Below are 57,185 nucleotides of genomic sequence, written 5' to 3'. Positions count from 1 at the left end.
TGCTGCTTGTAGGCAGACCGCTGAGTATAAAGTGGTGCAGCGCACCTGGCACGATCTGGAAGGAGGACGAAGTGCTCGGCCCGTCGATGGTGGTCTCAGAACCATCGCGCGTCTCAAGTGTGACGGCGTAGGTACCAGGCGTGGTGGCATTGTCGACGAGTGCTATGCTAATCCTTGCGTTCGCATATCCGGTCTTCACCGAGCCAGTGCCGTCCCGGGTCACTGTCACGGTGCGCGTTGCAGCATGCACCGATACCTGAAACCCGCCGTCTATGGAGTGGTTTGGCGAAGCAGCGATCGCCACACCGCTTACGTCGAAGCCCGAGGGAAAGGTGATGACTATCTGACCATCCTTGGGCAGAGTCCCAGGAAAACCAAAGTCAACCTGGCAGATGGTTGCCACACCTGCCGAGGAATCGACGAGGGTCACCTTCAACGGCGAGATGATGTCGGCCATGGCGGAGATCGCCTGTCCGGCAACCACTGCGATGAGGACGAGGAGAGCTGCAGGCGTCTTCCTGCCGACTATTTCGGGGCGCTCCCGGCAAAGCATGCGCTATCGGCCCTGGCTTGTAGTATCCGTCGTCACTGGTAGCACAAGTGCCTGTGGCCGTGCCCCGGGACGGGGGAAAATCTTCACGGAGGCCTGTCCCGAACCAATCGCAGCCCAGCTCTTCGGGTTATGCACTGCCGCGAACAGCAGGTCAACGGTCGTTCCTGGGGGCACCGCTTTGCCCAATCCGGAGCGTCGCAGCCGCACCGTGTCCGCCACCACGTTCACCGTGAAGCCGCCATCCAGTGTTCTTGAGGATGCAAGTTGAACGCCAGAAACGTCAAAGGCACCAGGCAGGACAAGCTCAATGAGTGCTGACGACCTCAGGGTGTCATGGGCGACAAAACGTAGCTCGTACACTGCGTTCTGCCCTGGTCGGGCGTCCAAGGGGGCAATGCGGGCGGCCGACTGGGCCAGAGCAAGTCCAGCTCCGCCGACGAGCCCAAACACGATGCCCACGACAAGCTGCCACTTCATTTCACCACTCCAGCGCGACATGTCTCAAATTCACACATCATTCGGCCCTGAACAGCCTGAATCTTGCAGTCCACGAGCCAAGAATACGGCATTGCAAAGACCATACCATCTCCAACGCCGTTGGCCCCGGTAACCTGCTGTTTTCAGTCGCTCAAATGAGGCTGTATGCCCTATTCAGTCCCGGATACGACCTGATTCCCCTTTGCTCCAAGGCGGGTGACCGGTTTCCGGCTAAGGACGGTGCCAAAACAGGCACCGCTACTTGAGCAGCGTGCGCAGGAGGATGAGGAAGCCCCGGCCGTCGTTCTCCACAAGGCGAAGGTTGCGCTTGGCGGTGCGAAACCGCGGATTGATGCGCAGCGCTTCCTTGAATTCCTCCGCGGCCCGAAGCAAGCAGTTGCGCCCTTGAATCAGGTATGCCACACCCAGGCTGTTGTGCAGGTCGGCGTATTTGGCATGCTGTGCGGTGAGGCGTTCTAACTCGCCCACCAGCCGCTCAACGGCCGCGCCGTCATTGCTGCCTCCGAGCACAAGCCTGAGCAGCAGCTCGTGCTCCACCTGTTCGGACGATTGGGCGTCACCCGCGCTGGCCAGGCGCATGAGTTCCCAAGCCAGTTGCAGGCGACCGTGGTGCAGAGCATGGAGCGCTTCGGCCAGGCGCTCGGAGTCGCCTGCCCGATGCCGCAGCGCCTTGCGCGTCAACTCCGCCACTTCTGCGACGTGCGCGACAGCAGGCTCCGCCTTCTGCCGCATGAGCCTTTCCAGGAGCACGGTGGCTATATCCAGCAGGGCTGCACCGTAGCGCGGGTTGAGGGCAACCGCCTGGCGCAAGTGGACCAGGGCTTTGTCGCCGGAGCCCATGGCCCAGTAGGCACGCCCTAAGGCGCGATGCAGGTCCGCATAGTCCTCCCCGCCCTCAAGACCTCGCTGATAGCAGGCCACCGCCTGCTCGTACTGCTTCTGGGCCATGTAGACGTCGCCGAGGTTCTTGTGATACTCGGGCACCTTTTCATCTAACTCGATGGCCAGCCGGAACTGTGCCTGCGCCTCATCAAAGAAGCCACGGCCGAGCAGCAACAGCCCGAGCCGGTTGTGCGACGGGGCGTGCTTGAGCTCGCGCAACTTGTCACAGAGGTCAAACAACAGCCGCACCCCCTCGCTGGCCTCGCGGTGCAGCGAGGCGACCTCCTGCTGCGCCTCCTCTGCGGAAGCGGCCTGCGCCAGCCGGCGGGTGACCCGCTCCACCAAGCGCCCCTCTTCAAAGACGGTGGCGGAGAGCTCGCCGGTTTCGTCGCACAGACTGGTCTGCACATGAAAGCGCCGGCCACCGATCACCAGGTCGCTGTTCAGACCAACGGACGCCACTTGGCCTCCCGGCAGTCACAGGCTCCTCTTGACGTCGACGGTGCAGGCGCGGGGAGGAGAAGCCGAGACGGAAATCGCCCTGGGCAAACGGAAAAGCGCGTGTTACGACATGAGGCTGATGATGCAGACAACGTCGACGATGTCGTCCACGCTGCAGCCACGAGATAGGTCGTTTGCGGGCTTGGCAAGGCCCTGGATGACTGGGCCGACGGCCCGCGCGTTAGCCAAACGCTCCACCAACTTGTAGGCGATGTTGCCGGCGTTGAGATCGGGAAAGATGAGCACGTTCGCCCTGCCCGCCACCTGGCTGTTGGGGGCCTTCCGCTTGCCAATGGCCTCCACCAGGGCTGCATCCGCCTGCAGCTCGCCATCCAGCAGCAGGTGGGGCGCCTTGTGGCGCGCGATTTCCACCGCGCTGCGCACCTTATCGACGAGCTCGTGCTCGGCACTGCCCTTGGTGGAGAAAGAGAGCATGGCAACAATGGGCTCCTCGCCAGTCAAAGAGCGGTGGGTGCCAGCCGAGGCGAGGGCAATATCGGCCAACTGCTCGGGCGTGGGCGCCGGCACCACAGCGCAGTCAGCAAAGGTCAGCACCCGCCCGTCCGGCGGCAGCACCATTTCGAAGCAGCTAGAGACCACCGAGATGCCAGGAGCAGTGCCAATGCAGTGCAAGGCCGCACGCAGCACGTCGCCTGTGGTGTTGATGGAACCGGCCACGCTGCCGTCCGCCATCCCTTTACGCACCATCATCGCCCCAAAGAACAGGGGGTTCTTCATGACTTCCAATGCTTGTCCTGCAGTCACCCCCTTGTGTTTCCGCAGCTCAAAGTAGGTCTCGGCAAATTCCTGGAGGTGCTCGCTGGCAGCGGGGTTAATGATCTCGGTATCCTCCAGCTGCACATTCAACTCCTTTGCCTTTGCCCGCACCCGGCCCGGCTCCCCCAGCAGTATGACCTTAGCCAAGGTATCACGATGCAGAATCTGCGCCGCTTGAATGACCCGCGGCTCTTCACCTTCGGGAAGAACGATCCTCCGAATCCGACGCTTTGCTTTTGCTCTGATCTCCGCAATCAGGTCCATGGCTGGCAAACCTCTCCTTGAGTTTCACATCCACAAAAGCAGGTACGAACGCCGACACATCACCGCCGCCCCGGGCGACTTCTTTCACGATGGAAGAGTTGAGGTAAGTGTACTTTTCATTTGGCATCAGAAAGACGGTGACAACCCCCCTCGCTAAACGCCTATTCATCAGGGCCATCTGGAATTCATATTCGAAATCGGACACTGCGCGGAGCCCACGGATTATGGCCTGTGCGCCGCGCTGCCGTGCATAGTCCACCAACAGGCCCGTGAAACTATCCACTTCCACGTTGGCGAGCCGCCGGGTGGCCGTAAGGATCATCTCCTTTCTCTCTTCCACCGAGAAGAGCGGCGTCTTTTGCATGTTGTGGGCGATGGCCACAATGACGCGATCAAAGAGCCCTGCCGCGCGCTCGATGACGTCCACGTGGCCGTTGGTAATGGGATCAAATGTCCCTGGGTAGATGACGGTCTTCATGGGCCGCCTCCCTGCGCATGACAAACCAGGCGACTCCAGTAGTGCCAAACTCTTTCGTCCTCACCAGCTCAAAGGCATCCGCCGGGAAGGAGAGTTCCAGCCCCTTGCGATGTTCCAGGACGAGCATCCCTCCTGGGCGGAGGAGACTTCTCTCGGCCAAGGTGCCAAGCAGTACTTCGTACGCGCAAAAGTCGTACGGCGGGTCGGCAAATGCCAAGTCGAAGGGCTGCTCGCCCCACCATTGGCGCAGGTAGCGGTTCACGTCGCTGCAGACCACCTCGGCTTGGTCCGTGAGGCCGAGAGCACGCAGGTTCTCCTCCAGGGCCATAACGACGCGGCGGGAGGAGTCGACGAACACCGCCCTTGCTGCACCTCGGCTGAGCGCCTCTATGCCCAGCGCTCCCGAGCCGGCGAACAGGTCCAAGACCATCGCCCCGCATACTCTGTCGCCCAGGATGTCGAAAATGCAGGTCTTGACGCGATCGCTGGTAGGGCGGACTGCCTGCCCGGGAAGTGTCCGCAGGCGCCGCCCGCGCAGCCGTCCTGCTACGACCCGCACGAAAAGTTGTGCCCTCCACAAAAAAGGTGCCCACTCTTTCTGGCCAGTCTTTCGGTGACCACGAAGCTCCAGGGCACCCTTGTACGGAGCGGGCCGCCTGGCCCGCGCCAAGACCACAGCACTAAGACGACTCCAACAGGTCCAAATGCAGCACGATGCGCACCAGCCCCGGCTGCTTGGAGGTCATACTCACAGGGGTAATCACAAGCTTGGTGAGCTGCACGGCTACACCGCTGTCCTCGAGCTGGTGGAGAAACTCCGGCACTGCACTCAACTTCCCTTCCATCATCAACTGGAACGGAGTATGGTACGTCTCCGCCAGCTTGGTGCGCCGCTGGCCGCTCAGCCTCAGCACGCGGAGGTCCAAAGACTGAGCGGCGTGTCTCAGTAGGCTCTGCAGCGCATCGGGCGCCACTGACTTGAGGCCCAGCGGTTGTCCTGAGGTCTCCAGGCCTTCCAGGGTCCCGACGAGGAGCGCGCGTTCACCACGACGGTGCACGGCGACGCTCCCTTCTGCCAGCATGCGCTTTAGGCCGTCGGCGTAGGTCTGTACGTCTCCCTGTGCGCCACCCCCCACCTCAAGGTAGAACCGGCCGCTGGTGTAAGAAAGGCCCCGCAAGACTGCCCCGCTGGGCAGACTCGTGAGCAGGTTCTCTATGCACTGCGGCAGCGTGCTCGCAGTAGGCGGCTCGTGTGCAGATGCTCCGGTCGTGTCCACCGGCGGCTGCGTGGGCGCCACTGCCACGGGCGCGGGACGACGCCCGAAGGGTCGCCACACCAGAAACACCACCGCAAGGGTCACTGCAGCAAAGAGGAAGAAGACCAGCCATGGCGCCCAAGAACGACGCTTACGCGGTTCCTCCTCGTCAAACTCAGGCAAGGGCGAAGGTTCTCCCCAGTCGTGAGCGCTCCTTTCCTCCCCGCCAGGCCCCATCTCCTCGAAGCGATACGACTCGTACTCCCCTTCCGGCCGGCGCGGCTTCTGTGGCTCCTCGTCTCCCAACAGATTGATATCGACCATAGCCGATTCCTCCCTCTACACGCGTGAGCGCGGCACCCCTCGCAATGCCGCTCCGGTGGCAGCAACCAATTCGTAGTCGCCCACCTTTGGGCGGACGCCGGCCACCTCTGGCGAAAGCTCCAGACGTTGAAAGGGGTTGACAACCTCCACCGGGAGAGCGCACCGCTGCTGGAGAACGGGGGCCAACTCTTCACAAGCAGTCCCGTACACCAGCACGCGCTCCACTTTGCCACTCCCGCTCCTGCGCTCGAGCCCCTCCCACAACTCGCGCGCAAAGGATTGGTCGCGAGCACCAAGTTCCAACGCGCCGCGGTCCGGAAGGGCAGTTTCCCCCTCGTCGAAGAACTCTCCGTCCCTGAGGAAAGCGATCGTGGCGACTTCGGGCAGCAGACGCAAGACGGCGGTGGTGGAGCCAGGCCGGAGCTGATGATTGTGCGTGACGGCGCGCACACCGGCGAAGAGGTCGAGGTCTATTGCAACCAGGCGCAAACCTGCTCGCTGCGAGGCCCCCTTCAGGAACTCAATGATCGGCTTGCGGATGGCCACCACGACCAGGCGATCCTGGCCTCCGTCGGGCATGGCCACATAGGAGGAGTCGACCCGGTACTCCTCCCGACTTGCCACCACCAGCTGCTCGACCTCCCAGCGCACGTGTTCGGCCACCTCCTCCTTTTCCATGCCCCTGTCCACGGGCACGCACTTGACCAGGGCCAGGCGGTCGGAGATGGCGAGGGCAACACGTGGCACCTCTGTCCGGCCCTCGATGACACTGCTCATCGCCGATGCCAGAGATGCCTGTCCATCTTCGTCCTCAAGAGAGAATGCCAATTCCCTATCCAGACGCAGGCTTCTCAGGCGGGTCACCACAGTTCTGGTCCCAGTGGTGCGCAATTCCACTGCCGCCAGTGTCGTACTGCCGATGGATACGCCGAGAAACGCTTCCTCCTGCCCGTTCACCGTGGTCTCCCCATGAGAGTGAACAACACCCGCAAGCGCTACCGCTTTGTCCCCCAGCTTCGCTCACCGCCCTCGATGCGGCCGTGGTTCTCGATGCGCAGGCCACCTATGCGGTACCGCCAAAAGCCCTTCTTGGTTTGCGCGATGTAGACAGAATCGATGGGACAAGCGATGGTCACCGACTTTACCACCGAGGTATCGTCCACGTTCAGCCGGTAGGGCTGCTGACTGGTGGGGCAGGTTGCGAAACTTGCCAGCGTGGCTTTGGCCACCGAATCGCTCCGCGCCAACAGGCGAGGGCTGTGCTCCAGCACTCCCAACACCCAGCGCTGCGGTTGCTCAAGGTCCAGCACCTCTGTTGCGGCAAACCAGAGGACATTGACAATGTCCTTGTTCTTGACCAGGGGCGTACCCTTGGATATGACCTCCACCACCGAGACCGGCACCCGCAGCGTGTCGACCAGGGCGCTGTCAGGGACCACATGCCAGTTGCCGAGTGCGGCATCCATGGGGAGCTTGGAGTAGCGTTGCTGCAGCCGCTCTAAGGCGAGAAAGTCAACAAGTTGCCGGTCTTCCGGTAGCTTCTGCGCTGCCGCAACGACCGCCGCAACCAGGTCCTCCTTGCTGCTCCGGTCGCGAATAGCATTGATGGCATCCACGGCGAGCAAGGAGTCCATGTTCTTGAACTCTTGCAGGCGGGCTCTCGAGGTGTCGCTCAGGATCAGGTCCCCCAGTTTGGGAATGCTGTCGGTGTAGGTGTTGAAGACGCTGATGTAAAGGAGCTCTGCCCGCAGCAGATGGTCCATCCGCTGACGACAGAGGTTGGTGTTCTCTTCCTCGGCCTTCCACAGCTTCTTCGGGTAGAGGATGGTGCCCACCAGTCCCGCAATGAGGACGACGATGAGCACCTCGTACAGTATGGAACCCTTCGCCTTGGCCTCCGCCATTGTTCCTCCGCAAATTCGGTGCGCTGCAACTTCAATCGATGGTCAGATACGGTCGAATCTTGGCAAAGGTACGCTCGCCAATCCCTCTGACCTGCTTAATATCCTCAATGCTCCTAAACGGTCCGTGCTGCTGCCGATGGGCCACGATCCTTTCGGCAAGGGCCGGCCCGATGTGCGGCAGCTGCACCAGCTCTTCCACCGAGGCCCGGTTGATGTCCACCGCCAAAAGCGACCTTGCTGGTGCGCTCACGAGGCGAGGTGTGGGTACGCTGTCGCTGGTCACCGCAGGAGTCGGCACGACCTCGGCGGCCCGTGCCATGAACTCCCGCCGCAAGGAGTCAGGGTACGCCAACGCCTGGGGGTTATCCAAGCCAGCCCCGCGCTGGCGCATGTACAGATTGACCCCCGCTCCCACAAAAAGACCGACCAGCAGGAAGGCGATCATGCGCCTTTCCTGCTTGGAAAAAGCAAACAGCCCCATCTCAACTGAATGCCTTCTTTACCTTCTCCCGGAACCCAGGGGTATCGGCAGGGGGCTTCAGGTTCTCGGAATCTTTCAGCGCTGCCAAAAGTTCGCGCTCGCGGGCGCTGAGCTTGGTGGGCGTCCAGACAACAATGCGCACCAGCTGATCCCCTCGCCCGTGTCCATGGAGATGGGGTATCCCTTTGCCCCGCATGCGCAGGATCTTGCCCGACTGCGTGCCGGGGTCAATCTGCAACTGCACTCTCCCGTTGAGCGTGGGCACTTCCACCTCATCGCCCAGGGCCGCCTGCACGAAGCTAATCGGCAGGTCGTAGAGAATGTCATCGCCGTGCCGCTCGAAGTGAGGGTGCTCCTTCTCTTCGATGAGCACGATCGCGTCCCCCGGCGGACCCCCCAACGGGCCGACGTTCCCTTCCTGCCGCAAGGTGATGTAGTTGCCTGTGGCCACTCCCGCCGGCACCTGCACTTCTATGGTCTGCTCCGCCTGCACGCGGCCGCTCCCGTTGCACTCTGAGCAGGGCCGGGTAATGATCTCGCCCCGCCCTTCGCACCGCGAGCAGGTGGTGATGTTCAGAAACGAGCCAAAGATGGAACGCGTCGCCTGCCTGACCTGGCCGGTTCCGTGGCAGAGGGGGCAAGTAGTCGGCGGCGCATCCGGGTGCGCACCTGAGCCGCGGCAGCTTTGGCAGCGCACGAAACGCTTCAGCTTCAGCTTCTTAGTGACGCCGGTGGCAATCTCCTCCAAGTCCAATCGCAGTCTGATCTGCAGGTCAGAGCCGCGCTGTGGCCCCCGCCGCCGCTCCTCCCCCATGCCGAAAAAGTCGGCAAAGCCGCCAAACCCTGCAGACCAGAACACCCGCAGGGCGTCGCTCAGGTCGAACCCAAAGCCAGCAAAGTCCCCATAGCCCGCCTTGACGCCCTCATGACCGTAGAGGTCATAGCGCCGTCGTTTCTCGGGCTCGCGCAGGACTTCGTACGCCTCGGCAGCCTCCTTGAACCGTTCTTCCGCCTCTTTATCTCCGGGGTTCCTGTCGGGATGATACTTCATCGCCATGCGGCGATAGGCCTTCTTGATTTCCTCTTCAGTGGCATCCCGAGGAACCTCCAGGATTTCATAGTAGTCCCGCTTTTCCATTTCACGCGCTGCCGCTTCCGGCGGTTGCTAACAGTGGCCTCCTGTCGCCCACCCGGCTCATCACTTACTCACCACCACCTTGGCCGGGCGCAACACGCGCCCTTGGAACTCGTAGCCACGTTGGTGTTCCATGACCACCGTATTGGCAGGCGCGCCCTCGCTCTCCGTCTGCATGAGGGCCTCGTGGCGTTCGGGATCAAAAGGGTGCCCTACCGCTTCGATGGCCACCAACCCGCGCTCTTGCAACACTCTGTTCATCTTCTCCCAGATCAGGCGAATCCCCTCGTGGAACTGCTCGAAAGTGCCGCTCTGGGGCCCCTGCTGGAGTGCACGCTCCATGTCGTCCAGAATTGGGAGCAGGGCGCGCACAAGCTCGGCGTTGGCGTTGACCACTATCTCCGCCATCTCGCGCTGCACCCGCTTCTTGTAGTTCTCAAACTCGGCTGCCTTACGGAGCAAGCGGTCGTTGCAGGCTGCCAGTTGCTGCGTCAAGGCCTCTCTTTCCGCCCGCAGCGACTTGACCGTCGCTCTTGGGGCGCGCTTCTTTTCGGTCGCCTTGTGTGGCTTTTCCTGAGTAGCCAAACCTGTCGCTGTCGAGGTCTTCTCCTCTGTCATTCGTGCCGTCTATCGCTACGCGAACCCAAGGAGTCCTCAAATCACCTGGCGCTCGCGAATGAGTTCGTGCAGCACCTGGGCCATATAGTCCACTAAGGCAATGACCTTGGCATACTGCATGCGCGTCGGGCCGAGCACGCCGAGGGTGCCGGTCACATCACCTAAATTGTACGTGGCGGTGATGAGACTGCAACTACGCATGAGCTCTTCGCGATTCTCCTCGCCGATGATAATGGAGACACCTTCCTTCTCACCCTGCTCGTTGAGCACCTGAATGAGCACGTGCTTCTGGTCCAGCAGCTGCAGGATCTTACTCATCTGCTCGTGGCTGATGAACTCCGGCTGCGAGAGGATGTTGCCGGTGCCGCTCACGTAGAAATGCGCGCCACCTTCGATGTCGAAGACCGATTCGGCCGAGCCGACGATGAGCCTGACCAAGTCGGGTGAGCCCTCGGAGATGTCGGCCATCCTCTTGTCGATGGTCCTCTTGATCTCGAGGAGCGTCAGCCCGTGCAGGCGCTCATTGAGGACTCGTGCCGTCTCCTCGAGCCTTTCACGGGAGAGGTTCGAGTCGATCTCCATGAGGATCGTCTTGACCAACCCCGACTTGACGCGAATGATTACCAAGATGCGCTTGTCGGCGATCTCAACCAAGTCTAAGCGATCAAAGATCCCTTGATAGAAGCGCGGGGCCAACACCACCCCCAGCAGCTTGGAGATGTTGCCGAGGGCACGCGACGAGCTCTCTAAGATCTGCTCCACATCGGCAGAGGGACACAGCAGTTTTCTGCGAATGTCCTCCCTCTCCTGCGGGGTCAGGTCGTCCACCTGCATCAAGGTGTCCACGTAGTACCTGTACCCCCGGTCCGTAGGCACCCGACCCGCAGAGGTATGGGGATGGGTGATGAGCCCTTTTTCCTCCAAATCCGCCATGACGTTCCTGATGGTCGCCGCGCTCACGTCCATCCCACACTGCTTGGCAACGAGTCGGGAACCCACCGGCCGCGCATTCTGGACAAAGTTCCGCACCACCGAGCGGAACACTTGTTCTTCTCTGGGCGTCAGTTCGGTCATGGCAAGTTGACGGAACTCTCTAACCACCAACCATCAAAATCGTACCTTAATATATCAATCTCCTATCCCTTTGTCAAGTAAAAAGAGGACTTGCATCAGTACTTGAGTAGCCTCCTCACCGCCAGGATGCTCCCCAACCAACCCAGCACCACTCCTGCTGCCACCACCCCCAGGTAGAACGTCCGCGGCAGCACCACCAGGCGGGGCGCCTCAAGGGAGACAACGCGGACCAGTAGCCAGAGGCAGGCCGCTGCTATTGCCCCGCCTGCTGCTCCCTGGAGCATGCCTTCCACCAGGAACGGCCGCCGAATGAAGGCGGGGGTCGCCCCCACCAGCTTCATGGTCTCGATGATCTGGCGCTTGGCGTGGATAATGAGACGAATGGTGTTGAAGACGACAAAGACGGAGCCGAGCACAAGGGCGATGCCAACCGCCACATCCACCGTCACCGCCACCTGGAGATAACGGTCCAGAAGCCGGAAGAGTTCCGCACGATAGACCACCTCGCTCACGCCCTTCTGCGCACGCAGCTGTGCGGCCACCGACTCTGCCAAGGCGGCGGAGCGGGTGTTCGGTGCCAGGCCAATGCGGAACGAAGGGGGCAAGGGATTCTCACCCAAGACATCTAAGACATCCTCACCAAACTCCGCCTTGATCGCCTGCGCAGCCGCTTCTTTGGAGACGAACTCCACGCTTGCCACCCCAGGGATGGACCTGACCTGTTGCTCCAGCGCGGCGATGGCCCGCATGTCTAAGGCCTCGTCCACAAAGACCTCAAAGGTCATCCTTTGCTGCAGGGCAGCAGCCAGCCGATTCAGATTGAGGCTGACGGCCATGAACACACCAAGCAGGGTCAAAGCCAAAGCGACTGTCGATAGGGAAATAAAGCTCGATAGGGGCGCGCGCCGGAATCCTTCCACCCCTTCGCGGATGCTATAGAGGAGGCCGCTCACAGAGTTCTCCCCCCTTGGATGCGCACAATGCGCTTGCCGGCTTTCTCCACCAGCGCATAGTTGTGCGTAGCCATGAGGACTGCCGTTCCCTTGAGGTTGATCTTTTCCAGGAGCTCGAGCACCTCCCGAGCGGTATCGGGGTCCAGATTGCCGGTGGGCTCATCCGCCAGCAGGGCCAGCGGCTCGTTGACCAGCGCACGGGCAATGGCCACGCGTTGCTGCTCGCCGCCAGACAGCTCGTCCGGCATGCGATGGCGCTTGTGACTGAGCCCCACCTCCGCCAGGACACGGAGCACCTTGCGCCGGATCTCTCTGCGCTTAGCGCCCGTCACCCGCAGGGCAAAGGCCACGTTCTCGAACACGTCCCTGTCCGGCAGAAGACGAAAGTCCTGAAAGACGATTCCCAGCAGGCGACGGAGGTAGGGTATCTGCTTGCGTTTTATGTGGAGCGAGTCGAAGTCGTGGACCATGACCACGCCTTCCTGTGGGCGTTCGTCCATGTAAATGAGCTTCAACACAGTGCTCTTGCCCGCGCCGCTAGGCCCCACCAGGAAGACGAACTCTCCTCGGTGCACGTCGAGGTTCACGCATTCGACGCCGCCGCCGTCAGGGTAAAGCATGCGCACGTTGCGCAGATGAATCATCCCTGTTCCTCGCTTCCTGGGGAAGGCCGCATCTCCCCCGAGGCGCGCCGGCGCAGCACGTAATGGACGCGCTCGCATTGCTCCGTGCCGGGCGTGAGGGTGAAATCACAATAGCTCCCCACGAGGCACAGCCTGCTATGCTGGATCATAGCTTCTACCTCAGCCAGAGAGTAGATGCGCTGTCTGTGCAGCTCCTTGAACACGACCCCTGGGGCGCTGGCCAGCTCGATTTCAAAATCATTGATCTGCACACCTTCATGTTCGAGGTACCGGCTCCTCCTGAGGTAGGAAAATCCCGGTCCGCTTTCCCTGTCCCGGAAGTTGCGGAAGTTGCGGCGGGAATTGTGGGCCGTACACACATCGAACACAAAGGCACCCTCTTCCTCCAGGCAGTCCGCCACCCGATCCAGGGTGGCCAGCCAATCTTCTGCGGACAGCAGGTAGTTGATGCTGTCGTAGATGCACACGACCGCCGAAAAGCGGCGGCGGGTGGCGACCTGGCACATGTCGGTCACCCACATAGGGGCATGCGCGCCGCCTTGTCGGAACTTGCTCTGTGCCTGCCGCACCATGTGCCAGCTGAGGTCGCAGAGAGCTGGCTCCCAGCCAAGGCGCCGGAGATGCCAGCTCAGCGAGCCGGTGCCGCAGGCCAGGTCCAATAGCTTGCCCCGTTGCACGCCCGCGCGGGCGAGCAACAGGTCCACATGTTCTGCCCAAAGCTGATAGTCCACGTGGCGCATGACGTAGTCGTAAATCTCGGCCAGCTGCGAGTACGTCCGCGTCTCACGCCTTGGCATTGACCAAGGTAGCTGCAACCTGCAGAGACTCCTTGAGGGACAAGAACAACTCCTCCGGCGACGGCTTGGCTCCAGGGGTGGCCAGCACGATGGGTGCTGGCGTGCCGCCTACAACCCGCACCAGAGGCCTCTCTGGCACGCGCCTCAATCTCACCCGGCCCTCCAGCCGGAGCCATTCGCCCAAGAGCCGACCAATGTCCGCGTAATGGAACCCGGCGGCGCGCAAGGCTGGCATCGCCAGTTGGGTCACCACTACCGCATCGGCCCAGCCGAAAAGGAGCACTTGCAGGGCCGCATCCAGGTCCTCCAGCATGCGTTCGCCGACACGCGCCATCTCCTCCTGCGCCCGTGGCACCAGGGGATGTTTCGGACGGTCGATCACGCACACCGCATCTTCCTCATCGGCTTCTTGCTCAAGCAGGCCCACGCGCCGCAGGCTGCGCTTGAGCCCCAGCTGGTGCGCGGCCGCAGACAGTGCCTGAAAGTCTCCGGCCAAAGTGGTGCGGCACACGGTCGACACCGGCGGATCCACGACAGCGCGCAGGACGGCCGCCGCATGCGGCACCGCAGCGTTGCCCACGGCCAGCACCACGCGCGGCAGGCGCCCCTCAGGGACGGCCATCGGTCGCCTCCTGCGCCGCCCGGCCCCCGGTCCTCCCAAAGTGATTCCAGCCGGACATGGCGAGCGGCCGGAGCCGCCCATCCTTCTGGCGAAGGAGCACCCCCTGCTCGGCTGGCACCATCTCGCCAACCTTGGTGAACGAGAGGCCAAACTCCTCCTCGAACGAGCGCCTCACCGCCTGCACCTCTGTATCGGCGGCGGTGAAGAGCAGCTCAAAGTCCTCGCCGCCGTTCAGGGCGAACTCGCTCGCCTCCTGTCGCAAGCAGGCGGCTATCTCGCGCGCTTCCGCAGACAGGGGAATGGCTGCCTCTTCCACCACCGCGCCCACGCCGCTCAGACGACAGAGGTGATGCACCTCCGAGGCGAGGCCGTCGCTCACGTCAATCATGCTGGTCAGGTGGAGGTTGTCGCGCAGGAACAAGGCCTCTTGTACGCGAGGGAGCGGCTGCAGGTGGCGGCCCACGGCTGCGGGGAAGCGCTCCTTAGGGAGTAACGCGGGCGAGCTCAGCGCGAGAAGACCGGCGTGGGCCTGCCCAAGGAAGCCGGTCACGTAGAGGCCATCCCCGGCACGCGCGCCATCCCTGCGGGCGATCGAACGGGGCGGCACGCTGCCGCACACCGTGATGCTCAGGAAGAGCCCTCCGGGGGAGCGGGTTGTGTCGCCGCCAATGATGCTCGCGCCACTGCGCGCCGCTAAATCGACCATCCCTTGATACAGCCCCTCGACCTCTTCCACGCTCATGGCGGCGGGCAACGCCACGGAGACCACGGCGTAGCGCGGCTCTGCTGCCATGGCTGCGATGTCGCTAATGTTGGCGGCCATGCTCCGCCAGCCGAGCTGATAGGGTGTGAAATAGTCCCACCGGAAATGGACACCCTCGACCAAGGCATCGGTGGTCACCACAAGCAATTCGTCGCCGGAGTGGCGGAAGGCCGCGGCATCGTCATCGATCCCCACCACCACCGCGGCGGGCGGCTGGCCGCACAGGGCTTTCAAGCGCGCGATGAGGCCGAATTCTCCTATCTCCGCGATGCGCATGGCGACTCACCCAGGCAAGACCTGCACCCAGACCTGCCGAGTGCGTGGTCCGTCAAATTCGCAGAAGAACAACGACTGCCAGGTGCCCAATTTCAACCTGCCGCCCTGCACCACAACTGCCACCGAGCTGCCAAGGAGCGACGCCTTGATGTGCGCAGCCGCGTTGCCCTCCATGTGCTGGTAGTTGTCAGCCAGCGGGATTACCTTGTCGAGCTCGGCGACGATGTCGCGGCGAACATCCGGGTCGGCGTTCTCGTTGATGGTCACTGCGGCCGTGGTGTGCGGCACAAACACCAGGCATACCCCGTCCGTTACGCCGCTTGCGGCCACCGCCTTCTGGACCTGGGCGTCGATATTGAGAAACTCGCAGCGCGCGCTGGTGCGCAAGGAAAACTGGTACACCCCCGCCATCAGGTCTTCCTCTTCCTCTGCTTTGCCGCCGGGAACAAGATATTGTTCAGAATGAGCCGATAGCCGGGAGAGTTCTTGTGCAGGGCAAGCTGCGTGGGCGGATCCCCGACCAGGTGCTGGTAGTCTTCGGGATCGTGCCCGCCGAGGAAGGTGAACGTGCCCTTGCCCACGTTGCCATGGATGTACTTGACCTGGTCGGTCCCCTCGGCCTCGCCCAGGATAGTCACGGACTTTTTTATCAGGTCGCGGCGGAACCCGGTGGTCTGCCCCATGAATCCCTTTATCACCGAAACGTGGTTCTGGGTGAGCATGCAGGGGACTGGGTCGTATTTGGCGGAAAAGTCAAACAGGGTAAAGTAGTCGGCCTCGGCGCCGCGCAGCACCGGCGCATAGCTGGGCGGCACATCGATGTCAGAGTACTCGTAGATGAGGGGGTTGAGCTCAACTCGAAACCCTTCGAAGCCTACGCACTGGGAGTAGTCGAGCCGCTGCTGGCAGTCTGGCGCGGGCGGGTCCCCGTCAAAGACGGTGTCTACGATGTCGGTATTGGAGGCAGCCAAGGCAATGTCGTAGGTGTCGGTGGCCGAGCACATGGCAAAGAGGAACCCACCGCGCAGCATATAGTCCTTAATCGCCAAGGCCACCGCCCGCTTCAGTTCGGAGACCTTGGCAAAACCCAGCTTCTGCGCCATCTCGCGGTTGAGGGCCACCTCTTGCTGATACCAGGCGGTGTTCCGGTAGCTTGCGTAGAACTTGCCAAACTGCCCGGTAAAGTCCTCGTGGTGCAGGTGGAGCCAATCGTACTTGTCCAGGTCCCCGCGCAGGATTTCGGCATCCCACACCACCGTGAAGGGCACCTCGGCGTATTCCAGCGCCAGCATGACCGCATCGTCCCACATCTCCTCTTTTGGCGGAGCATAAATGGCGATGGCTGGGGCCTTTTCCAGCAGCACGACCTCCATGTTCTCGGCCTCGATGGTGTGGTACACACTACTCACTGCCGGCGCATCCAGATGCTCGAAGCTCACCCCCCGAAGGCGCAGCTCGCGTTCCACCATGGGCTCTTCGGCAAGGAGAAATGAGCCACCGCGGTAGTTGAGGAGCCATTCCACATTCATGCCCTGATCAAGGGCCCAATAGGCCACCCCGTAGGCCTTCAGGTGGTCGGTCTGGGCGAGGTCCATGGGGATGAGAAGGCGCTGCGCCATTGCGCCGCCGGTCGGCAACAGGAGGAGTATGCTGCTGAGGGCAAAGAGGACAGCGCGGAGGAGAAGGCGCCGCAGCATCACTGCCCCTCCAAGAGGCCTGCCGCGCAGATGTCGCGGAAGCTGCTCACCGCGCTTGTGCGGGCCCTTCTTTGGTTTCTGCGCAGGCATTGGGACACACCAACCTCAACGCGGTGGCTTTTCCAAGTCGATCCCCTTGAGAAAGTCCTCGATCTCCTGCAGCGCGCGGGCCTCCATCTCGGCAGCATTCCCCCCAGCCTCGTATTTGACCCGGAAGGATATGGCATTGAGCTTCTTGTCCACGTCAACGCCCCAGTTGATATTGTAATCCAACACGCCAAGAGCATGGACTCTCTCCAAGGCCTCTTCTGCCTTGATGTGTTTGAGGTAGAAGGTCTTTACCATGGTCTACCGTTCTCCCTTTCGCTTGTTCGCCTCCATCCTCGCGTCCACCGCGCGCAGGCGCTTCCGCACTTCTTCCACATAGACGCTCGTGGGAAAGGTCGCCAGAAACTCCTCGTACGCCTTGGCAGCTCCTGCATCGTTGGCAAGCTGCGCCTCCAGGAGTTCCGCCTTGCCCTTGAGCGCCAGATCGCGGAACCGACTCTCGAGAAAGCCTTTGTACACCTGGTCGTACGCCTGAATCGCCTCCTGGTAGCCTCCCTGTTCGGTCTGGATGCTGGCAATCTCCATCCACGCCTCATCGGCAATAGCCGGCGGAGGCTGCATGCGCACCAGCTGCTCCAGGCGGCGAAGGGCCTGGTCTGGCTGCCACTGCCTTCGCCAGAGCAGTGCTTCGGCAAACGCCCGCAGCGCGTCATTATCATCCGCGTTCTCCTTGAGCAGCAGGAGAAGCTCCAATGCATCGTTGGTCACGCGCTCAGGCAAGGGGCCGCTCGCCGACGCAACCCGAGAGAGAATGGTTGCAGCGCTGTCCAACTGCCCGGTGAGGAAAGCCAACTCGCCTATCCTGAAGAGCGCCGTATGGGCGATTTCCTCGCGCGCCGCATCTTTAGAACGGGCCGCCTGCCTGTAGGCCTCCCGCGCCCCGGCGACATCGCCAGCCGCGAGTTTGCAATCGCCCAACAGCAACAGTGCGCGACCCTGTTCACTGCCGCTCGGGCATTCGCCCATCAGGCGCCCGAGCACTTGCTGGCAGCGCGCCGCGTCCCGCAGGAAGTTAAAGTACACGGAGGCTGCTTCCAACAGCGCCGCACACGCCTCCCTGGAGCGACGGTAGTGGTCGGCAACGGCAGTGAAACCGTCTATTGCTGCCTGATACTGCCCCATCTCCTTGAGCAGCACCGCGCGTTGGAATTCGGCGCGCAATGCCAGAGGACTACCAGGGTAGCGGGCCAGAAGCAGGGCATAGGCTTTTTCGGCAAACTCGTAGGCGCCCTCCTGCCGGGCGGTCTCCGCAAAACCAAACAGCTCTGTGCCCACGGTGCCGCGGTTACGTTCGGCATCCGCCGCCAAGCGGTCCGCTTCCACAAAGTTCTCGAAAGCGCGCGCCCACTGCCGGGTGCGAAGCCACAAGGAAGCCAAGATCCGCCGCAAGGGAAGCTGGTGGGTTGAGGAACTGAGCTCCTGAGTGAGCACCTCCGCCACCTCCGCGGCCCCCTGGGCGCTTGTGGCGTACGAGCCAACCCTTGCCTGCACCACACTCCACTGCTGCGGATTCTCCCGCAAGAAGAGCAGATTCTCCCGTGTAGCCTCCCGGAAATTGAGGCGGGAGGCATACAAGTCGGCCATCTGCAGGGCGAACAGCGTCGGGCGTCCAGTCTCCTCGCGCGCCTGCCGGTAGACGGCGATTGCCTCATCCAGGAGGCGATTCTCGCTCAGGCTTGCGGCCACCATTTCGTACACATTCAAATTGCGCGGATGCTCCTTGAGGATCCTGTGCCATTCGCCCAGCGCCTCTCGCTCCTGGCCTCTGCGGTAGAGCAGTTCGGCCCAGTCCACTTGCGCCTGCAGGTCACCAAGAGCAAGCCGGCGTTTAATGACCACGGCCAACTCGTCCAGCCTGCCCATCCGCAACAGGTTTCTGCGCAGCCCCTGGTAAGCTGCGATGTTCTGCGGATTCTTTGCGTAGAGCGCGCCGAACACCTGCGCAGCGCGGTCGTACTGGCCTATGGCTTCGTAATCGTAGGCCAGGCGCAGACTATCCGGAAGTTGTGCCATCGCCTGCCCACAGCAGAGGCCCAGCAGAAGCACGAGCGTCCAGGCGCGAAGGGCAGTCATCGCTTCTCCTGTCTGGCCAGGGCCTCGAAGTAGAGACGGATGAGCTCGAGATAGTCTGGGGTGTAGCCTTCCTTCTGGGCGCGCAACAGGTCCTCGGCCAGACTGCTCTGCGCGGCACCCAGGTCCTGGGGTAAAGGTCCGGGACTGGGGCGCACCACATTCTTTCCGGCCTGCGCTTGACGCTTGCGACTAAAGTCACGTTCGCGCACCGAGCGCTGGCTGTCCAACAGCCGCGAAAGGATGCGCTTTTGGCGGTCGAGGGTGCGTTGGTCAAGGCGCTGGGAAGCGAGGTCCTTGGCCACCTCTTCCATGTCTTTGGCTACCTGGTCCAGGCGCCCAAGGATTTCGGAGCGACCACCCATCTCGCGCTGCAGCTCTTCCAGCGACTTGCGCAGCGCCTCTTGCTGCGCGGCCAGGCGGGCCATGGCCGCCTGTTGCTCTAAGGTGTACTGCCCGCCGAGTCCCAGCTCTAAGGTCTGCTGGTTGATCCCCTCTTGCGCGCCCGCCATGTTCTGCAATCGCTGCAAGAAAGTGTCGAAACCGAGCGCAGAGCTTGCCGAGCTCACCTCGTCCATGGTGCGCAACAGCTCGCCCACACTCTGATTCAGCGCCGCCATCGCCTTCGCCTGGGCACTCACCGAGCTGCCGACGTTGCGCTGCTCCAGAGCAGCCACCGCCTGCGCCATGCTCTCCTGTGCCTGGCCGATGGCCGCTCCTATCTGCGGGGAAACGTAGAAGGTGCGCTTGGCGAGACTGTACAACTGACTGGCCACCCGCTCCAGCGCCGTCCTCAGGTCGTTCTGCGCTTCGGCCAGCTCGGGGATGCGCGGGCTATCGGTCCGCGCCTGTTCGGCGGCGTCCATCAACTGCTCTTGCCGTTGGGACAACTGCACCAGGTCGTGCGAGCTCTTTTGTAAAGCCTTGAGCACCTCCCGTTTCTGGTTCTCGGCTAAGGATTTTTGCGCCTGCTGCAAGGTCTGCGCCACCTGCTGCAACAAACCGGCGGCTTTCTGCCCTCCGGCCTTGGCAGCGCTCATGTTCTCCTGGCGCAGCATGGCGCTCAGCTGCTTCATTTCTGCTGCCAAGCCGGCGGAATCCATCAGGGCGGCGGCCCGCTCCACCTCGGAGCGAGGCATGTCGGGAAACTCGGCCATGGCTGCGGACAGGTCGTGGAGGTGCTCGGTCAAGGCCTCTGCCTCTTCAGCAAGTCGCCGCTGCTGCTCGGCCAGCTGGTTGGCGTCGGTTTTGCGGTCGGCGCTCTTCTGCGCTATCTCTTGTTGCCGCTGCGCGGCCTCCATGGCCCGCCGCACAGCCTCATCGAGCTTTTGCTCTATCTGCAGCCGCTTGAGCAAGGCAATGGTGCGCTCGATAGACTTGAGGAAATCCTCTTGCGTGAGGCTGAACTTTTCCACTGCCTGGCGCAGTCTGTTGGGATCGATCTCGCGCAAGGCGCGCTGCAGTTCCTCCATGGCCCGGCGCATCTTCGGCGTGGCCACCTCTTCGAAGAGCTTCTGCAACTCCTGGTACTTCTTCAAGGTCTCGAGGGAGAGCAGGTCGTTCCGCTCCAGGCGCTCGATCATCTCGTCGAGGCGCTTGCTCAGCTCTTGCAGCTCCTCTTGCATGCGCCTCTGGGCATCCACCCCCTCCTCGACCTGCTTGCGCTCGCCCCAGTCCAAGTCGGCGTTTCGCTTCAGCTGCTGCGAGAGCCGGTTGAGCCGTTCCTTTAGCTCCTTGCTCTGCTCGTAGACGCTCTCCAACACGTCCGAGGCTTGTTCCTGCGTCTGCGCCACCTCCTGGTAGATCTCATAGATGGACGGAAAGCGCACGCGGTACTCCTGACTACGCGCCGCCTTGGGCCCGGAGACCACGTCGTTGTCTCGGGCCTCGGCCTGGTAAACCACCACGTCTTCCGGGATGAGTTGCAGAGAGGAGAGGTCCCACCCGTACTCGACCTGTACCCTGTCGGCCACCTTGCTCAGGGGGAGCGGGACTTCTCCACGGCCCACCTCCTGCCCTTCAGAGCCGCGCACCAGGCGGTAAACCAGGGAGAGGCGAGAAATGCCAAAGTCATCCTGCGCCTCGATGACAAGCGGCAGGGTCATGTCCTCGCCAATGTCGACGTCCACTCCCGGCACCGGCACCCGCACAAAGGGCTCCCGATCTGCCAGCACAGAGACGCGATATTCGATGGGGTTCTGGTTCGTCCGACCGGCAAAGTCCACCAGGCTGACGTGGTAGGAGGTCTCTTCGCGCACCTTGAACTCGCCTTCCAGTGCGAGCCCGGAGATGCGCATGGGAAGTTCGGCGCCCCCCCTCATATGCAGCGAGGCTTGGGACACCGGCTTGTTGGTACTCGCCCAGACGGTGACGGTGGAGCCCTTCAGGGCAAAAACATCGCCCACGTTTTCGTCCAGAAACTGGGTGGGAAGCCCGGTGTAGCTTGGCGGCTTGATCGCCACGCGCAACGTACGCACCAGCGGCAGCTCGATGACGGCAATTCGGTACTCCGGCGACTCGGTCCCTCCCGCGAGGATGCGGTAGAAGAGGGTGTCGCGGAGCGCCTTGAACTCGTAGGAAAAACTCGTGGGGCCCTGCCGTTGCATGGCCTTGGTGACGAGGGCAGGACTCCCCTCGCCCCGGTAGGCGATGCTGGCCCCCTCCACCTTCCGCCCACTGGCTTGTACGGTGACCCTCAGGTCTTGGCCGCGCACCACTTGGGCATCGCCAGGCGACACGGCAAGCACCAGTGATGGCCTCACCACATAGAGCGTGCGCGGGTGAGCAAGACGGACCAAGGCCCCGCCGAGTGCCTCATGGAAAAGGCCAAAGAGGAGAATGCTCATTGCAGCTCCGACGGCGCATCTCCTAAGCACACGATGGGCCACGCGCCAGTCCACAAGCCTCCTAAAGTCCTGCCCCTCGAGCTTTGCCGCCACCTGGCGCAGGGACTCGTCTATGAGGTCAGCTGAGTAGCGCTCTGGGTTGTTCTCCCGCCTGGCATAGACCTGCAAGGCATTTCCCAGCCTCTCGCCAATGTGCGGATAATGGGCCCCCACCTCATAGGCGAGTCGGTTGACCTCTGGAGAGTTGCGCCGCACCAGGAGGTCCACCAGGGGCTTACCGATCCACCACAGAAACGTGCCCAGCAGACCAGCTCCCAGCAGCCCGCCCACCACCTGCCGGCCCACCACTGGCAGGGGCCGAAGGGCCTCCAGGCCCGCTGCACATAGCAACGCTGCCAGAGCGAGCGCAGCCCACGTCGCCAAGCCGATGACCAGGGCCAGCCGCTTCTTCTCGCGGCCAAAGCCCCGCAGGCGCACCAGCAGACTGTGGTATGTCAGCACAACGCTGCCCATGGCAGTCAATGGGTGAGCGCGTAGATCATGATGTTCGTTCCCATCTGCAGCGCCTCAAGACGCTTCTCCGGCGGGTCGCCGTGCACCTCTGGATCGACCCAACCATCCGATATGTTGGTCTCGTAGGTGTAGAACACCACCAGGCGCCCTTCGCAAAACAGGCCAAAGCCCTGGGGTGGCTTGCCGTCGTGTTCATGGGTCTTCGGCAGCCCCTGTGGAAAGTCAAAATGGATGTGGTAGATTTCATGAGAAAATGGCAGCTCGACGAAACGCTTGCCGGGGAACACCTTGGCCATCTCCGCGCGGAAGAAGCTGTCCATGCCATAGTCGTCATCGGCATAGAGAAAACCGCCGTGTGTCAGGTAGTGGCGGAGGCGCTCCACCTCTTGCGGAGAAAAGGATATGCGTCCGTGACCGGTGAGGTAGAGCACCGGGTAGGAGAAAAGCTTCTCGTCCATTATCCCCACCACAACCTGGTCGCTGGCCACCCGCACATTGGTGTGCTCGGCCATAAAGCTGAGCAGATTGGGGATTGCCGAGGGGTCGTTGTACCAGTCCCCGCCACCCGCATAGCGCACGCGGGCGACGGTGAACAGCTCCCCTTGCGCCGCTGCAGGAGACGCTACGGCTGCAGCAAGCAGACAAGCCCAGGCGAAGTGCAGCCAGCCCCTGGCCTTATACAGCGGGCACCGCAGTCGGGTCTCCCCGCAAAGGGGGCGGACGTTGTTCTCCCTGTCGCTCATGTCATCGGCGCGAAAAAGATGGCGTTCACAATCAGGCGGGTGAGCCCACGCCACAGCAGGCGAAAGGTGGGGTCATCCGCAAACAGGATCACCTTGCCCTTGCCCACTGATTCCTCCACCAAGTAGGCGGTACCGGCTATCTTCTGCTGGTTCTTTTCGGACATGTAGCCCGCAAAGCGTGGCTTGTCCGCGTAGATGCCCACGTTGTGCCCCTGGGCACTCAGCTCATAGGCGGTGGGGCCGGCCTTGAAGGTAAACATCGTGCGCTGACAACCATAGCCCAAGGGATGGGTAGTATCGATGAGCGTGCGCAATATGGCGCCCGGTACCGTGGCAAGGGGTCGCTCCTTTTCCTTCTCTTCCAGAGTCAGACGCTTGCGGCGCTCCTGCTCGGGGTCCTCCTGTTCATCCCCCTCCTTGTCGCGGGGCTTTTTCTCCTTCTTCAGCTTGACCGAACAGAGGTGCACGCCTTCCTGGCTGGCAAAGGTCGCCCCTCCGCCAATGCCCACGAAGGTACCACCTTCACGCACCCAGCGCGTGAGGCGTTCCACCGTGGCGCTATCGATCGCACCACGATAGCCCCTCCCTTCGCCGAAGTCGCTGGGCAAGACCAGCACATCGTACTTGCGCAGGTCGACGCTGCGCAGACCCTCGCACTCCAGGGGCGTAAAGTCCACGCCCAAGTGCTGTTCCAGCAGGAACCAAAGAGCCCCATAGGAGCTTGGGCTCACCGGCCTACCAGTCAACATGGCCACGCGCGGCACTTTTAGAGCGATCAGGTCGTCCGAGCCCAGGTCGATGCCCTCTTCGGTGAGGCCGGTGCTTGCGGCGTAGAAGGTTACCCCATGGTCACGAGCCAAACTGGCCACCACGGCGTGAATGCTCGAATCCGGGTGCGTGGCTGGCCGATTGCGCACGGGGATGACAATGGTTCCGCGCTCAAAGCGACGGCCAGCAAGGGAGAAGGCCTTGCTGCTCACGCGCGCCCGCCACCCATGCTTGAGGAGTTGAAACAACACGCTGGCGGCGTGTTCGTCCTCCCAAGGGAGTAGATAGGCATAGTTGGCGCGCCCACCCACGACGATGCCGGCGACCTGCGGCCTGCCGTGCAGTTGCTCCATGGGGCAGCTCAACTTCTCCCTCGTCCAGAAAGTCTTCAGATTGTAGAGCACCGGCAGGCACCAGGCAGTGATGTCGTAGAAAAAGGTGTCGGCCAACCCCGGCTCCACTTCAAAGAGGGCCGTCAGAAGGCGCTGTGCCGGCTGGGCAACCGGCACCACGAAGGAGCCTGCCGGCAACGGGACCCTGTCTTTGCTCCCTTCGTAACTCTCGGCCTTGCGCACCTCGGTGGCTTCCGTGGTGCGCCACACCTCAATTCCCTGCCGCAACAACAGGTCGACAAAATCCGCTTGTCTATTGGCGTCTGGGTCCGGAGGGAACAGATAGAAGCGGACCTCGCTTGTGCGTCCGCGCTCCCAGCTCTCCCGCCAGGCGTCGACATAGTCTTGCAGGATTTCCTTGCGGTGGCGCTGCGCGGTGTGCAGGGTAGTCATGGCGGCCACAAAATGGTGCCAGGCGCGGTCGGTCAGGGTGAGCACGCTGCCATCATCTCGCCTCACCGCCAGGCCGGCCTGACCGCCTCCTCCTTGCTCGAAGGTCATCCCCAGCGCGCCATTCAGGGAAGGCCATGAGTCGCCGAACCCAGGGTAGAAAAGGTCAAAGCCTTCGGCAGTGAAATAGGCCCAGCCGTGGTTATCAAATGCCTTAGCGTTGTTCTCGCCAAAGACCTGGGCCCACTTGACCAGCGCCCGCGGAATGTTCGTGTTGATAGGGGTGCGCGCGGGGAAGAAGAAATAGCTGCTGTTGTAACCCATCTCGTGAAAGTCCACATGCACCTGCGGCATCCACTGCCGAAACAGCGCAACCCGCTGGCGAGTCTCCTGCTGAGTGAGCCATGCCCAGTCGCGGTTGAGGTCGAAAAAGTAGTGGTTGGAGCGCGCCCCAGGCCACGGTTCGTGGTGCTCGGCAGCATCGGGGTCAGGATTCGGCTTCTTGCCGGCACTCCGGTTGTAGAATGAGACGTAGCGCTCTCTCCCGTCCGGGTTCAGGACCGGGTCTAAGATGATCACCAACTCGCGCAGCAGCGCTTCGGTTTGCTCATCCGTGCCGGCCGCAAGCTGGTAGGCAACCTGAAGGGCGGCTTCGGTGCCACTCGCCTCGTTGCCATGCACATTGAAGCTTAGCCAGGCCACCAGGGGCCATGCGGCCAACATCTGGGAGAGCGCAACCGAAGGCGGAAGCTTGCGAGGATCGGCGAGCCGCTGCTGTCCGCCCTGTAAACTGTCCCAGCGGGCGAGGTTAGCCGGCGAGGAGATGACCAATACCAGGAGTGGCCTCCCTTCGTAGCTGGCCCCATAACGCACAAGCCGAACCCGCCCGGAACTGGCAGCAAGTGCCTCCATGTAGCGCACCACCAGGTGATGAGGCGTGAATTGCTCGCCAACGCAGTAGCCGAGCACTGCTCGCGGGGGAGGGACCTGCGGGTCATAGCAAGAGCTGTCTGCCCAGTAGAAAGGCACAGGCTCCTGCGCGGCTACAAGGGCTACACAAGCCTCCAGGATGAAGAGCAGCGTCATCCAGCGTTTCCGCATCGCTATTTCCTCCTCGCCGACACGCTCCACCGTCTAAAGAAACAAAAACTTCCCCTAATAATCAAGCCCTTTTCCCGTATGAAAAAGGGCCGGCCTGTGCATTGCCGGCCGGCCCGGAACAGACAAAACGGTGCGCTACAGGCCCTTGACTTCTACGTACATCTCGGCGCGCAACTCGGCCACCCACTTTTCAAACTCCCGCTGCTTCTTGTCGTTGAGAGCCATCTGTTCGATGGTGTCCCAGTCGGTCTCCAGAGTCAGGACACGCGGTTGGCGCCGGTCGAGGAGCTTCAGGATGTGGAAGCCATACTTGGTGCGAAAGGGCTCGGTAATCTGTCCAGGCGCGAGGCCGCGCAGCGCGACCACAAACTCGGGCGCCGTTTCGCGCAGTTGGTCAAGTTCGAACCAGCCAAGATGTCCCCCTTGCTGCGCCGTGGTCTCGTCGTCGGAAAGCTCCTTGGCCAGCGCGGCAAAGTCACCGCCCTCCCGGAGCTGTCGGTAGACGTCCTTTATGCGCTCGGCCGCAGCTTTTTCGTCCTCCTTGGTGGTGCCTAAGGCGATAAGGATGTGGCGCACCCGGACCTTCTCACCACGCCGGTCCAACAACTCAATGAGGTGGAAGCCAAACTGCGTCTCAACCACCTCCGAGCGCTGCCCCGGCTCCAGAGAAAAGGCGACCTCCTCAAATTCGCGGACAAAGTCACCGCGCTGCATGAAGCCCAAGTCACCGCCACGCTGCGCCGAACCTGGGTCGTCGGACATCTCCCGCGCCACCTGCGCAAAATCCTCCCCGGCAGCCAACCGCCGCTTCACCTCCTCCATCCTGCGCAATGCGTTCTGCCGTGCCTCCTCCCCAGGACGCACCTCGACCAGGATGTGGCTTATCTCCACGGCCTCCTTGACGCCTGGCAGGCTGTCTTTGTGCGCGGCGTAGAACTGCTCCACTTCGCGGCGACTCACCTTGACGTTCCCGAACTTGGTCTCCCGCAGCTGTTGCACCGTCAAGTTCTTGCGGATCTCCTCCTCGTATTGGCGGCGGATCTTGCGCATGGGCATGCCGAAGTATTCCTCAACTTTCTCTTGGGAGCCCAGCTGCTGAATGATGCTCTGCATCTGCTGCTCCAAAAAGGCCTCGACTCGCTTGGCATCGGCCACCACGGTGTCTTCTTCCGCCTTCTCGAGCAGGATCTGCTGCGTCACCAGGGTCTCCAGGGTGAGGCGTTGCAGCTCCTTAAACCTTTCCGGCTCCCGGTTCGGGTCAATGCGCAACTGCATCGCCAAGAAAAAGGCGCCCTGACTGACTTCAGACTCAAGGATAGGCTTGTCATCGACCACCGCAACGACGCGATCCAGGACCTCCTGGGCAAGCGCCGCATGCGCCGCCACCAGGACAATGAGTGCAGCCTGTGCGATTCTACTCATGCGCTGCTCCGCAATGATTAGCAACCTTTTGGGCAAAGGGATCCGGCGGCATCACTGTATGCCTCGGCTGGAGTCAGCCAGCACCTGTGCTAGGGTGGCAAAGTCCACATACACCGTCTGGCGTGCGCGCAGCCGTTTCACCAACTCCCGCTGACGCTCGCGCATCTTCTCCACCAACACCCGCTCGCGAAGGAGACCTTCCACCTCTGCGAATTCGCGCAAGCTCCCTGCGGGCTTGACGTCCACCACCTTGACGAGATAGTATCCTGCCTCGGTCTTTAGCGGGGAAAGCACTTTTCCCAGGGGTGCGCGTGGGACCTGCTGGGCGATTTCCGGTGCCATCTGTGCCCGCCGCAGATAGCCGGTGCTGCCGCCTGCGCGCGCCGACGATGCCTGCGAGTTCTGTTCCGCCAAGGCTTCGAAGCTCTCCCCGTTCAGAATGCGCGTGCGCAGCTCAGTAGCCTGTTGCCAGCTGGGAACTAGGATCTCCTGCAGCAGATACTCATCCTCTGAGCGGCGGAAAGCCTCAGCGTCCTTCTCATAGCGGGCGCGCAGCTCTTCGCTGGTGGGGGTGACCCCCTCTGCCGTCTCGCTCTCCACCAAGGCAGTGGCCAGCACTTCCCGGCGCAGGTCGGCAAGTTGCCGTCTCACCTTTGGGCGGCGATCCAGACCTCGCCGCTTGGCCTCTTGCGCCAGCAGCTCTGTGTTGATCCACCGCTGGACATAGGAACGCACTTGAGCCTCGGAGATGCCCAGGCGAGGATTGTCAGGAAAGGCGGCTTGCACGTCGGCGATGCGCAACACTGCGCTCCCCACTCGTGCGACCACGCGTTGGTCGCCTGAGCGCCCTGGTCCACACCCGATCCAAGGTAGGATCAGGCAGATCACCAAGAGGGGTGCCGCCATTCTGCGGAGCACCGTGCCGTCCAGGGGTTGCACGCGAGTCATTCCTCGAATAGGTTTGCGAACGCCTTCCTCAGCGCCTCATCGTACACCGTGACGCGGAAGCGCTTGCGCAGTCCCTCCAACCACTTGTTCTTCAAACGTTCTTCCTCCTGACGGCGGAGGTCGCGCTGCACGTCATACTTGGCTTCTTCGTACGATTTGGGCGACTCTTCCTCGCGGTCCAGTACTTTGATGATGGAGAACTTTGCCCCCATGGGGATGATATCCGACACCTGCCCAACGCTCATCTGGAGGGCGGCCTGTCCCACATTGCCGTACTGGCGGGCGGAGATATAGCCGAGCAGACCATCCTGATTGCGCACGTTGGTGCGCTCAGTATATTGGCGCGCGAGCCGCGAGAAACTCTCCCCCGCGCGAATACGGCGCAACAGCTGCTCGGCCTGCTTGCGGTCAGACACGAAGATCTCTTGCACCTTGGCCCGCGCCGGATTCTTGTAGTCGCCCTGGTGGCTGTCGAAGTAGGCCTTGGCGGCCTCCTCGGTGAGGTTCATGCGCTTGCGCACCATGTCGTCGGTGATGCGCTGCAACATGGCCCTTTCCAGGAGCTGCTGTCGGGCGCGCTTCATCTCCGCCTCGAGGTGATACCTCTCCCGCCTGGCCTCTTTGAGCATCAGGTCCCGCCAAAGCAAGCGCGATGTCCAGTCCTTAACAATCTCCACCGTGCTCAGGCGAGGTTGCCGGCGTGCCGGGTAGCGGCGCAAGGCGTTCACCATATCGCCCACGGTCACGCTGCCACCCGCGTAGCCGGCCAGGGCCATTTTGTGATCTGCCGGCAAGAGACCGTAGAACTGGTCGCGCTCAACGTCCTGCTCCTGCCCCACCCTCTTTGCGCCGGTATCGGCTGCTACCGCAGCGAGCCTCGCCACAAAGGCCACCATGGCGGTGGAGTCGTACTGCACCTTGTACTTCCTCTCAAGCTCTCCGGCCAGGCGGTAGTACTCCTTTTCCAGCTCCGACTGCTTGCCCTTGAGGAGCTGCTGCTTGATCCTGTCTTTCGCCTGCTCATATTCGCCGAGGCCGGAAATCTGTTTGTCCTCCACGCGCAGAATGTGATAGCCCCTGCTCGTGCGAACGGGCGTGGAAAGCTCCCCTTGCTTCAGCGCAAAAGCCGCCTCGAAGAACGCCTCATCGTAGCCGCCTTCGCCCCAGCGGATGAATCCGAGGTCCCCACCCTTGGTACTGCTCATGTGGTCCTGCGAGTAGTTGCGTGCCACGTCGAAAAAGCTCTCGCCTTTGGCTATGCGCTCCCGCAGTTCCCAGGCCCGCTTTCTCACCTCGGCTTCCTTGCCCTCGTCGGCCTCGCGCGGCACCACCAAGAGGATGTGGCGGATCCTCAGCTGCACGCTGCTCTTTCGCCAGTAATCCAGCAGCTCCTTCTCGGTGACCAAGCGGTCGACCACCTTCTTCTCCACGTACGAGGAGAACAGGCGCTGCTCCATCTCGCGCTCCACCGGCTGCACCAGCTCCGGCAGCCTGTCGTACCGCCGCGAGTAGGCATCGGCGATCTTGAGGGTGCGCTCGACCATGGACATGAGGTGATCTTTACGCTCTTTGAAAGTCGTGGTTTTTATGTAGTTAGGCGTCCTATTTCTGGAGAAGTCTTGCTCGAAATCGGAGAGCCTTATGACGCGGTTTCCTACCCTTGCCACGATGGGGTCGGATTGGCGCGCACACCCTGCCAACACAAGCACTGCAAAAACAAACGTTAGCAACGCCGCACGTCTGCTCATCTCGCGCTCCTTTGCTACCCTGTCCGCTCTGGAACTCATGGCTTGCTTTAATATAGGAACTCACAACATGCTTTGCAAGAACTCTTTCGCCGCCTTCAGACCCCCTTCGCCCGGGAGCTCAACCAGCAGCGAGAGGTCCCTTTTGCTCTTGCCTTGCACGAACCTGAAAGGGAAACGTTCGTTGGCGGCCACTCTCGACACCACCCGCGCAACGGCCTGCTTGTCTACGGTGACTGATGGCACGAAGGTCGCCCGCAGCGTCTGCGCGTCTACTTGAACCTCGCTCATCAGCAACTGGTTTCCGAGGATCTTGCACGTCACGGCATCGAGCAAGTTGCGGGCCTGTTCGGGGAGAGGGCCGAAGCGGTCCACCAGCTCCCGCTCCATGTCCTCGATTTCTGCCAGGCTCGGTGCCGCCACCAGACGGCGATACACGGCCACGCGCTCCGAGCTCTGCGCCACATAGTCTTCCGGCAAGAAGGCGTCGCCCCGGAAGCGCATCTGAGTGACGGGCGGCTTTGGCGCAATGGGCTCTTCCCGGGGAGCCTGTTCCGCCATCACCTCCTGGACGGCCTCTTCAAGAATCCGGCAGAAGACGTCGTAGCCGAGGGCATCCAAGAAACCGCTCTGCTCGATGCCGAACAGGCTTCCCGCCCCGCGCACTTCCAGGTCCTTAAGAGCCACCTGGTAACCGGAGCCAAGCTCTGTTATCTCTTCAATGGCTTGCAGGCGCTTGATGGCCTCCTTTGTCAACCGGCGCACGCTGGGAACCAAGAAGTAGGCGTAGGCCTGCTGGGTAGAGCGTCCCACCCGGCCACGCAGCTGGTAAAGCTGTGCCAGACCAAAGCGATCGGCGCGACTGACAATGAGGGTGTTGACATTGGGCATGTCCAGGCCGGCTTGGATGATCATGGTCGACACCAGGCAGTCGTAGCGGCGCTCGATGAACTGGTTCACCACCCGCTCCAGGGCAGCGGAAGGCATCTGGCCGTGGGCCACCGCAAAACTCGCCTCTGGCACCAGGCGCCGGAGCATTTCCACCATGGCGCCGATGGACTGAACGCGATTGTGCACAAAGAAGACCTGTCCGCCCCTACCGAGCTCGCGGAGGATGGCCTGGCGAATCAGCTCCTTGCTGAATTGCACTACCTCCGTCCTAATCGGCCGGCGATCACGGGGAGGGGTATCGATCCGCGACATGTCGGTGATGCCGACCAGCGCCATGTGCAGGGTGCGCGGGATGGGTGTCGCGGTCAGGGTGAGCACGTCCACATTGGTGCGCAAGGCCTTGAGGCGCTCCTTGTGCATCACGCCAAATCGCTGCTCCTCATCGATAATGAGGAGGCCCAGGTCGTGAAAGCGCACGTCGGCGGACAACAGGCGGTGCGTCCCGATGATGATGTCCACCCGCCCCGCGCGTAGGTCCGCCAAGATGCGTTCCTGCTTCCCCTTGGGTATGAAGCGGGAAAGCATTTCCACGCGCACCGGGAATGGCGCCAGCCGCTCGCGAAAAGTGGCAAGATGCTGGCTCGCCAAGAGGGTAGTCGGCACGAGCACGGCGACTTGTTTGCCGTCATTCACCGCCTTGAACGCCGCGCGAATTGCCACTTCGGTCTTGCCAAAGCCAACGTCGCCGCACACCAGTCGATCCATGGGACGAGGCGCTTCCATGTCCCGCTTGACATCTGCGACCGCTTGTAGCTGGTCGGGGGTCTCGTCGTAGACAAAAGAGGCCTCAAGCTCGTGCTGCCAGAGGCTGTCTGCCGAAAAGGCAAACCCCGGCGTGTGTCGGCGTTCGGCATAGAGCTTGATGAGCTCGGCGGAGATATCCTTCAGACGACGTTTGGCCCGCGCTTTCAGGCGTTCCCACTCGGCCGTGCCCAGACGGTTGATGCGGGGTGCCACCCCCTCGCGCGGCGTGTACTTGCTGACCCGGTCCATCCTCTCCAGCGGCACATAGACTCTATCGTCGTCTTGATAGGCGATTTCCAGGCACTCGCGTTCGCTGCCGTCGACGCTGATCTTGCGCAGCCCCTGGTACACGCCCACGCCATAGTCCACGTGCACGACATAGTCTCCCGGGCGCAGCGCGTGGAGCTGGCGAAAGGTGAAACCCTCGCGGGGCCGTGGCGCAGGGTGAGGTACACGCGCCCGGCTATGGAACTCGTGGTGGGCGAGCACACACAGTCCTGCGTCCCACAGGACAAAGCCGCTCTGCAGAGCGCCCACTTCCACGCGGAGACCGTCGACGCCTTCCTCCTCGAAGAGCGCCTCCACCCTATCCCTTTGCGAAGGGCTGTCACAGAGGAAACAGACAAGCGGAGGGGCCAGCGCATGCAGTCCGCAACGAACGGCGACGGAGGCCACATATTCGCGCAGGATGTCGTATTTGCCCGCCATCGGTGGCGCGGGCTCTGCGGGCAACGCTGGCCCAGCTACATCTTCGCCTGCAGGTGGAAACCAGAGCACAGCTTTGCCACGGAACTCGCCCTCAAGGAGGCCGTCGCCGCCGCTTTGGGCCCCCTCGCAGAGGCCGACGCTTCGCCCTGAGGCAAGGAACGTGTTCGGCTCCGGGGTGTCCTCCAAGACCACGAGATCGCCGCGCTGCACGAATCCAACCAGACTTGCGCTGCGCGCGGTGTCCTGCAAATGAACAGAATTGTCAATCACGGGGAATTGCGGGATGAGTGCCACTTCTTCTACGCGGGCAACAGAGCGTTGCGTCTCTGGGTCGAACTCCCGCAGGGACTCGACGGTATTGCCAAAAAATTCGACACGCACCGGGCGAAGGCGCGAATAGGGGAAAATGTCCACGATGCCCCCACGTACGCTCATCTCGCCGGCCCTGTCCACCATCGTCTCGCGCACGAAGCCGAGGTCCACCAGCGCAGCCAAGAATGTCTCGAAATCGTACTCCTGGCCTTGTCGCAAGATGATGCATCGTTCATCGATTACCTGCGGAGGCAGGAGACGGCTGCTCAGCCCCTGTAGCGTAGTGACTGCCACGGCGGGGTCCCTGCCCCTGAGGAGTTCCAGGGAGCGCACCTGTGCGCTCTGGCGGCTGAGGCTTTGCAAGCGGAAGGCAAGAGGTGTTTCGCTGGGGTCCGGAAAGTGCACCGCGCGCTCTGCTCCCAGCAGAGTGGCAAAATCATCCCGCGCCTGCTCTGCGGACAAGGGGTCGGTGGTCACGTAGAGGGCGCGCCGCTGCCTCTCTTGCAGCCAGGCGGCCACCAGAGCGCGTCGCAGGGAACCTGGTGCCTTGGCGGAAAGCAGTGACGTCCCGCCATCCAGTGCGCGCCACAGTTCGCGCACCGAAGGCGAGAGATGCAGCCGCTCCCTAAGGATGTCGCACCAATCCGAGGTCAATTCCCCAGACCACGCTCACTTGCTTGCCACTGCTTGGCGCACAAAACCAGCGGCGCGTTCCAGACGCCGGCGGGCCTCATCGGCTTCCACGCCTGCGAGGATCATGACCAGGGCCGTCTTGACGTGCCCACCGGCCTTTTCCAGCACCGCTTCCGCCTCGTCGTAACTGACGCCGGTCACCATCATCACCGTCCGCTTTGAGCGCTCCTCCAGCTTGCGCGAGGTCATCTGCAGGTCAACCATCATGTTGCCGTACACCTTGCCGAGCCGGATCATGGCGGTGGTGGTGATCATGTTCAGCACCAACTTGGTGGCGGTGCCAGCCTTCATGCGCGTGGAGCCCATGACCACCTCTGGCCCCACCACGGGACAGATGGCCACGTCCACAGGGAAGTTTAGCTCAGAGCGCGGTGTGCAGGTGACGTAGAGGGTCTTGCCGCCCACTTCTCTTGCCTTTTCGATGGCGCCCAGGACGTAGGGGGTCCTGCGGCTGGCGGCGATGCCGCAGGCCACATCCTTGCTGGTGAAGCCACGTCGCAGCAGGTCCTCGCCGCCTCGCTCCCGGCGGTCTTCGGCGCCCTCCTGGGCCCGCACCAGGGCCTTGTACCCCCCGGCGATGATCCCTTGCACCATCTCCGGTGGAGCCCCGAACGTCGGCGGGATCTCCGACGCATCCAGGACCCCTAACCTGCCGCTCGTGCCGGCGCCGATGTAGAAAAGGCGGCCGCCCGCGCGAAAGGCCTCCACCACAATCTCCACCGCCTTGGCGATGTAGGGAATCTCTTTGTCCACCGCCAGCGGCACCTTCTTGTCTTCGGCGTTGATGAGGCGCAAAATCTCTTCCACCGACTTGGAATCGATATCCATGGTGGCCGGATTGCGCGCCTCGGTGATGAGATTCTGGATCTCCGCAAACACGTTGTCCTTCGGTCGTCTCTTCACCTCTGGGCACCTCTTCGTACGGTGATGATCACTCGCCCCTTGCTGGGGTCAATAAGACAGGCCGGTGGGGCGCTCAGCCGCACGGTCGCGACTGGGTCACTGGCGGCCAGGGCGCGCACCTCGCTGGCGACGTCGCCTCCTTTGAGGGTGATGAGCATTCCCTGCACGCCCAACAGCGGCCAGGCCCACCGCCACAGCAGCGACAGCCTGGCCACGGCGCGCGCCACCACGACGTCGAACCTGTGCCGCCAATCGGCCAACTCTGCCAGCGATTCGGCGCGGGCGCACGATCTTCATGGGAATGCCGGGTAGGCCGCCACTACTGCCCATGGCCAGCAGCAGGGCGCCCTGGTCGATTTCCACAGTGGTCAGGAAGGCCAGCGACTCGACAATGTGCCGGGAGACGAGGAGAGGCTCATCTCCGCCAGCGGTGAGGTTGACGCGGCGGTTCCAGGCCAAGAGCAGGCGCGCATAGGCCCCGAGGGCGCTAAGCTGCGCATCTATGTGCGTACCCGTCTTGGCCCGGGCTGCCGAGTGTTTCACGTGGAACACCCCTCCGCGGCGCGCGCGTGACGGACCACGTGCACCACGAGGACTGCCAGGTCCCCCTGGCGCACTCCGGGGATGCGCGAGGCCTGGCCCAGAGAGCGCGGCCGCACCTGCTTGAGCTTCTCCCGAGCCTCTGCAGAAAGCCCGCTAAGGGCATCATAGTCAATCTCGGCGGGAATCAACGCACCCTCCAGGCGCTGGAACCTCTCAATCTGCTCCCGCTGGCGAGCGATGAAGCCCTCGTATTTCACCTCGAACTCCACCTGCCGGGCGACGGCCCGCCAGAAGGGATCGCGAGGCGCATCCAGCACGCCATGCCGCGCCAATCCGGCCAGGTCCGCCATGGTCAGCTCCGGCCTGCGCAGGAGTTCGCCCAGGGAGAGTGCCGCCCTTGCTGCTGGCAACCCCTTTTTTTCCAGCATGCGGTTCACCTCCTCCAGCGGCGGCCTGGTCTTAGCCACAAAGGCGAGCGCCTCCTCGATGGCCCGCTGCTTGCGTCGCGTGCCCTGGAGAATCTCCGCCGGCAGCAGGCCCAGTCTCTCGGCATAGTGCACGAGGCGCAGATCCGCATTGTCCTGGCGCAGGACCAGGCGATGCTCCGCCAAAGAGGTGAACATACGATAGGGCTCCTCCGGGCCCTTGGTCACCAGGTCGTCGATGAGGACGCCAATGTAAGCCTCGGCCCTCGTAGGGAGGAAGGGCTCCTCGCCGCGTGCCAGCAGCACGGCGTTCACCCCTGCCACCAGTCCCTGCGCAGCCGCTTCCTCATATCCGGAAGTGCCGTTGATCTGGCCTGCCAAGAACAGGCGCCGACAGAGCTTCGTCTCCAATGTGGGGTGAAGCTGTGTTGCAGGCACGTAGTCGTACTCGCTGGCATACCCATATCTGGTCACCTCCACCTTCTCCAGGCCAGGAATTGAACGGAGCGCCGTGCGTTGCACCTCCTCTGGCAAGCTGGTGGAGAAACCGTTCACATAGTACTCACTGGTCAGCCGTCCTTCCGGTTCCAAGAAGATCTGGTGGCGCGGCTTGTCGGAAAAACGGACAATCTTGGTCTCGATGGAGGGGCAATAGCGCGGCCCAACCCCCACGATTCTCCCTGTGTAGAGGGGGGAGCGATCCAGACCAGCCCGCAGCAGCTCGTGGGTCTTCTGGTTGGTCCAGGTGAGGTAGCAGGAGACCTGTTCAACTTCCAGACGGTCGTGGCGATAGGAGAACGGCTCCGGGTCTGCATCCCCGGGCTGTGCGGTCATGCTCGCCCAGTCGACAGTGCGGCCGTCCACGCGGGGTGGGGTGCCCGTCTTGAGCCTGCCAATGCGGAAGCCTAGTCTGCGCAACTCATCGGTGAGGGCGGCGGCCGCAAACTCGCCAGCGCGCCCCGCAGGGAAGGAGGAAAGTCCGATGTGGATGAGGCCATTGAGGAAGGTCCCCGGCGCGAGGAGGACTGCCTTTGCCGCCACATTTCCTCCGGGGAAGAGGCGCACGCCGCGCACCGCCCCCTCTGCCACCTGCAGTCCGATGACCTCCGCTTGCAACAAGCGGAGCCCGGCCTGTTCCTCCAGGGCCTGCTTCATCAGCACGGAGTAGTACTGCCGGTCCTCCTGGGCGCGTGGCGACCAGACCGCCGGCCCCTTGGAGCGGTTCAGCATGCGGAACTGGATCCCTGCGAGGTCGGCGATCAGCGCCATCTGCCCCCCCAACGCATCGATCTCGCGCACCAAGTGCCCCTTTGCCAAGCCACCAATGGCCGGGTTGCAAGACATCTGTGCGACGGTGGCCAAATTCATGGTCACCAACAGGGTGCGCGCCCCCATTCTGGCCGCCGCCAGGGCTGCCTCGCACCCGGCATGGCCAGCGCCCACCACAACGACGTCGTAGTCATCCCCGCCGCACATCCTGCTGCCTTGCCGACTGTTCCACGTGAAACACTCTGCACTACTTGCCAATACAGAAGCGCGCGAAGATCGAGGCCAATATGTCCTCGTCGCTCACCCCGCCAACAACCCTCCCCAACGCTTCGCTAGCCTCGCGCAGATCCACGACGATGAACTCCGCAGAGAGGCCCTGCGCCAGCGAGGCGCCTGCCCTCCGCACTGCCTCCTCCGCCTGGCGGAGTGCCTCCCAATGGCGCGCGTTCGTGAGCACCACATCGCCTGCCCCGGCAAAACCGTCACCGATTAGCGCCTGGACTACTGCCTCGCGCAGCTGCTCGAGACCTAACCTACGTTTTGCCGAAAGCTCCACCACCCTTCCGGCGCCGAGCTCGGCAGGCGACCACGCCCTCGGCAGATCGATCTTGTTAACCGCCGGGATCACCGTCCGGCCACGGCCAGGCACGTACACTTCCAGCAGGCGGCGATCCTCGGCCTGCAGCGGCTCGCTGCCGTCAAGGAGGAGGATGACCACGTCTGCCTTTTCCACCTCGCGCTCCGTGCGCCGCAAACCCTCCTTTTCGATCTCCGAGCCTGCCACGCCAAAGCCGGCAGTGTCCACCACCGTCACCGGAAAGCCCCCGATATCGACGAGGCCCTCTAACGTGTCTCGCGTCGTCCCCGGCAACTCGCTGACAATGGCCCGATCGCTCTCCACCAGCGCGTTGAGGAGACTGGACTTTCCCACATTGGTGCGACCAAGGAGCACGACTCTTGCCCCTTCTCGCAGAAAACGCCCCTGCTGGAATGTCCGCAGCAGGGCCCGCAGCTCGCCGCCCACCTCTTCCAAGGTCCGAGCAAGCAGCTGCCGATCCCAACTCGGCACGTCTTCATCGGAAAAGTCGATGTCCAGCTCCAACAGCGCCCGAGCATCCACCAGCCGCTCCTGCAGCTGGGCAATGCGCTGCGAGAGTTGTCCCTCTAACTGCGCCATGGATGCGCGCCGTGCCCGCTCAGTTCGCGCCTGAACCAGGTCGCACACCGCCTCGGCCTGCGCAAGATCAAGCCGCCCGTGCAAGAAGGCCCGCCGCGTGAACTCCCCTGGCTCAGCCAGCCGTGCTCCCCGCGCGCAAAAGAGTTGCAGAATCTGCCGCACAATTAGAGGACTGCCATGGCAGGTGATCTCCACCAGGTCCTCCCCGGTATAGGAATGCGGTGCGCGGTGCACCACCACCATCACTTCGTCGATGGTCACCTCCGCACTGGAGCCATGTACGCCACGCAGCCAACCATGGGCCATCAGGTGACTGGGCAGCTCCTGCAGGGACCTTCTGCCGGTGAAGGCGCCGTCGACCAACTGTACGGCCCGTGGGCCACTCACCCTCACCATGGCGATAGCCCCTGCCCCTGGCGGGGTGGCCAAGGCGACAATTGTGTCCTCACCCAGCAGATCCGCCACGGTCAATCTACCTCACAGAAAAAGCCCCACCACCTGATGCCAGTAGGGCCTTTCCCTTGTGCTCCACTAATCACCACGGCCGTCGTTACTTCTTCTTTCGGCGCCTCTCCGCCTCGCGGTCCTCCGCCTTCTGCTGCGCGCCTCCCACTAGCCTATCGGTAATGAACTTCTGTTGCAGGATGCTCAGCACGTTGAACAGCATGTAGTATAGGTTCAAGCCGGAAGGGAAGGAGTTAAAGAGTAGCGTGAAGAAAATGGGCATCAAATACACCATCATCTTCTGCTTGGGGTCCTTGACGCTCATCTTCTGCTGAATGAGCATCGTCACTCCCATCAGCAGAGGCAGAATGTTCACCAAGTTGCCGTACATGGGGATGCTGAAGGGGAGCACGGCAACGGTATCCGGGTTGGCCAAGTCCTTGATCCACAGCACAAATCCCTGACCGCGAAAAGAGATGGTGTTACGGAAGACCACGAAGAGCGCATAGAGCAACGGCATTTGCAAGAGGAGGGGGAGGCATCCACCCATCGGATTGACCCCCGCCTCCTTGTACAACTTCATCGTCTCCTCATTCAGGCGCTGCGGGTCCTTGCCGTACTTTTCCCGCAGCGCGATGAGCCGAGGCTGCAGTTCCTGCATCTTGTGCATGGACTTGAACGACTTGTGCGTCAGAGGATAAAGGACAATCTTCACAATCAAAGAGAAGACGACAATGACCCAGCCGTAGTTCGGAATTACCGCGTGCAGGGCCTTCAGACACCACAAGACAGCTTTGGAGAACGGTTGGATCACCTTCCAGCCAAGGCTCATCATGCGCTCCAGCCCGACCCCTGGACCCCGCACAGTGCTGTAATCCAACGGGCCGAGAAAGACCAAGAAGCGATCTTCACGTACCGGCTCGTTGCGGAACCCCATGTCCAAGCCGAAGGCATAGGACTTCCAGATGCGCTCCCTCTCTTGCAGTCGGTGCTTTTCCCAAATAGCAAACGAGCGAGGCGGCGCCTGCCGTCTGCCAACGTACCACACGCCTGTGCCGCGCTGCCCGGTGGGAATAATCGCGGCGGCAAAATACTTCGTGCGCGCGCCCACCCAGTGCACTACCCCTTCCATGCTCCCTGCCTTGTAGGCTGAGCGACCGATGTCGAACTTCTCCATGTTCGCCGCGAAGAGCGCATAGACCTTGGCTTCTTGAAAGTCGTCAATGAGCCTCGACTCAGTGGGCGCAAGGCCGCTGTTCCACCCCAGCGTGTAGCGCCGCTGGGCGATTACATCCTGAAAGTTCTCCAGCCGCACATCCAGGGCAAAATAGTAGCTGTCGCCACGGAAGCTGTAGCGCTTGATAATCCGCTGTGCCCCCTCAAGCTGCGTGGTGAAGGTGAGGGAGGCGCTGTCCGCACTCTGGGTTAGCTCCACCCGCTGGCGATCCGCGGCGAACAACAGACGCCCGGTGTCAATCGAGTCGCGAGCCGTTGTAAAGCCGAGGGCGAGGTTGGCGCCACCGTCTGCGCCAATAATTTGCACAAGGTTACTATCAGGATCTTTGAAGTGCTTGAAATAGCAAGAGCTAAGAACCGCACCTTTTGCGTTAAAGGTCAAATGAAACAGGGGCGTTTCCACTTCCACCTCTTCTCCACGCGCCTCGACAGGCTCCCGGGCGACCAACGAGGGGGGAGCCTCCATCTCCCGACGCGCGACCGGGACGCTCTCGACGCGCGTAGTATCCTGGGTTGCCGGGCCCGGCGCCAGCTGCTTTTGGCGCTGGCTTTGCCAGTACTGCTGCGGGAAGAACGTCTTCTTGTAGATCGGCGTGTTGACCAAAATAAGCATGAGAATGATCAGCAAAACGCCGATCACCGTGTTCTTGTCCATGTTCATGAGGTGGTTCGCCTTTCAAAACTGGATGAGTGCATTCAAGTCAACGGGTCGTAGCCCCCAGGGGAGAAGGGGTGACACCTGAGAATGCGGCGCGCACCAAGGTAGAGGCCCCGCACGACCCCATAGCGGAGGAGCGCCTGTTCAGTGTACCGAGAGCACGTCGGTGCGAAACGACAGTTAGCCCCAAGTAGAGGGGAAAGCACAAGGCGATACAGACGGATCAGCGCTACCAAGAGGTCACGAATCATCCCTGATCCTTTCGCGCAGAGCATCTATCGTACGCCGAAACTCATCCGCGAGTCTGGCAAAGGGGACGTCCGCAACGTCCGGGTGCAGCAGCCACACCGCCTGAATCCCCTCGGGTATCTGCTGTGCATGGCGTCGGAGAAGCTCGCGCAGGCGGCGCTTCGCCCTGTTTCTCTGCACCGCCGTGCGCACCCTGCGGGATACGGCTATGCCCACGCCGCACTCAGGAGCCTGGCGCCAAAAAAGAGTCACTAGCGGCCCGGGGAGCCTGTTGCCAGCAGCCATCACTTCAGAAAATGCCGCTCTTCTAAGCGTGGGCAGAACCCGTCTCGCCACGAAACTCTCGCAAAAATCACTTACTGCCTATCGCTCACTGTGAGGCTATATCTTCCCTTGGCACGGCGCCGCCGCAGCACCGCCCTCCCGGTCTTGCTCTTCATGCGCGCGCGAAAGCCGTGCGTACTTACTCTCCGCCTGTTGCTCGGCTGATACGTCCGCTTCATTCTTCCTCCTCTGAGCTCACGATGACACGCAGACCCGGCCTGCAAGTCATAATTATAGCAATTATTTCGGTACGGGTCAAGCACTTTTCTTTCGCGACGTGACAGCTGAGTGCCACTAACCCATGGTCCCGGTGTCTGCGTCTCCATGTGGGCCGCCAGGGTAGCGCCCCAGAGACCCTCCACTTTCAAGAAAAATTCTATTGAGAATTTTATTTCCTTTGTTAGATTACAACGCGCGGCGGAGCTTGTCTGTGTGAATAATGTGTGGATAATTTGCGCCGCACGTTGAGGCGCTTGAGGCAATGAGCGCCATGTGCCCATCGAGGCTATAGTAGGTATCAACATCGCAGTACGTGCGTATAGTTTTACTTCATGTAAAATTTAGTAGTTAAGAATCGCCTCTTATGTTGATATCCTGTGGATTGTGCGTATTTATGTTTGGGCCTCGTGGGGTTTAGGTCGAGGCGCGTTTGATTTGCGCCTTTGTGGGTGTTGATAACCTCTGGATGCAGTTAAGACGACGCGGAGAGGACATGGAACGGACTGCGCAGCAAGTCTGGGCAGATTGTCTATCGTTGTTACGGGACAGGGTTAGCTCCCAGAGTTTCACCACTTGGTTCAAACCGGTAGAGGCTGTCAAGCTGGAGGGAAGGCAGCTAACTATCCAGGTCCCTAGCCAATTCTTCTACGAGTGGATTGACCAGCACTATCGCATGCTGATCGAAGCGGCGCTCGTGGAATGCCTCGGAGAAGGCGCCGGCATCCAGTATGCAGTGGTGGTCGGTGATAAGGGTGACCCTTTTCAGGCGGCGATTCCTCGCCAGGCGGTACGGGGATCTTTAACCAACGGGCGTCTGAGCGAACAGTACACCTTCGAGAATTTTGTCGAGGGGGCTAGCAATCAGTTTGCCAAGGCCGCAGCAGTGGCGGTATCGCAATCGCCAGGTAACACTGCTTTTAACCCCTTGGTTATCTACGGCGGCGCCGGCTTAGGAAAGACCCATCTCATCCAGGCTATCGGCAATCATGCCATTTTCGCCGGGACGGCGCGGCGGGTCGCGTACGTGTCCAGTGAAAAATTCACATTGGAGTTCATCAACTCAATCCAGCAGAACAAAACTACAGAATTTAGCGCCAACTACCGAAACGTCGACCTCCTGCTGGTGGATGATATTCAATTCTTTTCCAACAAAGAGCGCACCTTGGACGAGTTCTTTCACACCTTCAATGCCCTGTATCACGAGGGCAGACAGATCGTTCTCACCTCGGACCGCCCACCCCGCGACCTCCCCGGCATGCAAGAGAGGCTAATTTCGCGTTTCCAGTGGGGCTTGATTGTTGACATCCAAGTGCCAGACTATGAAACACGGCTCGCAATTCTCCACAAGAAGGCCGACCAGAATGGTCTGGAACTGCCAGAGGAAATTTTCGACTTTATCGCTATAAATGTAACTATGAACATTAGGGAACTGGAGGGATCTCTCATCAAACTCCTTGCCTACTCCTCACTGACGAGGACTGAAATTACCTTAGAGACAGCTAAGCGGGTTCTGCGAGATATCTGTCTCCCTAAGAGGCAAAATATGACTGTGGAGTACGTTCAGCGTGTAGTGGCCAACTATTTTGCAATACCTGAAGATATGATGCGCGCGAAAACACGGCGCAAAGAGATTGCACTTGCTCGACAGGTTGCCATGTACCTAGCAAAGGTCTACACAAGTAGTTCCCTTAAGACAATAGGGCTGCATTTTGGCGGCAGGGACCACAGCACAGTAATCCACGCCCTTAATTTGGTTGAAAAACTAAAGAGTAGGGATGCAAAATTTCGGCAAACAATTGAAGAAATTGAACACCAGATTAGGATATCTTCCTCTTAGTCCGTCCTTTCTGCACACTGCATAGGCCCATAGGCAGTTATTTGGGTGTGGGTAACTCTTTTTTCTTCCCCTGACTGCAAACTCCATACTTCACGCAAGTGAAACGTAGATGTTCTATCCACATTAATGCCACAGTTACTGTTCACAATAGTAAGTAAAAGGTTTGTCTTAGTTTTACTTCACATAAGGATACAGTAGCCACAGTTACTAACATTTCCACACCTATTACAACGCCTTATGGTAAATTTTTTCTTGAAAACAATAGAAATATTACTTACCTTTGCGAACACAAGCGCACTGAACATAGAAACCGGAGGATGAAATGGAGTACTCTATTAGTAGAACTGACCTACATAAAGCCCTACAAAAGGTTGCAACTGTTGTACCCTCGAAAACTACGCTTCCAATCTTGAGCAATATTTTGATGAAAGTAGAGGGTTCTCTACTGACTCTCACTGCCACAGACTTGGAAATCTCTGTTACCACCTCAATTGCCGCTGAAACTATTGAACCAGGTGCGACTACTGTTTCAGCACGAATATTCAGTGACATTGTAAAGGAACTCCCTGACGTAGGGCTGAGGATAACTTGTGACCAGAACCACAAGATTACCATTACCACCGACCGCGGTACCTACGTACTTAGTGGCCAGCCGGCGGAGGACTATCCCACTGTGACGGCTGAGGAATACGAGAACCAATTTTCGATTGGGGCGGACGTTTTCGAAAGACTGATAGGGAAAAGTACATTTGCGGTTTCGACTGATGCACTGCGCCCGGCGTTATCCGGTGTATACTTTGAGGTTTTTCCTTCTGAACTTCGCCTTGTGGCCACCGATGGCCACCGCCTATCAAAAGTTGTGTATAGAAGAAGTAGCCTCAGCAGCGGTGAGAGTAGCGCCATAGTTCCACCGAAGGCGTTGCAGGCAGCGCAGAAATCGCTTGAAGAGGGAATAGCCCAGGTTAAGGTAAGCATTGCCAGAAGCCACATTACTTTTAGGTCAGATGCCACGGAGGTCTGTGCAAAACTTATTGATCAGCAGTATCCTAACTACGAAAGAGTTATTCCGACGAATAATGACAGAATAATGATTATTGACAGGTCTGAGCTTATCTCCGCGCTCAGGCGCATGGCTATTTTTTCGAGTACCATGACCCATTTGGTACGTTTTGACATCGAGCGGAACCTACTGACCATCAGTTCCGAAGATATCGAAGTTGGCGGGGAAGGGCGCGAGTCTCTCGCGATTGAGTACGTGGGTGAACCGCTAAGGATTGGCTACAATGCTAACTACCTGATAGAAATTCTACGGCACATTAACACGCAGCTAGCTCGGTTTGAGCTGCGCGACCCGGTCAGCGCTGCTCTCATCCGGCCGACGGAGCAGAGCGAAAACGAGGAATTTTTAGCGCTGGTTATGCCGATCCGCGTTACGGAAGAGTAACCTAGGTTTCCGCCTATTTACGTATGCCGCGATGTGGCTACGGGAGTTAGGCTTAGAGAACTTTTGTAACTATGAGAGAATCCTGGTTTTCTTTGCGTCTGGCGTGAATATTCTGACAGGAGGTAACGCACAGGGGAAGAGCAATATTGTAGATGCTATCTATTATCTCTGTTTCATGAAGGGCTTGCGTGGCCTCCCAGACGGGAGTGTGGTGAAATTTGGGGCAGGCGGATTCCTTGTGTGGGGGGTTTTTGCTTTTGCTGGCAGCATCGAAAAGGAATGCCGCATCCAATACAGCATGGAACAAGGCAAATCTTGCTACGTCAATCGCAAGTTGATAGGGCGGCGCTCGGATCTGATTGGAAACTTTCCGGTGGTGGCCATGTCTGGGGACGACTACTTAGTCACAAAGGGAGCCCCGGCGGAGCGTCGCCGCCTTATGGATACTTTTCTCTGTCAGGTGAGTCCTGGCTATGTGGAGGCCTTGCGTGCCTACACCGCTGCGTTGAAGCAGCGGAACGCGCTCCTCAGGGGGGATTGGTCCGTAGAAACCCGGGAACAGATGCTGGTGTGGACGGAGCAATTGGTGAGCCGCGGAACGAACCTCATGCAGGCAAGAAGGGGGTTTGTTTCGGCTCTTAGCCCGCTGGTAAGCGACTATTTTCAGTGCATTGCTGGTCCCACTTGGCGACTGCATGCTCGATATTCACCTAATGTGCGAGAAGTGGAAGGAAAAACTACAACCGAGGCGTTCTTTGACCAGCTGAAGGGCGTCTCGCAGCGAGAGAGACAATTTGGAACGACGCTGGTGGGCCCGCACCGGGACGACATCGTCTTTGAGATCGACGGGCATAGCCTGCGGGACTTTGGCTCGCGTGGCGATCACAAGGCTGCGCTGATCTCCTTGTGTCTGGCGGAACACAAACTCCTGCACGAGTGGCGGGGAGAAAACCCAATTCTTCTCGTCGATGACCTGTTGGTCGATCTTGACGAAAAGCGAGCTGCGAGGGTATCCCGCCTCTTTCCAAGTGGTACGCAGGTAATCCTTACCTCGACTGCCACGGAGGCGTGGCGGACCCTGGGCTTGCCCAAGGGTACATTCCGGCTCTGGCGCATTCAGCAGGGGGCAATAGCGGAGGTCTCAGCATAGAGCGATGCGCTCCCCATCGCACATGCGCCGCGTTCTAGATGAACTTCTGCGCAACCTTGGCATTGAAAAAAGGGTCAAGGAGCAGATGGCAATCGCCCTCTGGCCCCAGGCAGTCGGGGAGCGGATTGCGCAGGTCAGTACCCCGGTGCGAATACGGGATGGGATTCTTTTCGTGAGGGTGGCCAGCAGTACCTGGCGCAATGAGCTCGTTTTTCACAAGCGCGAGATTCTCAAGAGGGTGAATGAGGCAGTTGGCAAGGCTGTCATCGAAGATATCCGTTTTCAATGAAGGACGGGATGTGCGTGAGAAGGTGGTGGAGAGTGAGGTGACGAACGGCGAGCGCTACGATGCCAGCCACATTCAGGTCTTGCGTGGTCTGGAGGCGGTGCGGCGCCGACCGGCCATGTATATTGGGGATGTGTCAGTGCGGGGGTTGCACCACCTTGTCTATGAGGTGGTGGACAATAGCGTGGACGAGGCGGTTGCCGGCTTTTGCACGCAGATCGACGTCACGCTCAACAAGGACGGCAGCGTGACCGTCGAAGACGATGGCCGAGGGATTCCCGTGGACCTTCACCCGACGCAGGGCAAGTCCGCGCTGGAAGTGGTGATGACCATGTTGCACGCCGGCGGCAAGTTTGACCGGAAGGTCTATAAGGTCTCCGGGGGCTTGCACGGAGTTGGCGTCTCGGTGGTGAACGCCCTTTCGGAGTGGTGCGAGGTGGAGGTGCGGCGCGATGGCCGGGTCTACGTGCAGCGTTACGAGCGGGGGGAAGCGGTCACGCCAGTGCGCGTGAAGGGAAGGCGAAAGGGCCCAGGCACGAAGACTACCTTCATGCCTGACCGAGAGATATTCCGCAAGCGAAACTTTAGCTTTGAGATCATCGCCGAGCGGCTACGCGAATTGGCCTTCCTCAACAAAGACCTGAAGCTCACCCTCACTGATGAGCGAACCGGCCGCAAAGAGGTTTTTCGCTACAAAGGCGGGTTGGTGGCCTTTGTTGAGTACCTTGACCAATCACGAGACCCAATTCACCCGCGTCCCATCTACATTTCCGACCAGAAGAACGGCGTCCCCATAGAGGCGGCCATCCAGTACAACACCTCCTACATGGAGAACATCTTCACCTACGTCAACAACATCCACACTACCGAGGGGGGAACCCACCTCGTGGGATTCAAGACGGCCCTGACGCGTACCTTGAACAACTATGCAAGCCGGCATAACCTGCTCAAGAATCTCGAAAACAGCCTCAGTGGCGAAGATGTGCGCGAAGGGTTGACGGCGGTTCTCAGCATCAAGGTTTTGGAGCCCCAATTTGAGGGACAGACCAAGACGCGGCTCGGGAACAGCGAAGTGCGGGGGCTGGTGGAATCGGCAGTGGGTGAGGCTCTCAACGAGTACCTCGAGGCCAATCCCAGTGTCGCGCGCAAGATCATCGAAAAGTGCGTCAGTGCTGCTCGCTCGCGCGAAGCAGCGCGCAAGGCTAAGGAACTGACCAGGCGCAAGACCGCCTTGGAGGGCGGAACTCTCCCTGGGAAATTGGCCGACTGCGCCAGTCGTGACCCTGCCGAGTGTGAGCTTTTCATCGTGGAGGGTGACTCGGCGGGCGGCTCGGCAAAGCAGGGACGCGATCGACGCTTTCAGGCCATTCTGCCGCTCAAGGGGAAGATTCTGAACGTCGAAAAGGCCCGCATTGACAAGATCCTGGCTAATGAGGAGATCAAGACGATCGTGTCGGCCATCGGTGCAGGTATTGGCAACGATGAGGTTGATGCCGCCAAGAGCCGCTACGGCAAAATCATCATCATGACCGACGCTGACGTGGACGGGGCGCACATCCGCACCCTATTGCTGACCTTCTTCTTCCGCTATCTTCGCCCGCTGATCGAACAAGGCATGCTGTACATCGCGCAACCGCCCCTCTACCGGGTGGCCAAAGGAAAAGAGGAGCGCTACGTGTACGACGAAGAGGACCTGGACAAGGTTCTGGAGAGTCTTGGGCGAGATGGGGCGGACGTACAGCGCTACAAGGGGCTTGGCGAGATGAGTCCGCAGCAGTTGTGGAGCACCACAATGGATCCTGCTTCGCGCACCATGCTGCAGGTGACGATCGAAGAGGCTTACGACGCCGACCGCATCTTCTCGGTGCTGATGGGCGACAAGGTTGAGCCGCGACGCAAGTTCATCGAAGAGAACGCGCGCTACGTACGGAACCTTGACGTGTAGTGGGTTGTGGAGAGGGAAAGGCGGAAGGGAACATGGCCATAAGTGAGCAGGAAAAGATCATCCCCATCTTCATCGAAGAGGAGATGAAGGACGCGTACATCGACTATTCCATGTCGGTGATCGTGTCCAGGGCATTGCCGGATGTGCGCGACGGTCTCAAACCTGTGCACCGACGCGTGTTGTTCGGTATGCGGGAGCTAAACCTCGGTCCCAACGCCCCGTACAAGAAGAGCGCGCGTATCGTTGGCGAGGTGCTCGGCAAGTACCACCCGCATGGTGACGCGGCAGTGTATGAGACGCTGGTGCGAATGGCGCAGGACTTTTCCCTGCGTTACCCCTTGGTGGACGGCCAAGGAAACTTTGGCTCCATTGACGGCGATGCGCCGGCAGCCATGCGGTATACCGAGGCACGTCTGGCGCCCATCGCCGAGGAAGTGCTTCGCGACCTCGACAAAGAAACGGTGGACTTTGTCCCCAATTTTGACGAGTCTCTGAAAGAGCCCACGGTTCTGCCTTCGCTTCTGCCGAATCTCCTGGTCAATGGCGCATCTGGCATTGCCGTGGGGATGGCCACCAACATTCCGCCGCACAACCTGCGCGAGGTGGTTGAAGCACTCCTGCACCTCATCGATCGGCCTGCGGCTTCGGTGCAGGAGCTGATGCAGTTTATTCAGGGGCCGGATTTCCCCACCGGCGCCATCATTGTCGGGAGCGATGGGATCGCGGAAGCCTATGCCACCGGGCGGGGGCGCATCGTGGTGCGCGCCAGGGCCAGTATCGAAGCGCAGCGTGGTGGACGGGAGAATATCGTCATCTCAGAAATTCCCTACCAGGTGAACAAGACCACGTTGATCGAGGCGATCGCCGAGCTGGTGCGCAACCGCAAGGTGGAAGGGATCAGCGATATCCGCGATGAGTCCGACCGGGAGGGGCTGCGGATCGTACTGGAGCTGCGGCGGGACGCCCCCGGCAAGCAGATTTTGGAGTACCTGTATCGGCACACGCAGATGCAGACCACCTTCGGGGTCATCATGCTTGCCCTGGTGGATGGCGTGCCGCGCATTCTCGACCTCCGGCAGCTGCTGCAGCACTTTCTTGACTTTCGCCACGAAGTTGTGGTGCGCCGAACCAAGTTTGAACTGGACAAGGCCGAGAAGCGTGCCCATGTGCTGGAAGGGCTCAAGGTGGCGTTGGACAATTTGGATGCCCTCATTGCCTTGATCAGGCGCTCCCGCGACCCCGAAACTGCGGCGGCCGCTCTAATGAGGCAGTTCCGCCTCAGCGAGATTCAGGCACAGGCCATCTTGGACATGCGTCTGCAGCGCCTCACCGGCCTCGAGCGCAAGAAGATCGAAGAGGAGTACCGGCAGACGCTCAAGAAGATCGCTTACCTCAAAGGCCTCTTGGCGAGCAAGGCGAAGCGCATGCAGCTCATCAAGGAAGAGCTGGCGCAACTGCGCGACCAGTACGGCGATCGGCGCCGCACGGAGATAATCGCCAGCGCAGAGGACTTTTCCATTGAGGAGATGGTTGCCGAAGAGGCAATGGTCGTGGTGGTCTCGCTGCGCGGTTTTGTCAAACGCATGGCAACATCGGCCTTTAGGCGAGAGATTGCGGCCTCCTGGCCTGCGGTTGTGGCAGAAGGAGCCGAGGATTGGCCAGCACAGTTTGTGGCCGCCGACACGCAGGCGCAGCTCCTCTGCTTTACCAACACCGGTCGCTGCTATTCTCTCCGGATACTGGACATACCAGTGGGCGGCAAGTGCGCCCAAGGCAAGTCGCTGGGCCACCTCCTCGGTCTTGGCAAGGAAGAGGAGGTGGTCGGCTGCTTCCCGGTGAAGGAGTTTAGCGAGGACTACACGGTGCTTCTGGTCACCGCGCAGGGTCAGGTGAAAAGGGTGGCGCTCGCCGCCTTTGCCAGCCTGCGGCGCAGCGGTGCCGTGGCTATTGGCCTTCGGGAGGGAGATGAACTCCGCGCGGCGCACTTGTGCCTGGGGAAGGAGCATGTCTGGCTGGTGACCGCCCACGGGCGGGTGCTGCGCTTTGCGGTGGAAAGTCTGCGCCCCATGGGGAGGAGCGCGGCCGGCGTGCGCGGCATCACCTTGGCTGCTGACGATGCAGTGGCGACAGCCCATGTGGCCATGGGTGAGCCGTTGCTGCTCATCGTCGGCGAGCGGGGGCAGGGGCGCCTGCTTAAGGCAAAAGACGTGAGGCCCATGGGCCGCGCCACCAGGGGCGTCATGGGGCGCAAGGCCTCCTCGAAGAGCGGGCTCGTGGCGGCCGCCGCGATCGTCCGCGCCCCGGGCGATTTGATTGTAGTCACAGGTAACCAGAACAGCGTGGCCTTGCGCACTGCAGGAGAACTGAAGCAGCAAGGGCGGTTGCTTGAGCTGAAGGCCAACGAGCGCGTCGTGCGGGCCGCAGCGCTGCCCCTTCCTCACGGGGTGGCCTGAGCCCACAGGGGTCAAGGGGACTGCGGAGAAAAGGCGTGGATTCGGCACTGTGGCAGAAGGACAAGGAGACGATTTCCGACCTCCTGGTGCGGCGCATCATTGGCCAGGAGGACAAGGAGACGTTCACCTACGATGAGCTGCTGCGCAAGCCGCTGCCCGATTTTCTGCGGGTGCACATCAAGATGCAGGCCCGGCGTTTCCTCCAGGAAGAGAAGCCAATGTCCTGGAACCCCTCTGCCCGCTACAAGTTCGACGACCCAGAGGTGCGCGAGGCAGTCGAACGCATGTTGGGCACCCTCCTTCTGAAGACCCGTTTCAGCCGCAGCGAAATCAAGCGCTGGATCGAGTTGGGGGTCAATTTTCAGGTGGACGTCTTGGTGCGTCCCAGGCAGGCGCTGGCCAATCTCCTTTTCCGTCGGCACCCGGTGCGGCACAAAGAGGAGATCGCGCGAGCCATTGAGCAGCTGGCCGATGGCCGCCCGTACCTCAGCGCGCTGGCGCAACTGATTCTCCAGGGGCCGGAGAAGGTCGAGGTGACCACCTTTGAGCAGTTGGCCAGGAAAGCGGAAGAGCAGACCTACGGCACAAAGCCGTTGGCGTCTTTTATGGCCGACGTGGCCAGGTTGGAGAGTTTCTTCCGCCTCTCTGGCCATACCAATGGTGAGGTCCTGCGTACCGAGCAATTGGTCGGCATGTTGCGCGCCCGGGACTTGCCCGATATCGCCGACAGGATCGGTGAGTTAGCCATCAGTCAGGGGACCGAGTATTGGACGCTCGATCAGATTGAAACGGCCCTTGAGCGCCAGCTCCTGTTGCGCGGCCTGCGGGAGGAGGATAACGGCGGCGACGAGAAAGTCCTGACCGACGAGGGGCGTGGCGAGCGCCCGCGGGGTACGCGCCCTGATCAGCTCTTGCTGGAGGCAATCCATGACGCCCGGACGGCCATGGGCAGCGGCTTGTTGGAAGACCTCTTTGCCATTCCTGCGCCTCTTAGGCCGCAACGCGAGCCTGCGCCGCGGCGAGTCACCGCTCCCCGCCTGACTTTTGCCGGAGTCGAGGAGGACGATGCGGCCAGGGTGGTCGTCGATCGCAGGATCATCGAGCGGCAGCCTCCTGGCCCCTATCCGGCTCTGCGCAGCCTCATCACCAACAAGGACCGGAAGGTCTTTGTCAAAAAGCTCTTCGCCAATGACCGCGGTGCCTATCATGCCTTCATCGATCGGCTGGAGGCCATCGACCGCTGGAAAGAGGCCAAGGCGGCCATCGACGCCGAGCTGGCCCGCCGCCAAGTGAGCCCGTTTTCGCGCGAAGCCATGCGTCTGGGGGATATCGTCTTCAGTCGCTACTTTGCCAAAAAACCATAACCGGCCGTAGCCACCAACTGAGGGAGTCAATTATGAGGAAGCGAACCGTTGCGTGGATGCTCGCCGTCATGCTGCTTGTGGCGACGGTACTGAGCGTGATTGGCATAGTGGCCAGCGTCCCAGTGCCCGAAGAGGTGAGTACCAAGGGACGGGTCGCCCAAGTGGAGGGAATGGCAAAGAGGCGCGGGTTGCAGTCGGAGGATTGGGAGAACGCCTATCAGAACACGCTCGTGACCGATGGTGACAAGGTGCGCACATTCCGGCAGTCGCGTGCAGAGCTGGAGCTCACCGAGCTGGACCTGGTGCGCATGGCGCCGCAGACCACCATCGACATCCTCCGCCTCTACGAGGAAAAAAAGGCCCAGAAGCGCAACGTGGCTATTGCCGTGCAAGAGGGGGATATCTGGGCAAGCGTGGATGGGGAAGTGGGGGAGGTGGACTTTAAGATCAAGACGCCGAAGGCTGCTGCTGCCATCACCGGAACCACCCTGCGGCTTGGTGTGGCCAGCGACTCCACCACCGAGCTGCGCGTCTACCGCGGGGAGGTGAGCGTGACCAATGCCCCGGAGCGCACTGACCTGAAACCGCAGTTCATCGCGCCGCCGCAACAGGTGCCGGGACCCTACGAGGTCCCAGGGCCCCGCGAGGTATCGCTGGAGGAGTGGTTTTACATCGTCAAGAGCATGCAGAAAATCAAGATTGACAAGAACGGCCGCATTGTCCAGGCCGGCTCCTTCAGCACCAGCGACCCCGAAGAACAGAGCGAATGGGTGCGCTGGAACATGCGCCGTGACCAGCAGCGTCGTCCGCAGCCGCAGCGGTGAGCCGAGGGCTCTGCGTCGCAGGGGTCGACGACCCGGCTCTCCTGGAGCTGTTCGTCGCGGGTGGGCAGGCACAACCGCTCGAGGGGATAAGGGAGGCCGATGGCTGCTCACGCTCGCACGACCGCCCAGATGAGCCGTGAAAACTTCCATTCAGGCGAGTTTCTCCTGCGCCGTTTCGTTTCCAGATCGTTAAGGTTCTTCTGGGCTATGGGCCTCCCGCGCCGGCTGCCTGCCGCGAGGTTCACTGGCCTTTTCTGTTGGTCCCGTCAGCAGCTCGGATGGCCAATCGGGCGGGGGCTCGCTGGGCGAGACCCAGCGCCTTGCCACCTGCTCAGAAGTCGAGACCCGCAGACAAGTAATAGCACGAGCGTCCGTCGCTGGTGCGGCCGTAGCCCAGGGAGAGGGGTCCCACCGGCGTGCGCGCTTTGATGCTGGCGCCGAACGAGTGGAGAAAGTCGCTGAGCTTCACGTCGAGGGTGAGGCGCCAGACGGCTCCCACGTGGTAGGCTGCCGCAAAGTACCAGGGGAATGGTCGTCGCCAGGGGAGCACCGCTCTGTACTCAACGCCCGCCACAATCATGTGCCGGCCAACTCCTTCCTCCAGCCGCAACCCAGGAAAAGAGTCCTCGCCTCCTATCTTGAACTGCTCGGAAAAAGGCGTGCTGTTATCGCTGCTCCCCCAGCGCACGCTCGGATGAAAGGTGTGACCCGGCAGGAAGGTGTGCCAGGTAGCCAGGGAGGAATAGACACGGGCAAACGAAATCGGGGCGCCGGAGGTGGTGCCGGCCGCGTATTCGTAGTAGAAGACCTGATGTTTGCCCGCGGTGGGCAACGGCAGCTGGTCGCGCGTATCCACAAGGCTGCGCAAGGCGATGCTACGAAAACTAAGGATGCCGGTCTGGTACAGCCGCCCACCCAGCGGGCTCATCGTCATGTGCTCCGCCCGGACCTGCACTGACAACGTGCCCAGCCGCTCCAGTTGGTGCCCGAGGCTGGCGAAGGCGCTGAAGCTCCCCTGCCGATACTGCCCCACCTGGTGGTGCCCGGCGTACGTGAAGCGCTCCTTCTGCACATAGCCCAGGTCCAAGGCAAGGGTGGTGTAGCTGGCCCCAAGCCTGTCCAGGCGGCCTGAGAGCTTTACCCCACGGTCATGCCGTCCAACCACGCCGAGGCAGGAGGCAGTGGCCCCCACCCCGAGGACGTTCTGTTCCGCGACTTCGGCTGCCCCGCGTAGACCCCGATCCTGGTCATAATGGCTGCTCATCCTGACCACGCGGTAGGGCCGCTCTTTGACCCTCACGAGGAGGGCGTATCCGTTGTCGTTGCGGGCGGTGGCAAACGAGACGTTCTCGAAAAAGCCCGTGGCATAGATGTTGGCCATGTCCCGCTTGGCTTCCTGCACATTGAACGCTTCCCCTGGGCGGAGACGTATCTCGCGGAGGATGACGTGGCGCTTGGTGCGCGCATTGCCTTGTACAAGCACCTGATTGATGTGCCCCTCGTCAAGGTGAATGGTGACCACGCCAGTGGACGTGTCGCACGAGACATCGGTAATGCGCGCCAAAGAGAAGCCGTGCCGCCGATACAAGGCGAGCAGCCGGCGGAGGTCTCGCGTGGCTCGATGGTGGTTTATCGGCAAGCCGAAACGCGATTCCACTGCGTGCAGGAGGACGGAGTCGGGGAGCACGTCGTTGCCCCGGAACTGGATTCCCCGCAGCGTAGGGTGCGGCTGCAGGTGAAACAGCGCGACCGCGCGCCCGTGGAGGGTGTCTACCTCCGCCCAGGCGTCGGCGAAGTAGCCAGTCTCGTACATTCGGCGCAATGTTCCGGCCACGTCAAGCACGGCAGGGACAACCGGAAGCGATGGCACCAGCTGCGCGACCGCAGGTGGTGCGTCGACCACGGCGATGCTGTCCACCCACATGGGCGGCGCGAGCTCCTTATCCTTGGCGGCCAGCTCGGCGAGACGGCGCTGGATCTGGCCAATCTGCTGCTCCGCGCGAGCGCGCCCGATTTCGCGGAGCTCCTCGAGGTTGGTGACCTCAGTGGAAGTGCGCACAAGGTCCGCAAAAGAGATGACCACATCCGCTTCCGCCAGCATCTGCCGATTGCGTTCCACCTGCATGATGCTGGTCACCTGGTCGGCAACTTCCCAGGGCATGTTCATCTGGTCTGCGCGGCGCAGCGGCGAGGTGGTATCCACTGCGATCACCAGGTCGGCTCCCGCAGCCCGCGCCTCCGCCACCGGGATGTTATCCACCAGACCGCCGTCCGCCAGCAAAGCCTGACCCTGCTCCACAGGCGTGAAGAGGAGGGGCACGGCGATTGAAGCCCGCATGGCTTCCACCAAGTCGCCGTGGCGCAATACCACTTTCTGGCCAGTGATGAGGTCGGTGGTAATAATCCTTAGCGGTACGCAGAGTGAGTCAAAGTTGGCGATGTGGCCCCAGGGGGCTCCCATGCACAACTCGGAGAGAATGGCATTGAGCTGTTGGCCGCGGGTGATGGCTTGGGGCAGGTATGGTTTCAGTCCCTTGAGCCGGATTTCGACGAGGTGGCGCGCCCGCTCCTCCTTTTGCCCCACAAAGAGCGCGCTGCGCGGCGGCGCGTCCACCAAGATGGTGCGCCAGTCCACCGCCGAGATGCTTGCCCACAACTCCTCGGGCAGATACCCCGCCGCGTAGAGCCCACCCACCACGCTGCCACTGCTCGTGCCCACCACCAAGTCTATGGGCACGCGCTGTTCCTCGAGGACTTCGAGGACGCCTATCTGCGCCAGACCACGCAGTCCGCCGCCGCTGAGGGCAAGGCCCACGGTGGGGCGCGCGAGGGTGCGATAGGGGACAAATGAGGCGGGCGGCTCCACTTTGCCCCCGAAGGAGAGGTGCACGGTGGCCACCGGCAGCGGGGACTGGGCGCGAGAAGCCCCCCAGAAAAGAAGGCTCACCAGGAGCAACAGTGGCCCAGCGCGGCGTAGGTAGGCCATGGGCCTGCATCTCCGGCAGAAGGTCTGTGCGCCAGGACTTTCCGCCCCGGTGCCGCTCACGCCTGCTCCATCTCCGCCTTCAGGCTCTTTTCGATCTTGGCCCAGGTGTCGCGGAGAGTGACTGTGCGGTTGAACACGAGCCTGTCCTCCGTGGTGTCCGGATCGACACAGAAGTAGCCCTGGCGCTCGAACTGACAGCGGAACCCAGGCTTGGCACCAGCCAAGCTCGGCTCCACCTGGCACGAGGTCACCATTTCCAGTGAATTCGGATTCAAGAAGCTCTTCCAGTCAACGCCCTCGGGCACCTCTCCCGGGTCCGGCACGGTAAAGAGGTGGTCGTAGAGCCGCACTTCTGCTAGCAAGGCATGAGCAGCAGAGACCCAGTGGATGGTCGCCTTCACCTTGCGCCCATCCGGCGAGTTGCCGCCTCTGGTCGCCGGGTCGTAGGTGCAATGCACCTCGACGACCTGGCCTTGCGCGTCTTTGACCACATCCAGGCACTTGACGAAGTAAGCATAGCGCAAGCGCACCTCGCGCCCAGGAGCAAGACGGTAGTACTTGGGCGGCGGCACCTCTCGGAAGTCGTCCTGTTCGATGTACAAGACCCGTGAGAAGGGCACCTTGCGGGTGCCCATGTTGGGGTCCTCTGGGTTATTGATCGCCTCCAGCTCTTCGGTCTGACCCTCTGGGTAGTTCAGAATAACCAGCTTCAGAGGACGGAGCACGCCCATGACGCGCGGGGCGCGGCGATTGAGGTCCTCGCGCAGGCAATGTTCCAAGAGCGCAATGTCCACGGTGCTCTCGCGCTTGGCCACCCCGATCCGCTCGGCGAAACTTCTGATGGCCTCCGGAGTGTAGCCGCGGCGGCGCAATCCCGAGATAGTGGGCATGCGGGGATCGTCCCAGCCACGTACATAGCCGCCCTGTACCAACTCCAAGAGCTTGCGCTTGCTCATCACTGTGTAGGTGAGGTTGAGGCGTGCGAATTCGATTTGCTGTGGGTGGTAGATGCCCAACTGATCGAGGAACCAGTCGTACAGAGGGCGATGATCCTCAAACTCTAAGGTGCAGATGGAGTGCGTGATCCCCTCGATGGAGTCCTCCAGCCCATGCGCCCAGTCGTAGGTGGGGTAGATGCACCATTTGTCGCCGGTGCGATGGTGCCGAGCGTGCAGAATGCGATACATGACCGGGTCGCGCATGTTGAGGTTCGGCGAGGCCATATCGATCTTGGCGCGCAGCACGCGAGACCCGTCGGGGAATTCGCCAGCCCTCATCCTGCGGAACAGGTCCAAGTTCTCCTCCACCGAGCGCTCGCGGTAGGGACTGTTTTTCCCAGGCTCGGTGAGGGTGCCACGATACTCGCGGATCTGTTCGGCACTGAGGTCGCACACGTACGCCTTGCCCGCTTTGATGAGCTGTTCCGCCCACTCGTACATCTGCTCGAAATAGTCGGAAGCAAAGTACAGCCGATCCTCCCAGTCAAAGCCCAACCAGCGCACGTCTTCGATTATCGCCTGGACGTATTCTTCCTCTTCCTTGGTGGGATTGGTGTCGTCAAAGCGCAGGTTACACTTGCCGCCGAACTCCTCCGCGAGGCCAAAGTTGAGGCAGATGGACTTGGCGTGGCCGATGTGCAGGTAGCCATTCGGCTCGGGCGGGAAGCGGGTGTGCACCCGGCCGCCAAAGCGGTTGTTCTTCAAGTCCTCCTCAATGATGGCCCGGATGAAGTTGGGACTGCGCGGGGTCTCTGGCCTTTCGTTTCTTGCGCTGCCCTCATCCCGTTCCGGTGCTGCCATAGTAGTCATCCTCCCGAGTACCTGGTCTTGGTCCATTCGCTAAAGACAATGGCGAGGAAGCATCGTGTCATTGGAACAAAGACGCGCGGTTTAAATGTATCAAATCGCCCCATTACTGTCAAGGTGGAAAGCTTGCCTTGGGACAACGGTTGCCGAGGATGAGCCAGGGGAGCACTTCACCACTGTTGCCGGACCCCGAGCCCGCAGGACCTTGCTCCGCCAGGACTTGTTGCTCATATGCCGCCTTCCCGGGGCCCGCGACAACCTGCTGGAGGTTGCCGTGTCTGCGCAGGGGCCTCCGGCCTTGTGCCAAGGCTTTTGTGCGACAAAGGGCCTCGGCTGTCTTCCTCGGGCTCTGCCTGGGGACGGGGCACTACCCTCCCGGATGAGAGGGGAGCTGGTGGCAGTCGCGCAAATGCGACCTGCCCTGCGGGCGGGAGGCAAAAGCAGGGTCTGCGCTCGAAGATGAGTGAAGCAGAAGTGGAATCAAAGTCGAATTAAGGTGAAGTGGAGCAAAGGTCGACCAGTGGCAGGTGTAACCCCAAAATAAAGGGGCAGGCGGAGTAACCCTGCACGTGTGCTGTACATTGTCTCGCCTGGCCGCTAAGCAAATCCTCCAACCCGTGCCCTGCCAAAATTTCGCAGCTCCTCAGGCGAGTTTGCGCATGAATGTGGGCATCCTTAGGCGGCCGAGCCAGT

Annotated in this window: 46 protein-coding genes and 1 pseudogene; 8 read left to right on the top strand and 39 right to left on the bottom strand. The window is 61.3% G+C overall.

Annotated features, from left to right (window positions below):
- The 37 genes and pseudogenes from NUW13_14335 to rpmH all read right to left on the bottom strand — a co-directional run.
- Positions 1-553 (bottom strand): hypothetical protein (locus tag NUW13_14335; protein ID MCR4440196.1); only part of this gene is annotated, 553 nt, incomplete at its 3' end.
- Positions 554-556: 3 nt separating this feature from the next.
- Positions 557-1,030, bottom strand: a complete 474-nt coding sequence (locus tag NUW13_14330; GenBank protein MCR4440195.1) for a hypothetical protein — start codon at positions 1,028-1,030, stop codon at positions 557-559.
- Between the two features lie 258 nt (positions 1,031-1,288).
- Complete coding sequence (locus tag NUW13_14325; protein ID MCR4440194.1) at positions 1,289-2,395, bottom strand: tetratricopeptide repeat protein; 1,107 nt, start codon at positions 2,393-2,395, stop codon at positions 1,289-1,291.
- A gap of 102 nt (positions 2,396-2,497) precedes the next feature.
- Positions 2,498-3,475 (bottom strand): phosphate acetyltransferase, encoded by a 978-nt coding sequence (pta, locus tag NUW13_14320; GenBank protein ID MCR4440193.1) that lies wholly within the window; start codon positions 3,473-3,475, stop codon positions 2,498-2,500.
- Positions 3,405-3,953, bottom strand: coding sequence for a pantetheine-phosphate adenylyltransferase (coaD, locus tag NUW13_14315; protein ID MCR4440192.1), 549 nt, complete (start codon positions 3,951-3,953; stop codon positions 3,405-3,407). The genes pta and coaD overlap by 71 nt, the downstream gene beginning before the upstream one ends.
- Positions 3,922-4,512 carry a 16S rRNA (guanine(966)-N(2))-methyltransferase RsmD gene (gene rsmD / locus NUW13_14310; GenBank protein MCR4440191.1) on the bottom strand — a complete coding sequence of 197 codons (591 nt, stop codon included), beginning with the start codon at positions 4,510-4,512 and terminating at the stop codon, positions 3,922-3,924. The genes coaD and rsmD overlap by 32 nt, the downstream gene beginning before the upstream one ends.
- A 121-nt stretch (positions 4,513-4,633) precedes the next feature.
- On the bottom strand, positions 4,634-5,533 hold the full coding sequence (locus tag NUW13_14305; GenBank protein ID MCR4440190.1) for a hypothetical protein: 900 nt from the start codon (positions 5,531-5,533) through the stop codon (positions 4,634-4,636).
- A gap of 15 nt (positions 5,534-5,548) precedes the next feature.
- Positions 5,549-6,490 (bottom strand): pilus assembly protein PilM, encoded by a 942-nt coding sequence (gene pilM, locus NUW13_14300; GenBank protein ID MCR4440189.1) that lies wholly within the window; start codon positions 6,488-6,490, stop codon positions 5,549-5,551.
- Between the two features lie 38 nt (positions 6,491-6,528).
- Positions 6,529-7,437: a hypothetical protein gene (locus tag NUW13_14295; GenBank protein ID MCR4440188.1), complete on the bottom strand. Its 909-nt coding sequence runs from the start codon at positions 7,435-7,437 to the stop codon at positions 6,529-6,531.
- Positions 7,438-7,468: 31 nt separating this feature from the next.
- Complete coding sequence (locus NUW13_14290) at positions 7,469-7,882, bottom strand: helix-hairpin-helix domain-containing protein (protein ID MCR4440187.1); 414 nt, start codon at positions 7,880-7,882, stop codon at positions 7,469-7,471.
- 37 nt (positions 7,883-7,919) lie between these two features.
- Positions 7,920-9,056 carry a molecular chaperone DnaJ gene (gene dnaJ / locus NUW13_14285; protein ID MCR4440186.1) on the bottom strand — a complete coding sequence of 379 codons (1,137 nt, stop codon included), beginning with the start codon at positions 9,054-9,056 and terminating at the stop codon, positions 7,920-7,922.
- Between the two features lie 60 nt (positions 9,057-9,116).
- Positions 9,117-9,671: a nucleotide exchange factor GrpE gene (gene grpE / locus NUW13_14280; GenBank protein MCR4440185.1), complete on the bottom strand. Its 555-nt coding sequence runs from the start codon at positions 9,669-9,671 to the stop codon at positions 9,117-9,119.
- Positions 9,672-9,707: 36 nt separating this feature from the next.
- On the bottom strand, positions 9,708-10,745 hold the full coding sequence (hrcA, locus tag NUW13_14275) for a heat-inducible transcriptional repressor HrcA (GenBank protein MCR4440184.1): 1,038 nt from the start codon (positions 10,743-10,745) through the stop codon (positions 9,708-9,710).
- Positions 10,746-10,840: 95 nt separating this feature from the next.
- A complete protein-coding gene (locus tag NUW13_14270; GenBank protein ID MCR4440183.1) occupies positions 10,841-11,698 on the bottom strand; it encodes an ABC transporter permease in 858 nt (285 codons plus the stop codon).
- Positions 11,695-12,342, bottom strand: a complete 648-nt coding sequence (gene ftsE / locus NUW13_14265) for a cell division ATP-binding protein FtsE (GenBank protein MCR4440182.1) — start codon at positions 12,340-12,342, stop codon at positions 11,695-11,697. The genes NUW13_14270 and ftsE overlap by 4 nt, the downstream gene beginning before the upstream one ends.
- Positions 12,339-13,139, bottom strand: coding sequence for a class I SAM-dependent methyltransferase (locus NUW13_14260; protein MCR4440181.1), 801 nt, complete (start codon positions 13,137-13,139; stop codon positions 12,339-12,341). Before NUW13_14260 ends, ftsE begins: the two co-directional genes overlap by 4 nt.
- Positions 13,126-13,761, bottom strand: a complete 636-nt coding sequence (locus NUW13_14255) for a hypothetical protein (GenBank protein ID MCR4440180.1) — start codon at positions 13,759-13,761, stop codon at positions 13,126-13,128. The genes NUW13_14260 and NUW13_14255 overlap by 14 nt, the downstream gene beginning before the upstream one ends.
- Entirely contained in the window at positions 13,748-14,800 is a 1,053-nt protein-coding gene (thiL, locus tag NUW13_14250; GenBank protein MCR4440179.1) for a thiamine-phosphate kinase, read from the bottom strand. The genes NUW13_14255 and thiL overlap by 14 nt, the downstream gene beginning before the upstream one ends.
- 6 nt (positions 14,801-14,806) lie before the next feature.
- Positions 14,807-15,211 (bottom strand): secondary thiamine-phosphate synthase enzyme YjbQ, encoded by a 405-nt coding sequence (locus tag NUW13_14245; GenBank protein MCR4440178.1) that lies wholly within the window; start codon positions 15,209-15,211, stop codon positions 14,807-14,809.
- Entirely contained in the window at positions 15,211-16,395 is a 1,185-nt protein-coding gene (locus NUW13_14240; GenBank protein ID MCR4440177.1) for an asparagine synthetase B, read from the bottom strand. Before NUW13_14240 ends, NUW13_14245 begins: the two co-directional genes overlap by 1 nt.
- A 207-nt stretch (positions 16,396-16,602) precedes the next feature.
- Positions 16,603-16,842 (bottom strand): hypothetical protein, encoded by a 240-nt coding sequence (locus NUW13_14235; GenBank protein ID MCR4440176.1) that lies wholly within the window; start codon positions 16,840-16,842, stop codon positions 16,603-16,605.
- Positions 16,843-16,845: 3 nt separating this feature from the next.
- On the bottom strand, positions 16,846-18,678 hold the full coding sequence (locus tag NUW13_14230; GenBank protein ID MCR4440175.1) for a tetratricopeptide repeat protein: 1,833 nt from the start codon (positions 18,676-18,678) through the stop codon (positions 16,846-16,848).
- On the bottom strand, positions 18,675-22,022 hold the full coding sequence (locus NUW13_14225) for a hypothetical protein (protein ID MCR4440174.1): 3,348 nt from the start codon (positions 22,020-22,022) through the stop codon (positions 18,675-18,677). The genes NUW13_14230 and NUW13_14225 overlap by 4 nt, the downstream gene beginning before the upstream one ends.
- Before the next feature lie 17 nt (positions 22,023-22,039).
- On the bottom strand, positions 22,040-22,777 hold the full coding sequence (locus NUW13_14220; protein ID MCR4440173.1) for a DUF4159 domain-containing protein: 738 nt from the start codon (positions 22,775-22,777) through the stop codon (positions 22,040-22,042).
- Positions 22,774-25,428, bottom strand: a complete 2,655-nt coding sequence (locus tag NUW13_14215; protein MCR4440172.1) for a M14 family metallopeptidase — start codon at positions 25,426-25,428, stop codon at positions 22,774-22,776. The genes NUW13_14220 and NUW13_14215 overlap by 4 nt, the downstream gene beginning before the upstream one ends.
- A gap of 135 nt (positions 25,429-25,563) precedes the next feature.
- Positions 25,564-26,850 carry a peptidylprolyl isomerase gene (locus NUW13_14210; GenBank protein ID MCR4440171.1) on the bottom strand — a complete coding sequence of 429 codons (1,287 nt, stop codon included), beginning with the start codon at positions 26,848-26,850 and terminating at the stop codon, positions 25,564-25,566.
- Between the two features lie 51 nt (positions 26,851-26,901).
- Positions 26,902-27,798 (bottom strand): peptidylprolyl isomerase, encoded by an 897-nt coding sequence (locus NUW13_14205; protein ID MCR4440170.1) that lies wholly within the window; start codon positions 27,796-27,798, stop codon positions 26,902-26,904.
- Complete coding sequence (locus tag NUW13_14200; GenBank protein ID MCR4440169.1) at positions 27,795-29,546, bottom strand: peptidylprolyl isomerase; 1,752 nt, start codon at positions 29,544-29,546, stop codon at positions 27,795-27,797. The genes NUW13_14205 and NUW13_14200 overlap by 4 nt, the downstream gene beginning before the upstream one ends.
- A 60-nt stretch (positions 29,547-29,606) precedes the next feature.
- Positions 29,607-32,858: a transcription-repair coupling factor gene (gene mfd, locus NUW13_14195; protein ID MCR4440168.1), complete on the bottom strand. Its 3,252-nt coding sequence runs from the start codon at positions 32,856-32,858 to the stop codon at positions 29,607-29,609.
- 69 nt (positions 32,859-32,927) lie between these two features.
- Positions 32,928-33,854 (bottom strand): N-acetylmuramic acid 6-phosphate etherase, encoded by a 927-nt coding sequence (gene murQ, locus NUW13_14190; protein MCR4440167.1) that lies wholly within the window; start codon positions 33,852-33,854, stop codon positions 32,928-32,930.
- Positions 33,851-34,397, bottom strand: a pseudogene (locus NUW13_14185) (class I SAM-dependent methyltransferase). The gene murQ and the pseudogene NUW13_14185 overlap by 4 nt, the downstream one beginning before the upstream one ends.
- Positions 34,394-36,298, bottom strand: a complete 1,905-nt coding sequence (mnmG, locus tag NUW13_14180; GenBank protein ID MCR4440166.1) for a tRNA uridine-5-carboxymethylaminomethyl(34) synthesis enzyme MnmG — start codon at positions 36,296-36,298, stop codon at positions 34,394-34,396. The pseudogene NUW13_14185 and the gene mnmG overlap by 4 nt, the downstream one beginning before the upstream one ends.
- A 40-nt stretch (positions 36,299-36,338) precedes the next feature.
- Entirely contained in the window at positions 36,339-37,733 is a 1,395-nt protein-coding gene (gene mnmE, locus NUW13_14175) for a tRNA uridine-5-carboxymethylaminomethyl(34) synthesis GTPase MnmE (protein ID MCR4440165.1), read from the bottom strand.
- An 85-nt stretch (positions 37,734-37,818) separates the two neighbouring features.
- Positions 37,819-39,609 (bottom strand): membrane protein insertase YidC, encoded by a 1,791-nt coding sequence (gene yidC / locus NUW13_14170; GenBank protein MCR4440164.1) that lies wholly within the window; start codon positions 39,607-39,609, stop codon positions 37,819-37,821.
- Positions 39,610-39,644: 35 nt separating this feature from the next.
- Complete coding sequence (gene yidD / locus NUW13_14165; GenBank protein MCR4440163.1) at positions 39,645-39,854, bottom strand: membrane protein insertion efficiency factor YidD; 210 nt, start codon at positions 39,852-39,854, stop codon at positions 39,645-39,647.
- The gene (gene rnpA, locus NUW13_14160) at positions 39,847-40,191 is read right to left on the bottom strand and encodes a ribonuclease P protein component (GenBank protein MCR4440162.1); all 345 of its coding nucleotides are present in this window, start codon (positions 40,189-40,191) and stop codon (positions 39,847-39,849) included. The genes yidD and rnpA overlap by 8 nt, the downstream gene beginning before the upstream one ends.
- Before the next feature lie 20 nt (positions 40,192-40,211).
- Positions 40,212-40,358, bottom strand: a complete 147-nt coding sequence (gene rpmH, locus NUW13_14155) for a 50S ribosomal protein L34 (GenBank protein MCR4440161.1) — start codon at positions 40,356-40,358, stop codon at positions 40,212-40,214.
- A gap of 533 nt (positions 40,359-40,891) precedes the next feature.
- Between rpmH and dnaA the strand changes: the two genes are divergently transcribed.
- From dnaA to NUW13_14115, 8 genes are all read left to right on the top strand, one after another.
- Positions 40,892-42,235, top strand: a complete 1,344-nt coding sequence (dnaA, locus tag NUW13_14150; GenBank protein ID MCR4440160.1) for a chromosomal replication initiator protein DnaA — start codon at positions 40,892-40,894, stop codon at positions 42,233-42,235.
- Between the two features lie 322 nt (positions 42,236-42,557).
- Complete coding sequence (dnaN, locus tag NUW13_14145; GenBank protein MCR4440159.1) at positions 42,558-43,679, top strand: DNA polymerase III subunit beta; 1,122 nt, start codon at positions 42,558-42,560, stop codon at positions 43,677-43,679.
- 31 nt (positions 43,680-43,710) lie between these two features.
- Entirely contained in the window at positions 43,711-44,829 is a 1,119-nt protein-coding gene (gene recF / locus NUW13_14140; protein MCR4440158.1) for a DNA replication and repair protein RecF, read from the top strand.
- A gap of 22 nt (positions 44,830-44,851) precedes the next feature.
- Positions 44,852-45,118 (top strand): DUF721 domain-containing protein, encoded by a 267-nt coding sequence (locus tag NUW13_14135; GenBank protein ID MCR4440157.1) that lies wholly within the window; start codon positions 44,852-44,854, stop codon positions 45,116-45,118.
- A 37-nt stretch (positions 45,119-45,155) separates the two neighbouring features.
- Positions 45,156-47,060: a DNA topoisomerase (ATP-hydrolyzing) subunit B gene (gene gyrB, locus NUW13_14130; protein MCR4440156.1), complete on the top strand. Its 1,905-nt coding sequence runs from the start codon at positions 45,156-45,158 to the stop codon at positions 47,058-47,060.
- A 32-nt stretch (positions 47,061-47,092) separates the two neighbouring features.
- Positions 47,093-49,513, top strand: a complete 2,421-nt coding sequence (gene gyrA / locus NUW13_14125) for a DNA gyrase subunit A (protein ID MCR4440155.1) — start codon at positions 47,093-47,095, stop codon at positions 49,511-49,513.
- 35 nt (positions 49,514-49,548) lie between these two features.
- A complete protein-coding gene (locus tag NUW13_14120; GenBank protein ID MCR4440154.1) occupies positions 49,549-50,877 on the top strand; it encodes a hypothetical protein in 1,329 nt (442 codons plus the stop codon).
- 32 nt (positions 50,878-50,909) lie between these two features.
- Positions 50,910-51,701: a FecR family protein gene (locus NUW13_14115; protein ID MCR4440153.1), complete on the top strand. Its 792-nt coding sequence runs from the start codon at positions 50,910-50,912 to the stop codon at positions 51,699-51,701.
- Positions 51,702-52,032: 331 nt separating this feature from the next.
- Here the strand turns inward: NUW13_14115 and NUW13_14110 are convergent, their stop codons facing one another.
- Together NUW13_14110 and NUW13_14105 are read right to left on the bottom strand one after the other, a co-directional pair.
- Positions 52,033-54,687, bottom strand: a complete 2,655-nt coding sequence (locus NUW13_14110) for a patatin-like phospholipase family protein (GenBank protein ID MCR4440152.1) — start codon at positions 54,685-54,687, stop codon at positions 52,033-52,035.
- 56 nt (positions 54,688-54,743) lie between these two features.
- A complete protein-coding gene (locus NUW13_14105; protein ID MCR4440151.1) occupies positions 54,744-56,486 on the bottom strand; it encodes a glutamine--tRNA ligase/YqeY domain fusion protein in 1,743 nt (580 codons plus the stop codon).
- Between the last annotated feature and the right edge of the window lie 699 nt (positions 56,487-57,185).

The organism is candidate division KSB1 bacterium (assembly GCA_024655945.1).
In the GTDB taxonomy this organism is placed as follows: domain Bacteria; phylum Zhuqueibacterota; class Zhuqueibacteria; order JANLFK01; family Oleimicrobiaceae; genus Oleimicrobium.
The sequence above is the reverse complement of the archived record's forward strand: the minus strand, read 5'-3'. Positions and strand labels throughout refer to the sequence as shown.

Excerpts from the sequence above, each read along its gene's own strand:
- recF (MCR4440158.1), top strand. The coding sequence starts at position 43,711 with ATGTGGCTACGGGAGTTAGGCTTAGAGAACTTTTGTAACTATGAGAGA.
- NUW13_14240 (MCR4440177.1), bottom strand. The coding sequence starts at position 16,395 with ATGGACCTCGCCCAGACCGACCACCTGAAGGCCTACGGGGTGGCCTAT.
- mnmG (MCR4440166.1), bottom strand. The coding sequence starts at position 36,298 with ATGTGCGGCGGGGATGACTACGACGTCGTTGTGGTGGGCGCTGGCCAT.
- NUW13_14105 (MCR4440151.1), bottom strand. The coding sequence starts at position 56,486 with ATGGCAGCACCGGAACGGGATGAGGGCAGCGCAAGAAACGAAAGGCCA.
- dnaA (MCR4440160.1), top strand. The coding sequence starts at position 40,892 with ATGGAACGGACTGCGCAGCAAGTCTGGGCAGATTGTCTATCGTTGTTA.
- NUW13_14295 (MCR4440188.1), bottom strand. The coding sequence starts at position 7,437 with ATGGCGGAGGCCAAGGCGAAGGGTTCCATACTGTACGAGGTGCTCATC.
- dnaJ (MCR4440186.1), bottom strand. The coding sequence starts at position 9,056 with ATGGAAAAGCGGGACTACTATGAAATCCTGGAGGTTCCTCGGGATGCC.
- NUW13_14260 (MCR4440181.1), bottom strand. The coding sequence starts at position 13,139 with ATGCCAAGGCGTGAGACGCGGACGTACTCGCAGCTGGCCGAGATTTAC.
- NUW13_14230 (MCR4440175.1), bottom strand. The coding sequence starts at position 18,678 with ATGACTGCCCTTCGCGCCTGGACGCTCGTGCTTCTGCTGGGCCTCTGC.
- NUW13_14115 (MCR4440153.1), top strand. The coding sequence starts at position 50,910 with ATGAGGAAGCGAACCGTTGCGTGGATGCTCGCCGTCATGCTGCTTGTG.
- NUW13_14330 (MCR4440195.1), bottom strand. The coding sequence starts at position 1,030 with ATGAAGTGGCAGCTTGTCGTGGGCATCGTGTTTGGGCTCGTCGGCGGA.
- ftsE (MCR4440182.1), bottom strand. The coding sequence starts at position 12,342 with ATGATTCATCTGCGCAACGTGCGCATGCTTTACCCTGACGGCGGCGGC.
- NUW13_14235 (MCR4440176.1), bottom strand. The coding sequence starts at position 16,842 with ATGGTAAAGACCTTCTACCTCAAACACATCAAGGCAGAAGAGGCCTTG.
- NUW13_14305 (MCR4440190.1), bottom strand. The coding sequence starts at position 5,533 with ATGGTCGATATCAATCTGTTGGGAGACGAGGAGCCACAGAAGCCGCGC.
- NUW13_14200 (MCR4440169.1), bottom strand. The coding sequence starts at position 29,546 with ATGAGCAGACGTGCGGCGTTGCTAACGTTTGTTTTTGCAGTGCTTGTG.
- NUW13_14215 (MCR4440172.1), bottom strand. The coding sequence starts at position 25,428 with ATGCGGAAACGCTGGATGACGCTGCTCTTCATCCTGGAGGCTTGTGTA.
- NUW13_14205 (MCR4440170.1), bottom strand. The coding sequence starts at position 27,798 with ATGACTCGCGTGCAACCCCTGGACGGCACGGTGCTCCGCAGAATGGCG.
- coaD (MCR4440192.1), bottom strand. The coding sequence starts at position 3,953 with ATGAAGACCGTCATCTACCCAGGGACATTTGATCCCATTACCAACGGC.
- NUW13_14290 (MCR4440187.1), bottom strand. The coding sequence starts at position 7,882 with ATGATCGCCTTCCTGCTGGTCGGTCTTTTTGTGGGAGCGGGGGTCAAT.
- yidC (MCR4440164.1), bottom strand. The coding sequence starts at position 39,609 with ATGAACATGGACAAGAACACGGTGATCGGCGTTTTGCTGATCATTCTC.
- dnaN (MCR4440159.1), top strand. The coding sequence starts at position 42,558 with ATGGAGTACTCTATTAGTAGAACTGACCTACATAAAGCCCTACAAAAG.
- pta (MCR4440193.1), bottom strand. The coding sequence starts at position 3,475 with ATGGACCTGATTGCGGAGATCAGAGCAAAAGCAAAGCGTCGGATTCGG.
- thiL (MCR4440179.1), bottom strand. The coding sequence starts at position 14,800 with ATGCGCATCGCGGAGATAGGAGAATTCGGCCTCATCGCGCGCTTGAAA.
- NUW13_14135 (MCR4440157.1), top strand. The coding sequence starts at position 44,852 with ATGCGCCGCGTTCTAGATGAACTTCTGCGCAACCTTGGCATTGAAAAA.
- NUW13_14210 (MCR4440171.1), bottom strand. The coding sequence starts at position 26,850 with ATGAGTAGAATCGCACAGGCTGCACTCATTGTCCTGGTGGCGGCGCAT.
- hrcA (MCR4440184.1), bottom strand. The coding sequence starts at position 10,745 with ATGACCGAACTGACGCCCAGAGAAGAACAAGTGTTCCGCTCGGTGGTG.
- grpE (MCR4440185.1), bottom strand. The coding sequence starts at position 9,671 with ATGACAGAGGAGAAGACCTCGACAGCGACAGGTTTGGCTACTCAGGAA.
- gyrA (MCR4440155.1), top strand. The coding sequence starts at position 47,093 with ATGGCCATAAGTGAGCAGGAAAAGATCATCCCCATCTTCATCGAAGAG.
- NUW13_14220 (MCR4440173.1), bottom strand. The coding sequence starts at position 22,777 with ATGAGCGACAGGGAGAACAACGTCCGCCCCCTTTGCGGGGAGACCCGA.
- NUW13_14255 (MCR4440180.1), bottom strand. The coding sequence starts at position 13,761 with ATGGCCGTCCCTGAGGGGCGCCTGCCGCGCGTGGTGCTGGCCGTGGGC.
- NUW13_14110 (MCR4440152.1), bottom strand. The coding sequence starts at position 54,687 with ATGGCCTACCTACGCCGCGCTGGGCCACTGTTGCTCCTGGTGAGCCTT.
- NUW13_14245 (MCR4440178.1), bottom strand. The coding sequence starts at position 15,211 with ATGGCGGGGGTGTACCAGTTTTCCTTGCGCACCAGCGCGCGCTGCGAG.
- rpmH (MCR4440161.1), bottom strand. The coding sequence starts at position 40,358 with ATGAAGCGGACGTATCAGCCGAGCAACAGGCGGAGAGTAAGTACGCAC.